This window comes from Pseudarthrobacter sulfonivorans, assembly GCF_001484605.1.
Taxonomy (GTDB): domain Bacteria; phylum Actinomycetota; class Actinomycetes; order Actinomycetales; family Micrococcaceae; genus Arthrobacter; species Arthrobacter sulfonivorans_A.
In genome coordinates this window covers 863404-921074 of sequence record NZ_CP013747.1, presented here as the reverse complement: position 1 = coordinate 921074, position 57671 = coordinate 863404, and the positions used below count along the sequence as shown (strand labels likewise).

47 protein-coding genes and 1 tRNA gene (2 of these 48 only partly in view) are annotated in these 57671 nt (G+C 66.4%); 21 read left to right on the top strand and 27 right to left on the bottom strand.

Going from position 1 to position 57671, the window contains the following annotated elements:
- Positions 1 to 58, bottom strand: partial view of a TetR/AcrR family transcriptional regulator gene (locus AU252_RS04050; RefSeq protein ID WP_058929620.1) — the 5' portion only. It extends 587 nt beyond the left edge of the window; the window shows 58 of its 645 coding nt (coding positions 1-58); it begins with the start codon at positions 56 to 58; the stop codon falls past the left edge of the window.
- Positions 59 to 207: 149 nt separating this feature from the next.
- On the opposite strand from AU252_RS04050, the gene AU252_RS04045 reads away from it, so the two are divergent.
- The 9 genes from AU252_RS04045 to sufU all read left to right on the top strand — a co-directional run bounded on the left by AU252_RS04045 (position 208) and on the right by sufU (position 12159).
- Positions 208 to 279, top strand: a tRNA-Gln gene (locus AU252_RS04045).
- Between the two features lie 110 nt (positions 280 to 389).
- Complete coding sequence (glmU, locus tag AU252_RS04040) at positions 390 to 1871, top strand: bifunctional UDP-N-acetylglucosamine diphosphorylase/glucosamine-1-phosphate N-acetyltransferase GlmU (RefSeq protein ID WP_058932731.1); 1482 nt, start codon at positions 390 to 392, stop codon at positions 1869 to 1871.
- Positions 1871 to 2851, top strand: coding sequence for a ribose-phosphate diphosphokinase (locus AU252_RS04035; RefSeq protein WP_056348072.1), 981 nt, complete (start codon positions 1871 to 1873; stop codon positions 2849 to 2851). The genes glmU and AU252_RS04035 overlap by 1 nt, the downstream gene beginning before the upstream one ends.
- A 282-nt stretch (positions 2852 to 3133) precedes the next feature.
- Positions 3134 to 3724: a 50S ribosomal protein L25/general stress protein Ctc gene (locus AU252_RS04030; protein ID WP_058929619.1), complete on the top strand. Its 591-nt coding sequence runs from the start codon at positions 3134 to 3136 to the stop codon at positions 3722 to 3724.
- A gap of 79 nt (positions 3725 to 3803) precedes the next feature.
- Positions 3804 to 4400, top strand: a complete 597-nt coding sequence (pth, locus tag AU252_RS04025) for an aminoacyl-tRNA hydrolase (protein WP_058929618.1) — start codon at positions 3804 to 3806, stop codon at positions 4398 to 4400.
- Positions 4401 to 4512: 112 nt separating this feature from the next.
- On the top strand, positions 4513 to 7251 hold the full coding sequence (locus tag AU252_RS04020; RefSeq protein WP_058929617.1) for a LuxR family transcriptional regulator: 2739 nt from the start codon (positions 4513 to 4515) through the stop codon (positions 7249 to 7251).
- Complete coding sequence (locus AU252_RS04015) at positions 7238 to 9958, top strand: LuxR C-terminal-related transcriptional regulator (RefSeq protein WP_346425660.1); 2721 nt, start codon at positions 7238 to 7240, stop codon at positions 9956 to 9958. The genes AU252_RS04020 and AU252_RS04015 overlap by 14 nt, the downstream gene beginning before the upstream one ends.
- 401 nt (positions 9959 to 10359) lie before the next feature.
- Positions 10360 to 11685 (top strand): SufS family cysteine desulfurase, encoded by a 1326-nt coding sequence (locus tag AU252_RS04010; protein WP_058929616.1) that lies wholly within the window; start codon positions 10360 to 10362, stop codon positions 11683 to 11685.
- Positions 11686 to 11709: 24 nt separating this feature from the next.
- Positions 11710 to 12159 (top strand): Fe-S cluster assembly sulfur transfer protein SufU, encoded by a 450-nt coding sequence (gene sufU, locus AU252_RS04005; protein WP_058929615.1) that lies wholly within the window; start codon positions 11710 to 11712, stop codon positions 12157 to 12159.
- A 52-nt stretch (positions 12160 to 12211) separates the two neighbouring features.
- Here sufU and nhaA read toward each other — a convergent pair whose 3' ends face one another.
- From nhaA to AU252_RS03985, 4 genes are all read right to left on the bottom strand, one after another.
- Positions 12212 to 13525, bottom strand: coding sequence for a Na+/H+ antiporter NhaA (gene nhaA / locus AU252_RS04000; protein WP_058929614.1), 1314 nt, complete (start codon positions 13523 to 13525; stop codon positions 12212 to 12214).
- Between the two features lie 71 nt (positions 13526 to 13596).
- Positions 13597 to 13818 (bottom strand): SCO4848 family membrane protein, encoded by a 222-nt coding sequence (locus tag AU252_RS03995; RefSeq protein WP_058929613.1) that lies wholly within the window; start codon positions 13816 to 13818, stop codon positions 13597 to 13599.
- Between the two features lie 4 nt (positions 13819 to 13822).
- Positions 13823 to 14320, bottom strand: coding sequence for a DUF2505 domain-containing protein (locus AU252_RS03990; RefSeq protein WP_058929612.1), 498 nt, complete (start codon positions 14318 to 14320; stop codon positions 13823 to 13825).
- Positions 14321 to 14368: 48 nt separating this feature from the next.
- On the bottom strand, positions 14369 to 15922 hold the full coding sequence (locus AU252_RS03985) for an SDR family oxidoreductase (protein WP_058932729.1): 1554 nt from the start codon (positions 15920 to 15922) through the stop codon (positions 14369 to 14371).
- Positions 15923 to 16100: 178 nt separating this feature from the next.
- Between AU252_RS03985 and mfd the strand changes: the two genes are divergently transcribed.
- On the top strand, positions 16101 to 19781 hold the full coding sequence (gene mfd, locus AU252_RS03980) for a transcription-repair coupling factor (RefSeq protein WP_058929611.1): 3681 nt from the start codon (positions 16101 to 16103) through the stop codon (positions 19779 to 19781).
- A gap of 6 nt (positions 19782 to 19787) precedes the next feature.
- Entirely contained in the window at positions 19788 to 20594 is an 807-nt protein-coding gene (locus tag AU252_RS03975; protein WP_058929610.1) for a metal-dependent hydrolase, read from the top strand.
- An 86-nt stretch (positions 20595 to 20680) separates the two neighbouring features.
- On the opposite strand, the gene AU252_RS03970 is transcribed toward AU252_RS03975, so the two are convergent.
- From AU252_RS03970 to nirB, 6 genes are all read right to left on the bottom strand, one after another.
- Positions 20681 to 20926 (bottom strand): hypothetical protein, encoded by a 246-nt coding sequence (locus AU252_RS03970; RefSeq protein ID WP_058929609.1) that lies wholly within the window; start codon positions 20924 to 20926, stop codon positions 20681 to 20683.
- Positions 20927 to 20978: 52 nt separating this feature from the next.
- Positions 20979 to 21704 (bottom strand): deoxyribose-phosphate aldolase, encoded by a 726-nt coding sequence (gene deoC / locus AU252_RS03965; protein ID WP_058929608.1) that lies wholly within the window; start codon positions 21702 to 21704, stop codon positions 20979 to 20981.
- A gap of 101 nt (positions 21705 to 21805) precedes the next feature.
- Entirely contained in the window at positions 21806 to 22678 is an 873-nt protein-coding gene (locus tag AU252_RS03960) for an FAD-dependent oxidoreductase (protein ID WP_058929607.1), read from the bottom strand.
- 206 nt (positions 22679 to 22884) lie between these two features.
- Positions 22885 to 24039, bottom strand: coding sequence for a uroporphyrinogen-III synthase (locus tag AU252_RS03955; protein WP_058929606.1), 1155 nt, complete (start codon positions 24037 to 24039; stop codon positions 22885 to 22887).
- 14 nt (positions 24040 to 24053) lie between these two features.
- A complete protein-coding gene (gene cobA, locus AU252_RS03950) occupies positions 24054 to 25088 on the bottom strand; it encodes a uroporphyrinogen-III C-methyltransferase (RefSeq protein ID WP_058929605.1) in 1035 nt (344 codons plus the stop codon).
- A 2-nt stretch (positions 25089 to 25090) separates the two neighbouring features.
- Positions 25091 to 27721 carry a nitrite reductase large subunit NirB gene (gene nirB / locus AU252_RS03945; protein ID WP_058929604.1) on the bottom strand — a complete coding sequence of 877 codons (2631 nt, stop codon included), beginning with the start codon at positions 27719 to 27721 and terminating at the stop codon, positions 25091 to 25093.
- A 265-nt stretch (positions 27722 to 27986) separates the two neighbouring features.
- On the opposite strand from nirB, the gene nirD reads away from it, so the two are divergent.
- Positions 27987 to 28349, top strand: a complete 363-nt coding sequence (nirD, locus tag AU252_RS03940; RefSeq protein WP_058929603.1) for a nitrite reductase small subunit NirD — start codon at positions 27987 to 27989, stop codon at positions 28347 to 28349.
- Between the two features lie 7 nt (positions 28350 to 28356).
- Here nirD and AU252_RS03935 read toward each other — a convergent pair whose 3' ends face one another.
- Positions 28357 to 30126 (bottom strand): phospho-sugar mutase, encoded by a 1770-nt coding sequence (locus AU252_RS03935; RefSeq protein WP_058929602.1) that lies wholly within the window; start codon positions 30124 to 30126, stop codon positions 28357 to 28359.
- Between the two features lie 111 nt (positions 30127 to 30237).
- Here AU252_RS03935 and AU252_RS03930 point away from each other — a divergent pair, with 111 nt between their 5' ends.
- Positions 30238 to 30723 carry an RrF2 family transcriptional regulator gene (locus AU252_RS03930; RefSeq protein ID WP_058929601.1) on the top strand — a complete coding sequence of 162 codons (486 nt, stop codon included), beginning with the start codon at positions 30238 to 30240 and terminating at the stop codon, positions 30721 to 30723.
- A 77-nt stretch (positions 30724 to 30800) separates the two neighbouring features.
- On the opposite strand, the gene AU252_RS03925 is transcribed toward AU252_RS03930, so the two are convergent.
- Positions 30801 to 31619: a purine-nucleoside phosphorylase gene (locus tag AU252_RS03925; RefSeq protein ID WP_058929600.1), complete on the bottom strand. Its 819-nt coding sequence runs from the start codon at positions 31617 to 31619 to the stop codon at positions 30801 to 30803.
- Positions 31620 to 31746: 127 nt separating this feature from the next.
- Here AU252_RS03925 and AU252_RS03920 point away from each other — a divergent pair, with 127 nt between their 5' ends.
- Positions 31747 to 33162: an NAD(P)H-quinone dehydrogenase gene (locus tag AU252_RS03920; protein WP_058929599.1), complete on the top strand. Its 1416-nt coding sequence runs from the start codon at positions 31747 to 31749 to the stop codon at positions 33160 to 33162.
- Between the two features lie 23 nt (positions 33163 to 33185).
- Entirely contained in the window at positions 33186 to 33371 is a 186-nt protein-coding gene (locus AU252_RS03915) for a PspC domain-containing protein (protein WP_056348113.1), read from the top strand.
- Between the two features lie 28 nt (positions 33372 to 33399).
- On the opposite strand, the gene AU252_RS03910 is transcribed toward AU252_RS03915, so the two are convergent.
- The 4 genes from AU252_RS03910 to AU252_RS03895 form a co-directional block, all read right to left on the bottom strand.
- Positions 33400 to 34095, bottom strand: coding sequence for a hypothetical protein (locus AU252_RS03910; protein ID WP_058932728.1), 696 nt, complete (start codon positions 34093 to 34095; stop codon positions 33400 to 33402).
- A gap of 80 nt (positions 34096 to 34175) precedes the next feature.
- The gene (locus AU252_RS03905; protein WP_058929598.1) at positions 34176 to 35738 is read right to left on the bottom strand and encodes an FAD-dependent oxidoreductase; all 1563 of its coding nucleotides are present in this window, start codon (positions 35736 to 35738) and stop codon (positions 34176 to 34178) included.
- Positions 35735 to 37960 carry a molybdopterin oxidoreductase family protein gene (locus AU252_RS03900; RefSeq protein WP_058929597.1) on the bottom strand — a complete coding sequence of 742 codons (2226 nt, stop codon included), beginning with the start codon at positions 37958 to 37960 and terminating at the stop codon, positions 35735 to 35737. The genes AU252_RS03905 and AU252_RS03900 overlap by 4 nt, the downstream gene beginning before the upstream one ends.
- A gap of 1 nt (position 37961) precedes the next feature.
- Entirely contained in the window at positions 37962 to 39434 is a 1473-nt protein-coding gene (locus AU252_RS03895; RefSeq protein WP_058929596.1) for an MFS transporter, read from the bottom strand.
- 272 nt (positions 39435 to 39706) lie between these two features.
- Between AU252_RS03895 and AU252_RS03890 the strand changes: the two genes are divergently transcribed.
- The gene (locus AU252_RS03890) at positions 39707 to 41119 is read left to right on the top strand and encodes an MFS transporter (protein WP_058929595.1); all 1413 of its coding nucleotides are present in this window, start codon (positions 39707 to 39709) and stop codon (positions 41117 to 41119) included.
- 152 nt (positions 41120 to 41271) lie between these two features.
- On the opposite strand, the gene AU252_RS03885 is transcribed toward AU252_RS03890, so the two are convergent.
- From AU252_RS03885 to AU252_RS03860, 6 genes are all read right to left on the bottom strand, one after another.
- Complete coding sequence (locus AU252_RS03885; protein ID WP_058929594.1) at positions 41272 to 42003, bottom strand: glutamine amidotransferase; 732 nt, start codon at positions 42001 to 42003, stop codon at positions 41272 to 41274.
- A 99-nt stretch (positions 42004 to 42102) separates the two neighbouring features.
- Positions 42103 to 42543 (bottom strand): YybH family protein, encoded by a 441-nt coding sequence (locus AU252_RS03880; protein WP_058929593.1) that lies wholly within the window; start codon positions 42541 to 42543, stop codon positions 42103 to 42105.
- A gap of 18 nt (positions 42544 to 42561) precedes the next feature.
- Positions 42562 to 44376 (bottom strand): acetyl/propionyl/methylcrotonyl-CoA carboxylase subunit alpha, encoded by a 1815-nt coding sequence (locus AU252_RS03875; protein ID WP_058929592.1) that lies wholly within the window; start codon positions 44374 to 44376, stop codon positions 42562 to 42564.
- A gap of 129 nt (positions 44377 to 44505) precedes the next feature.
- Positions 44506 to 45192 carry a Maf family protein gene (locus AU252_RS03870; RefSeq protein WP_058929591.1) on the bottom strand — a complete coding sequence of 229 codons (687 nt, stop codon included), beginning with the start codon at positions 45190 to 45192 and terminating at the stop codon, positions 44506 to 44508.
- Positions 45193 to 45201: 9 nt separating this feature from the next.
- Complete coding sequence (locus AU252_RS03865) at positions 45202 to 47727, bottom strand: MMPL family transporter (protein ID WP_058929590.1); 2526 nt, start codon at positions 47725 to 47727, stop codon at positions 45202 to 45204.
- Between the two features lies 1 nt (position 47728).
- Positions 47729 to 48418 carry a TetR/AcrR family transcriptional regulator gene (locus AU252_RS03860; protein WP_058929589.1) on the bottom strand — a complete coding sequence of 230 codons (690 nt, stop codon included), beginning with the start codon at positions 48416 to 48418 and terminating at the stop codon, positions 47729 to 47731.
- Positions 48419 to 48578: 160 nt separating this feature from the next.
- Here AU252_RS03860 and AU252_RS03855 point away from each other — a divergent pair, with 160 nt between their 5' ends.
- Positions 48579 to 49157 carry a hypothetical protein gene (locus AU252_RS03855; RefSeq protein WP_058929588.1) on the top strand — a complete coding sequence of 193 codons (579 nt, stop codon included), beginning with the start codon at positions 48579 to 48581 and terminating at the stop codon, positions 49155 to 49157.
- Positions 49158 to 49252: 95 nt separating this feature from the next.
- Here AU252_RS03855 and AU252_RS03850 read toward each other — a convergent pair whose 3' ends face one another.
- From AU252_RS03850 to AU252_RS03835, 4 genes are all read right to left on the bottom strand, one after another.
- The gene (locus tag AU252_RS03850) at positions 49253 to 50716 is read right to left on the bottom strand and encodes a dicarboxylate/amino acid:cation symporter (protein WP_058929587.1); all 1464 of its coding nucleotides are present in this window, start codon (positions 50714 to 50716) and stop codon (positions 49253 to 49255) included.
- Positions 50717 to 50974: 258 nt separating this feature from the next.
- Positions 50975 to 52660 carry a DUF885 domain-containing protein gene (locus tag AU252_RS03845; protein WP_058929586.1) on the bottom strand — a complete coding sequence of 562 codons (1686 nt, stop codon included), beginning with the start codon at positions 52658 to 52660 and terminating at the stop codon, positions 50975 to 50977.
- A 9-nt stretch (positions 52661 to 52669) separates the two neighbouring features.
- Positions 52670 to 52897: an acyl-CoA carboxylase subunit epsilon gene (locus AU252_RS03840; protein WP_058929585.1), complete on the bottom strand. Its 228-nt coding sequence runs from the start codon at positions 52895 to 52897 to the stop codon at positions 52670 to 52672.
- Positions 52894 to 54477, bottom strand: coding sequence for an acyl-CoA carboxylase subunit beta (locus AU252_RS03835; RefSeq protein ID WP_058929584.1), 1584 nt, complete (start codon positions 54475 to 54477; stop codon positions 52894 to 52896). The genes AU252_RS03840 and AU252_RS03835 overlap by 4 nt, the downstream gene beginning before the upstream one ends.
- Positions 54478 to 54712: 235 nt before the next feature.
- Between AU252_RS03835 and AU252_RS03830 the strand changes: the two genes are divergently transcribed.
- The 4 genes from AU252_RS03830 to AU252_RS03815 all read left to right on the top strand — a co-directional run.
- Complete coding sequence (locus AU252_RS03830) at positions 54713 to 55600, top strand: SDR family oxidoreductase (RefSeq protein ID WP_058929583.1); 888 nt, start codon at positions 54713 to 54715, stop codon at positions 55598 to 55600.
- A gap of 68 nt (positions 55601 to 55668) precedes the next feature.
- On the top strand, positions 55669 to 56577 hold the full coding sequence (locus AU252_RS03825) for a biotin--[acetyl-CoA-carboxylase] ligase (protein WP_058929582.1): 909 nt from the start codon (positions 55669 to 55671) through the stop codon (positions 56575 to 56577).
- Positions 56570 to 57169: a PH domain-containing protein gene (locus AU252_RS03820; protein ID WP_058929581.1), complete on the top strand. Its 600-nt coding sequence runs from the start codon at positions 56570 to 56572 to the stop codon at positions 57167 to 57169. The genes AU252_RS03825 and AU252_RS03820 overlap by 8 nt, the downstream gene beginning before the upstream one ends.
- A protein-coding gene (locus AU252_RS03815) for an adenylate/guanylate cyclase domain-containing protein (protein WP_058929580.1) crosses the window boundary here: on the top strand, positions 57159 to 57671 show its 5' end (the start). Its footprint extends 612 nt past the window's final position; 513 of the gene's 1125 nt are visible here — the first part of the coding sequence; the start codon lies at positions 57159 to 57161; its stop codon lies off the right edge, out of view. Before AU252_RS03820 ends, AU252_RS03815 begins: the two co-directional genes overlap by 11 nt.

Here is a 57671-nt window from a genome sequence, read left to right as displayed (position 1 = left end):
CCAGCTGGCTGCGCCGCTGTACGCCTGTCATCCGTGTCCGGGGTGGGTTGTTGCTCACATTTCCATCATGCCCTAGCGCTGCTGAAACAGTTGGAACCGGTGGCGGTGCAGTGGCCTGGCTGCCGTGATTCCTGCCAATGTCGCGGGCTGCCCTGAAGCCATGGCAAAATAAATACTTGTGCCTTGGCCTTTGCGCCTGTGGCATGGTCCGCCCTGGTGTAATGGCAGCACCCCGGCCTTTGGAGCCGTGGAGTATAGGTTCGAATCCTATGGGCGGAACTGCTGTGCGACGACCGTCCAGTAGGATGAACTCGGTGCCCCGCCGTGAATTTTGGCCGGACAGGCACCGCGCCCAGCGCAACGCGCAACCAAGCAAGGAGAACCCGTACGTGATCCCCGAGAATACCGGCCCAGCCGCCGTCATTGTTCTGGCAGCAGGCGCCGGTACCCGGATGAAATCCCGTACCCCGAAGATCCTGCACGAAATCGGCGGCCGGTCCATGGTGGGCCACGCCCTTCTGGCAGCCCGCAGCATTAACCCCGGACGGCTGGCCCTGGTGGTCCGCCACGAGCGGGATCTGGTTGCCCGCCACCTGAACGAGCTGGACCCCGAAGCCCTGATCGTGGACCAGGACGACGTCCCCGGCACCGGCCGCGCCGTTGAGGTGGCCGTGCAGGCACTGGACGCCCAGGAAAAACTCGCAGGCACCGTCGTGGTCACTTACGGTGATGTTCCGCTCCTGACCGGCAGCCTGTTGGCCGACCTGGTGGCCACACATGAGCGGGAAGCCAATGCCGTCACCGTGCTCACCGCGCTGCTGGATGATGCCACAGGCTACGGACGCATTCTCCGCGGTGATGACAGCTCAGTGACCGGCATCCGCGAGCACAAGGATGCAACGGAAACCGAACGCCTGATCCGCGAGGTCAATTCCGGGATCTACGCCTTCGACGCCGATGTCCTACGTGACGCGCTGGTCCACATCACCACCGACAATTCGCAGGGCGAAAAGTACCTCACCGACGTGCTGGGCCTCGCACGGCAGTCGGGCGGTCGGGTTGCCGCCGTGGTCACCGAAGACCGCTGGCAGGTGGAGGGCGCCAACGACCGTGTGCAGCTCTCCGCCCTCGGCGCGGAACTGAACCGCCGCACTGTTGAAGCCTGGATGCGCGCCGGCGTCACAGTAGTTGACCCCGCCACCACCTGGATCGATTCCACCGTCGCCCTGGATGAGGACGTCCGCATCCTGCCGAACACGCAGCTGCACGGCGCCACCACTGTGGCGAGGGACGCCGTCGTCGGCCCCGACTCCACTCTGACCGATGTCCGCATCGGCGAGGGCGCCAAGGTGACCCGCACCCACGGTTCCGGTGCCGTGATCGGCGCGGACGCCGCCGTCGGCCCTTTCACCTACCTGCGTCCCGGCACAGTGCTTGGCGACACCGGCAAGATCGGTGCGTTCTACGAAACCAAGAACGTCACGATTGGCCGCGGCTCCAAACTTTCCCACCTCGGCTACGCCGGCGACGCCGAAATCGGCGAGGACACCAACATTGGCTGCGGCAACATCACGGCCAATTACGACGGCGAGAAGAAGCACCGCACGGTGATCGGCTCGGGCGTCCGCACAGGTTCCAACACAGTCTTTGTTGCACCGGTCACCGTGGGGGACGGTGCCTACAGCGGCGCCGGCGCGGTGATCCGCAAGGACGTCCCGGCAGGGGCGCTCGTCGTGTCCGTTGCAGCGCAGCGCAACGACGAGGGCTGGGTTGTGGCCAACCGCCCCGGCTCACGCTCGGCGGAACTGGCGCAGGCCGCCGCCTCAGATTCCTCACATACCCCAGCATCGACAGAAGAGGACCAGCGATAATGAGCGAAATTACGGCACGCGGCGAGAAGAAGCTGGTGCTTGCCGCTGGGCGGGCGCACCCCGAACTGGCGCGGGAAATCGCCAAGGAGCTGGGTACCGAGCTGCTGCCCGTGGATGCCTACGACTTCGCCAACGGGGAGATTTACGTCCGCGCCGGCGAAAGCGTCCGGGGAACCGACGCGTTCGTCATCCAGGCCCACCCGGCTCCGCTGAACAACCACCTCATGGAACAGCTGATCATGATCGATTCGCTGAAGCGGGCCTCCGCCAAGCGCATCACCGTGGTGTCCCCGTTCTACCCGTATGCGCGGCAGGACAAGAAGGGTCGCGGACGCGAGCCTATTTCCGCCCGCCTGGTGGCGGACCTGTACAAGACCGCCGGCGCTGACCGCATCATGAGCGTTGACCTGCACACCTCGCAGATCCAAGGTTTCTTCGACGGGCCTGTGGACCACCTCATGGCCATCCCGCTCCTGGCCGATTACATCCGTACCCGCGTCGCCGCCGACAACGTCACCGTGGTGTCCCCGGACACGGGCCGCGTGCGCGTCGCGGAGCAGTGGGCCGAACGCCTGGGCGGAGCGCCGCTGGCGTTTGTGCACAAGAGCCGCGACCTCACCGTTCCCAACCAGGCCGTTTCCAAGACCGTTGTGGGCCAGATCGAGGGCCGGACCTGCGTCCTGATCGACGACATGATCGACACCGGCGGCACCATTTCCGGAGCGGTCCAGGTCCTGAAGAACGCCGGGGCGAAGGACGTCATCATCGCCGCGACGCACGCTGTCTTCTCCGAGCCCGCGGCCCAGCGGCTGTCCGAATCCGGCGCCCGCGAAGTGGTGGTCACCAACACGTTGCCCCTCACTGCGAATCAGCAGTTCCCGCAGCTGACGGTGCTGTCCATCGCACCGCTGATCGCCCGCGCCATCCGCGAAGTGTTCGACGACGGTTCGGTCACCAGCCTGTTCGACGGCAACGCCTGATTCTCGAAGCTCTTGGTGGTTGAGCCCGTCGAAACCCGACAGGCTCAACCACTGCCGTCAGGCTCAACCACCGCCGTTTTCAGTAATTTGGCCCGGCGCTGGTAAGCTTTTTCACGATACCTTGGCGAGGGAGAGCATCCGGGAAACCGGACTGCAGGTCTCCGTTATCGACTGGGTCTGAATCTCCCTTCTGGAAGGGCCGCCTCACGGCCGCCCGGCGTTGAAGGTCGTAACAGACCTCCGCCCTTGCTGAACACCTTTTAGTCTTCCGAGGAGATACACATGTCTGAGCAGAAGCTCGCAGCAGAAGTACGCACCGAATTCGGCAAGGGCTTCGCCCGCCGCGCGCGCATGGCCAACCTGATCCCCGCCGTCATCTACGGCCACGGCGCCGAGCCGATCCACATCACGCTTCCGGCCAAGGCCACCACGCTTGCAGTCCGCAAGGCTAACGCCCTGCTGTCCCTGGACGTCAACGGCGAAGAGCACCTGGCCCTGGTCAAGGACGTCCAGCGCGACCCGATCAAGCAGATCATCGAGCACATCGACCTGCTGACCGTCATCAAGGGCGAAAAAGTCACCGTGGACATCCCGGTTCACATCGTTGGCGAACTGGCTCCGGGCAGCGTCTTCAACCAGGAACTCACCGTCATCTCCCTTGAGGCTGAGGCAACCCACCTGCCCACCGCCATCGAGGTCGACATCGAAGGCCGCTCCGCCGGACAGCACATCCACGCTTCCGACCTGGTCCTGCCGAAGGGTTCGGTCCTGCTGGCCGACGCCGACGCACTGGTTGTCCACATCTCCGAGGCCACTGAGGTCTCTGAGGAAGAGGCACAGGCTGACTCCGCAGCCGCAGTCGCAGGCGAGTAATAACGGCGCAGTTTGATATGTGGCCGGGCCCTGTCGGGGTCCGGCCACAGCCATGTCCGGACCACCTTAGGATTGAATAATGACTGACACCTGGCTGATCGTTGGCCTCGGAAACCCCGGGGCCGAATACAAGGGCAACCGGCACAATGTCGGCCAGATGGTCCTGGACGAACTCGCGGGCCGGATGGGTGGCAAGTTCAAAACCCACAAGGCACGCGCCCAGGTGCTCGAAGGACGGCTGGGGATCGGCGGCCCCCGGGTGGTGCTGTCCAAGCCGATGAGCTACATGAATGTTTCCGGCGGCCCGGTGTCCGGCCTGGCAAATTTTTACGGCATTGACCCTGAGCATGTTGTCGCGGTGCACGATGAGATTGATATTCCGTTCAACACCATAAAGCTGAAATGCGGCGGCGGTGAGGGCGGCCACAACGGCCTCAGGGACATGTCCAAGGCGCTGGCCACCAAGGAATACCTCCGGGTACGGGTGGGCGTGGGCCGCCCTCCAGGGCGGATGGACACTGCAGACTATGTCCTGCGCGATTTTGGCACTGCAGAGCGCAAGGACCTTCCGTTCCTTCTCGATGGGGCGGCTGATGCCGTGGAGATGCTGGTCAGGGAAGGGCTGACTGCGGCCCAGCAGAAGTTCCATCCGGCCAGGTCAGACGTTCACGAATAAAACTTAAAACCGCCTGTCCCTGTTTACCTGCGTGTGCCAAGGGGTAGTCTTCTTCCTAAGCGGGGGAGCGATGGGGCTTATCCCGCTTTAGTGGGATGTAGGGGACAAGTTCATGTCAATCGAGCCACTCAGCTGGGGACGTGGGTCACCGCTCAACGACCTTGAGCTGCGCACCGACACTGCAGGCGTGTCAGAGCCGCAGCGATGGTCCGTGCCCGCACGGAGCGCCAACCTCGAAGCGGTCCGCGCCGCCCTGACCAGCCTCGACTCGCTGGGCGTCGTCATCACCGGCGGACGAGGCGTAGGTAAGTCATCCTTGGCCAGGACAGCTGTCGCCGACCTTGGCCCGGATATCTGGACGTTGCAGCTGCGCAGCGGACCGTCGTCCGGCACAACACCCTACGGCTGCCTGGCTTTCCTGCTGGCGCGTCTTCCCCAGGCGTACATGGGGTCGCCCACAGCCATCCTCCGTGGCATTACGTCCCTCATCAAAAGCGATGCCGCGGGGCGCCAGTGTGTCATCACCCTGGACACCGCCGGCAGCATTGATGATATGAGCGCCGGCGTCCTGCTCAACATCCTCCTGACCGGGACCGCCCGCATGGTGGCCGTGGCACCCATGGTCAGTGATCTACCGGCCGACTTCCACTGGCTCCTCAACGACCGCCGGCTCACCGAGGTCAGGCTGGACAACCTCAATGAGCTGCAGACCCGCCAGGTGCTGCTTTCCCTGCTGGGCCACCGCGTTTCGGCCTCCCTGGTCAGCACTTTCCACACCATGGTTGGCGGCAACCCCCTGCTCCTGAAAGCGCTTGTAACCGAGCAGCAGCATTCGGGGAACCTGGTTCTGTCGGACTCCGTCTGGACTCTTCGGGACAAGGTGGTGCTCGACGGCGCGGCCAGCCTCGACGACATCGTCCGGTCCCAGTGGACCCGGAAGTCTCCGGAGGAACGGGATGTCATCGAGATGCTCTCGTGCGCCCGCAGCGTGGAACTGTCCAGGCTGACCAAAGTGTACGGTGCCGGTGTGGTGGCGGACATGGAAGATTCGGGCCTGCTGGAGATCGATTCCTCGGACAACCGATGGGTTTCACTGCGTGAAAAGTACCTCGGCGACGTTGTCCGCTCCTGGCTCAGCATCACCCGGCGAAGGGAACTGCGGAGCCTGCTCCTGGGCGGCAAGGAACCTGACCCTGCCACGATGACGGTGGAAGAACTGATGGCGTTCGGCGCCTGGACCCAGGAATGCGAGGCCGAGCTGAGTCCGGCCATGGCGCTTGCCGCCGCCGAGGCCGCAGTGCAGCTCTTTGACCCCCATTTTGCCCTCAAGTATGCCGACACGCTGAAGCGGAATGACCCTCAATGGGTGCCTGCCCAGCGGCAGAAAGCCGCAGCGTACCTGCTCATGGACCTCCCGGTGCAGGCCATGGCAGCACTGGACGATATTTCCCAGCCGCAGCTGGACAACCTGGACGTTGAGGAGTTCGCCCGGGTGGTCGAGGCCAAATCTCGGGTCATGGTCTGGCTCCCCGAACACACCGCCCGGGTGCCGGCGCTGCTGCAGACGGCACGCGAGCGGCTGGGCGTGGAGCCAGGAATCGCGAAGGGCTGGCCGGAGCCGCTGGCTGCTGCGGCCAACCGGATCAGCCTCAGCGAATTCGAGTACCAGGCTTTTGTGGGGGACTACGCCTCCGCCTTGCCGGCACTGGAAGCCGCTGCGGACCCCGGGCAGAATCCGGACACCTGGTTCAGGATGAACTCAGCGGTGATCCTCATGAGCGCCCTGTCCATGGCCGGGCGGGAAATGGACGCCCTGAGCCTGATGAGGCAGCTGGGCGGGCAGATCTCGGACGCGGCCGAGATCGTGGGGCTGCGCGAGAGGTTCGCCGGCCGGGCGTACAACGTGCTCCTGATGGCAGGGCAATGGCGCCGGTGCATCGACCTCCTGGATCCGCCTTCCGCGCGCGAGTTCCACCGGCTCCCTTACCGGAGCGCCGCCGCGGAGCTAGCGGCCGGCATCGCCTACGTGTACTCGGGCCGCGGCGCCGTTGCCCTTGATTCGCTGCTCTCGGCCGCTGCACAGCTGGAACTGCGGCCCGTCCAGCGCCTGCTCCGCGCCGCCTACGCCGCCATCGCCTTCGCGTATGCGCAGATCGGCAATGCCGGGCAGTCCCGGCAGTATCTTGACCGGCTGCAGCGGACGGCAGGTACCGCTGACCATGCCACCCGGAGCCGCACTGAATTCTGCGCTGATATGGCCGCCCGATGGCTGGGGGACAATGACGCAGCCACCCGCCTCAAGCAGTCAGCCCGCCGTGACATCGCAGCAGGCAGGTTCACCCTGGCCGGGATCAGCCTGCTCGGAGCCACGGTCAACGGCACGGAAGCGGACTTCCGGCTGATGGAACAAGTGGCCGGGCAACGCCAGGGCCCCTTGGCGGAAATTTCGCGGCTTGTCGCCGTGGGCAGCCGCACCCACGACGCCAAAACGTTGCTTGCCGGCGGGGAACTGGCGGCCACCCTGGAACTGGATGCCGTTGAGGCCCGGTGCATGGCGCTGGCCGTTGACTACGCCCGGCAGGCCGGTGACTCGCTTTCCGCCAGGACTGCACAGGCCCGACTGGACATCCTCGCAGCCACCGTGGCAAGCCTGCCGATCGTGCCGAGCAGCGGCAGCCCGCTGCTGACCGCCAGGGAGAGGCAGATCGCGCGGCTGGCCGGCCGGGGCGCGTCCAACCGCGATATCGCCGTGGAGATGGGCGTGTCCGTGCGCACTGTGGAAGGCCACCTTTACCAGGTTTTTACCAAGCTCGGAGTTACATCCAGGGGTGATCTGACTGGACTCGTCTAACGGCCACGCTGCCAAACAGGGAACGCAATATCGACTGCTCACGGGCCGGCGTGAGCCGCTGGACCGGATCTGCAACATCATTCGCAGCCGCACGAGCCAGGCCGTGTTCCTCATGGCGGGCCCGGGCATCGGGAAGTCAACGCTGACCGAGGCCATCACCGAGCGGCTTTCCCAGGAGATGATCATTGTTCAGATCCATGGAAGTTCGTCGCTGTCCGGCGTTCCCTTTGGAGTTTTGGCGCCCTACACGGCGGAGCTGACGGCCGAAGACTCCGTGTCTTCGGTGGCTGTGCTGCGGTCCGTGTGGAGGTACTTTGAGAAGCTGAAAGCCGGCAAGGATACCCCGTTGCTTCTGATGATGGATGACGCCCATCACCTGGACGAGGCAACGGCCAGCATCGTGGCCGACATGATCTCCGCTGGCTGGGCCACAGTGCTTGCTGCCGGCAGGCCGCGGCCCGGGCTGCCCCAGCCGCTCGCTCAGCTCTGGTACGACGGCCTGGCTGACCGTGTGGATCTCCGACCCATGAACCGGGAGCAGGTCGAGGAAGTCCTCTCCCACGCACTTGATGGAACAATCCCCTCCGGAACCATTGACACAATCTGGAGCGCGTCTGGCGGAAATCCGCGGATTCTTGATGCCTTGCTGCATGATGCCGCAGAGCGGGGCGAACTCGCAAAGCGGAACGGGATCTGGATGCTGCTGGGCCCGTTGCCTGCCGACGGACCCAGGCTCGCCGAGGTGGTGGTAAAGGACATGCTCCGGCGCAGCCCGGAAGAGCAGGAAGTCCTGAAACTTGTCGCCCTCGCCGGGCCCGTGAGCCGGAAGGTGATCGAGGATATTTTTGGCGCTGAAGTAGTTCGCACGCTGCTGGACCAGCAGATGATGGTGGAAAGTTCCGGCATTCCAGCCGATCTCCGGATCTGGAACTCCGTGTTCGGCGAGGCGCTCCGCACAAGTATCTCGGTGTCCCGGAGCCTACAGCTGCTTGAAAAGATCCGGGATCAGCTGGGAACCGCTCCCGAAGGGTCTGAAGGCAGGATGAGGGCCGTGGAATGGGCCCTTGAATGTGGATTGAAAATATCCGATCCCGAGCTGCTTGAGGCGGCCGGCACTGCCTTGGTCCACTCCCGGAACCGGAGCAGCCGGATGATGGCGGCGAAGGTCGCGGACCCGGACCTCGTGCCGCAGGCACAGGCCGTCCAGGGACGCGCCTTATTCAATGAAGGCGACTTTGCGGGTGCGGCCAAGCTCCTGGACGGATGCTGGCTGCAGCTGGGGAACAGTGCCTGGGCTGTTCCGGTCCTGATGCTCAGGGCCATGGCACACCAGGCTCTGGGAACGCCGCTGTCAGTATTCGCGGCCGATTCCCGGGAAGCGCTTAAGGGCGCAGGCGCCATGACGGCTGGCCCGGATGCTGTGCCGCCGGATTCCCAAGAGACCGCCGGTGCGCTGGCCGGGCCCTGGCAGGAGCGCTTGCTTCGCCTGCTGGAACTTTGCGAAGCAGGCAACCACCAGGCCTTGGAGGCCGAGGTCCAGGAACTTCGGAGCAGCCGCGCCGGCGATGCCACGGACGACGCCCTGCGTGCGGTGGGCCTGGCGCTGCTGGCCCATTCGCTCGCCCCGGCCGGACGGGCCGTCCAGGGGCTGGATGCCGCCTTGCTGGCAGTCTCGGAACTTCCCTCACTGCAGGGTGGCGTGTTCTTCTTCAATGAATTTGTCCTTGGCCGCCTGGTGGCAGATTACCTGGCCATGGGGGAGTGGGACTCGGCGGAACGGGAGTTGGCGAACTATGCTGCCGGGCAGCCGCGGGGTGTCGCCTATTTCGGCGGCAGCCTTGAGGTGCTCCGTGGCTACTCGCTCCTGCGGCAGGGGCGGATGGAACGCGCCTACCAAACGCTGCTGCCGGCGGTGGAGACCCTGAGGCTCAACGATCCGCTGCAGATGTTCCGGTTTGGTTCCGGGCTGGCGTTTTATGTAGCGGCGAGGCTCGGCGACGCCGCCCAGGCCGGCCGGCTTGAGCTGGATTACAAGGATTCACCGCAGGGTTCCCCCGGCTACGGACTCCTTGCGAGGGCGTACGCGGCAGCGGCATCGGAGTATGTGGCGCATGACGGAAAAGGCCTGGCGCGCCTCCACACACTGGCCACCACGCCCGAGGTGACCACCCGGGCCGGGACACTCCTGGAACTCTTGGCTCTCTGCTGGGACCTGGGCGACCATTCCGTGATCCCGTTGGTCCACTCACTGGCGGGGAGCGTCGAAGGCCGCTGGGCCGCGGCAATGCTCACCCTGGCTGGGCATTGGGAGTCCGAGGACGCCGATTCCATCATGGAAACGGCAGCCATGCTTGAAGGCGCGGGATTCGTTAGCCTTGCGCGGGAAGCCTACGCGCGGTCGAGCACCGTCCTTGAGAGCTCCGGAGAGCGCCGGCGGGCCCGTCAGGCGGTGGCCCTGCGGGAGAAATGCGACCACGAACTGGGCGAGCGGTTCCGGGAAGGCCACTTCATCGCCGCAGCACCCAGCGTGCACCTCACCCGCCGGGAACAGGACATCGTAGAGCTCGCTGTGAAAGGTCTCACCGACCGGGAGATCGCACAAAGACTCATGGTGTCCGTGCGTACTGTGGAGGGGCACCTCTACCGCACGTACGTCAAACTCGGCGTGCGGAGCCGCGACGAACTGGCTTCGGCCCTTCCGAACTAGGCCTGCGTACGGACGCCATGCGTCCGGGACCCTGTGTACGGACGTCCGGAAACGCGTAGCCCCGGCCCCAGAAAGTAGAGTACTGCCTACTCGTGTGCTGAGCTTCAGCTTGCGATTGACTTAGTGCGGCAGGAAAACACGGAGCCACCAAAACCGCGGACCGGCCAACAGACTTTCAGGCCTCATTTTGAAGCAAACTTCCGGCCCCTGGGGCTGGATCGAAGCGGGGCCGGCGACGTCAGAGTCTTCTGAGACCGAGACTCTCCCCCCAGCCGTCGCCGGCCCTCACTTCCGCGGGCTGAAGCCCGGAGCTGCTGTGGCGGTTGCCCATCGGGCCGCCGCCATAGTGGTGTTGTGGGACAATTGAGTGTCAATCCATTGGCATCTCAAGGAGTTTAGCTTTGGCCCTAGTATCAACGCCTGCCACGCTGGAACGCGCAGTGCCGGCCATGGATAACGCCGAAGTCCTCAGGATTCGAAACGACTTCCCCGTACTTGGCCGGTTGGTGAACGGCCAGCGCCTGGTGTACCTCGATTCGGGCGCCACCTCGCAAAACCCACTCAGTGTCATCGAAGCTGAGCAGGAGTTTTACGAACAGCGCAATGCTGCCGTGCACCGCGGGGCACACTACCTTGCCGTCGAAGCAACAGAGGTGTTCGAAGATGCCCGCCAGACCATAGCGGACTTCATCGGTGCCGACTACACGGAAACGGTGTGGACCTCCAACGCCACCGAAGGCCTCAACCTGGTCAGCTACGCCCTGTCCAACGCGGCGCTGTGGGCGGCGCAGGGGCGCGGCGACGCCCGGCTGAAAGACCTCGCAGTGGGCCCGGGTGACCAGATCGTGGTGACCGAGATGGAGCACCACGCCAACCTGATCCCCTGGCAGGAACTGGCGTTCCGCACCGGCGCCACGTTGCGCTACATCCCCATCGACGACGCCGGTGCCCTGCGGCTGGACATTGCGGCAGAGATCCTGGGCAGCAAAACCAAGGTCCTCGCCTTCACCCACGCCTCCAACGTGCTGGGCACGATTAATCCCGTGCAGGAACTGGTCGCGCTGGGGCGGCAGGCCGGAGCCCTGGTGGTCCTGGACGCCTGCCAGTCCGCGCCGCATCTGCCGTTGAACGTCAAGGCGTTGGACGTAGACTTCGCCGTGTTCTCCGGCCACAAGATGCTGGCGCCCACCGGAATCGGTGTCCTCTACGGCAGGCAGGACATCCTGGACGTGCTGCCGCCGTTCCTCACCGGCGGCTCCATGATCACCACCGTGACCATGGATCGGGCCGAGTACCTGCCCGCGCCGCAGCGCTTCGAAGCCGGCACCCAGCGGATCTCGCAGGCCGTCGCCCTGGCTGCCGCAGCCAACTACCTCACGGAAACCGGCCTGGCCCGCGTGCACCGCTGGGAATCGGAACTCGGCCAGCGGATGGTGGCCGGGTTGGAGTCCATTCCCGGCATCCGGGTCCTGGGGCCCGCCGCCGGACGGGAACGGATCGGCCTTGCCGCGTTCGACGTTGACGGTGTGCACGCGCACGACGTCGGGCAGTTCCTGGATTCCCGGGGCATCGCCGTCCGCGTGGGTCACCATTGCGCCCAGCCGCTGCACCGCCGCCTGGGCCTGACCGCCACCACCAGGGCAAGCGCCTACCTGTACAACACCACCGACGACGTCGACGCCTTCCTGGAAGCCGTAGCCGGAGTCCGCTCCTACTTCCGCGTCTAGCGCGATCACCGAAGGTACACCACCATGAGCCTTGACCAGCTGTATCAGCAGATCATCCTTGACCATTCCAAGGTCCGCTACGGCAGCGGCCTGGCGGGAGTCGCAGCGCCGGCGGGGGCGTCCACTGGCCAGTCCCACCAGCTCAACCCGGTCTGCGGCGACGAAGTCACGCTGCGGGTGGCCGTGGAAAACGGCAAGGTGGCACAGATTTCCTGGGACGGCGAAGGCTGTTCCATCTCGATGGCGTCGGCGTCGGTCCTCAGCGAGCTCGCGGAGGGAATGACCGTGGACGAACTCCACGCCGTCATTGCCAACTTCCGCGAATTGCTCCGTTCACGCGGGAAGATCCACGCCGATCCCGAGATCCTGGGCGACGCCGCGGCGTTCGAGGGTGTGGCCCGCTACGCCGCGCGCGTTAAGTGCGCCATGATTTCCTGGGTGGCCGCCGAGGACGCCCTGAACCAGGCCGCCTAGCCCTTACGGTCCGACGCAGGTCCGACGCCGCGCCAAGGCCGCGCCGAGGCTCTCAGCCTCGGTGCTCGAAAACGTCCGGGATGCCGTCGCCGTCAGCATCATGCCGTTCCGCAAGTTCCACTGTGCGGTAATGCCGGTTCCGCAGCCGGAGCACCACGGCGGCAAGCAGGGCGGCCACCAGTGATCCGGTGAGGATGGCCACCTTCGCGTGGTCATCGTGGGCGGAGCCCGCACCGAAGCTCAGCTCGGCGATCAGCAGCGACACGGTGAAGCCCACACCGGCCAACAGCGCAAGGCCTGCAACATCGATCCAGGCGAGGCCGTCGTCGAGCTTTGCCCTGGTGGTCTTAGTAATCAGGTAGGTAGTGCCGAACACACCAATCGTCTTGCCGGCCACCAACGCAGCCACAATTCCCAGCGCCACCGGATCCGCCAGGGCCGAACGGAAGCCGTTGAGGCCGCCCACGGCTACTCCGGCGGAGAAGAAGGCGAAGACCGGGACGGCGAAGCCTGCCGAAAGCGGGCGGAGCCGGTGTTCAAAGGACTCAGCCATGCCGGAACCCGTCTCACCGCGTTTCCGCGACGCCAGGACTGGCACGGCAAATGCGAGCAGCACACCGGCCACCGTGGCGTGGATACCGGAGGCGTGGACGAGTCCCCAAGTGGCGGCGGCCAGCGGCAGCAACAGGTACCAGCTACGGACCCTCCTCTGGGCCAGAAGAGTAAACAGCCCCAGCGGAACCAGAGCCGCCAACAAGAAGAGCGGCTGCAGTCCGGACGAGTAGAAGAAAGCGATGATGCCGATGGCCAGCAGGTCATCAACTACGGCCAAGGTCAGCAGGAAGGTTCGGAGGGCCGCAGGCAGGTGGGTGTTGATGACGGCCAGGACGGCCAGGGCAAAGGCAATGTCGGTGGCTGTGGGAATTGCCCAGCCCCGGAGGCTGTCAGCGTCCTGCCCCAGATTCACCAGCGTGTAGATCAGGGCGGGAACTGCGACCCCTCCCACGGCCGCGGCCACGGGGACCACCGCCTTGGATACCTTGCGGAGCTCGCCGGAGACAAACTCCCGTTTGAGTTCCAGGCCAGCCAGGAAGAAGAAGATGGCCAGGAGACCGTCGGAGGCCCAATGCCCCAGGGAGAGCTGGAGGTGCCAGGGTTCGTAACCGATTTTCAGGTCACGCAGCGCGAAGTAACCCTCAGCCGCCGGCGAGTTGGCCCAGAGGAGGGCCGCAGCGGTGGCCAACAACAGGAGGGCACCGCCGGCAGTTTCCAGTCTGAGGATCTCTGAGATCCGCAGGAATTCGGGGTAACTTGAGCGACTGAGGACCTTAGCGGCGAAGGCGGGGCGGGAAGGGTGCTTGGCCATGGGTGGCTCCTGGAATTAAGGGGTCGGCAAAACTATTGCCGACCAGACTTCCCGGCGCACCTGTGACCAGCCTACCCGAGTACGCCCATAACCCCGATCACGGCAGTGGCAGCTCCCAGCACCATCGAGATGCTGACCAGCACCACGTGGACGGTGAGAAACTTTGTGGCCTTGCCCGCGGCGTCCCGCGCCCTGGGATCCTTCATCACGCGGCGCAGGAACTGCGGCCAGACCACCAGGGACCAGAGGCCGGCGATGATCAGGACCACCGCCGCAAACAGGGGGAGCACCATGGCCTTAGTGGCTTTCGAGCCAGGCCTGGGCCTGCTGGGACTGGATGTTCAGGGCCTTGGAGACCATGGGCTCAGCAGCCTCGGCGATCTTGCCGCCCAGGAAGGGAATAGAGGACGTGACGTTGCCTTCGAGTTCAATGCGCGTGCTGCCGCCCTCTGCGACGAGCCGCTGGACCGCGGTCACATCAAGGGGGGCGCCGGCGATCTTCAGCGTGATGTTGCTCTGGCGGGAACCGTCGGCCGCCGGGGCGTCCCAGTTCTCCACCTGCGTCACCGTGAGCTTTTCGCCCACGAACTTACGGGCGATCTCCGGCAGCCGGGTGGTGGGCAGCGTACGGACCGAGGTGGTGCTGAATACTCCGTCAACGTCTCCGGCCACCTCGAAGGATTCAAGCGTGCCGCCAACGAATTGGCTCGTGTGCCGCTGGAAGTCCTCGTTGATAAAGACGGCAGCGACGCTGTCGACGGCGTGGGGAAGGGTAGTGGTTGCACTCAGTGCCATGGGTCCTCCAGTGATGTGTAGGTCAGAACGCTTTTTGCTCCCCACATCCTACGGGGAGCCCTGCGTGTTGTTGGAACCGGCCTCCGCGCTGTCGGCGCTGGCGATTTTCTGCGCCGCCGTGGTGATGTTCCGTGCCATCGCCGGAAATATGAGGCTGTGGAAGGGCAGAACGGCAAGCCAGTAGAGCTTTCCGCTGAGGCCCTTGGGGAAGAAAATGGCCCGCTGCCGGTAGCGGCTGCCCGTCCCGTCAGGTTCGACGGACAGTTCAAGCCAGGCCCGTCCGGGGGCGCGCATCTCCGCGCGGAGGCGCAACAGTTTTCCGCGCTCGATCCGTTCCACGCGCCACCAGTCCACCACTTCGCCCGAGGCCAGGGTGCCGGGGTGCCTTCGTCCCCGCAGCAGGCCCGCGCCGCCCGTGAGCTTGTCCAGCCAGCCACGTACCCGCCATGCCAGCGGCAGGGAATACCAGCCGTTCCGGCCGCCGATTCCTTCGATGATGGTCCACACGTGGGCGGGATCAACATCGCCGTGGAAGGTCCGCTCATCCACGTAGACCGTGTGGCCCGCCCAGTCCGGATCGCTGGGCAGCGGATCGGCGTCGGCCCCGGCATTTGACCATGTGGTTTCCACCTGGCCATCACGCTCCTTGCCCAGGGCGAGGGCAACGGCCCGCCGGTACGGAGTCAGGCCGCCCGCCGGCACCGGAATATGGGCGTCGATGTCGTGCTCGCGGGACACGGCATCGTGCTGCAGCGACTCGACGAGCGGGAGCGACATGGACAGCGGGATGGGCGTGGTCAGGGCCACCCACACGCCGGCGAGCCTCGGGGCGGGAATGGGCAGAGCCAGCACCACCCGGTACGGCAGCCCGGCCTCGGCGGCGTATTCCTTCATCATGCCCGCGTAGCTCAGGACCTGCCGGCAGCCGATGTCGAAGGTGCGGTTGACGGGCCCGTCCAAGGATGCGGCGCCCACAAGGTAGTGCAGCACGTCCCGGACAGCGATCGCCTCGATCTTGTTGCGCACCCAGCTCGGGGCCGGCATCAGCGGAAGCGCTTCGGACAGGTGGCGGATCATTTCGAAGGACGCGGACCCGGAGCCAATCACCACCCCGGCCTGGAAGACCACCGCGTCCACCGTGCTGTCCAGGAACACCTCTCCCACGGCTTCCCGGGACCGCATGTGGGTGGACAGTTCCACGTTGGCCGGGTGCAGGCCGCCCAGGTAGACGATCCGGCCTACGCCGGCGGCGGCAGCGGCTCTGGCCGCCGTTTCCGCCATGGCCTTTTCCTTGGACTCGAAGCCGGCGCCGGAAGCCATGGAGTGGACCAGGTAGTAGAGCACGTCGACGCCGGCCAGCGCCTGCTCCAGGGCTCCGCCGTCGTCGAGACTGCTCTCGATGACCTCAACCTTGCCCAGCCACGGCACGCCGGCGATCTTTGCCGGGGTCCTGACCAGGACCTTGACGGTGTGCCCGGCTTCCAGCAGCCGGGGGACCAGGCGGCCGCCGATGTAGCCGGTGGCGCCGGTCACCAGGACCGTTCGCGCCGTCCCCGGTGCCACGGTGGGGGGAGTGTCGCTCGGACTATTGCTATCGCTCACTGAAAGCTCCTCAAGCCGGCAGGCGGAGGCGCACAACAGGCGCGCTTCCTCAGCAAGCTTAGCAACGGGGTGCCCGGCGGGCCCCGGGGCAGGGGTAGGCTGGGATGACCCGGGATTCGAAGTGAATTTCGGGCTTTCGTGTTGCCTGCGATCCCATGAACCCACAGGAGTTTCCGCCATGAGCCCCACTGGCCCGTCCCATCCTGGCCCGTCCAACGGTGGTCCCTCGCTGACCGGACTGCGCCGTGTCCTGGCAGAAGATCAGACGTTCGCGCGGGTCCAGGCGGAGGCGGCCAGGGGTTTTGACGTCCGGGGCCAGGACTACCAGATCAGCGCGCCGGCCGGACTCCGCGCCGTCCTGCTGGCGGAAATGGCAGACGGCCTGGACGCTGGCTCCGACGAAGGAACTCCCGACGGCGGGCTCCCTCCTGTGGTGCTGGCGGTCACCGCGACAGGACGCGAAGCAGAGGATCTGACAGCAGCCCTGCGCGCTTACCTGCCGGCCGATTCAGTGGCCGAGTTCCCCAGTTGGGAAACCCTGCCGCACGAACGGCTCTCGCCCCGCTCCGACACGGTGGGCCGCCGGCTGTCCGTCCTGCGCCGCCTGGCGCACCCGGAAAGTTCGACGGCGGGCCGGCTGCGTGTGGTGGTGGCACCGGTCCGCGCGGTGGTCCAGCCGATCGTCGCCGGGCTGGGTGACCTGGTTCCGGTCACACTGAAGGTGGGACAGGACATGCCGTTCTCCAGCGTGGTGCGGAGCCTTGCCGATGCCGCCTACGCACGCGTGGACATGGTCACCCGCCGTGGCGAGTTTGCCGTCCGCGGCGGCATCATCGACGTCTTCCCGCCCACCGAGGACCATCCCATCCGCGTGGAGTTCTTCGGCGACGAGGTGGACCAGATGCGCTGGTTCGCGGTGGCCGACCAGCGCTCGCTGTCGGCGCCCGGTGTGCATCACCCCGCCGAGCTCCACGCCCCGCCCTGCCGCGAAATCCTCATCACGCCGTCGGTGATGTCGCGCGCAGCCACCCTCAAGGCGCAGCTTCCCGCGGCCGCGGACATGCTGGAGAAGATCGCCGGCGGCATCGCCGTGGAAGGGATGGAATCCCTGGCCCCGGTGCTGGTGGACACCATGGTCCCGTTCGTGGAGCAGCTGCCCGCCGGGTCCATCTCGGTGATCATTGAACCGGAAAAGGTCCGCCGGCGCGCACATGACCTTGCGGCCACCAACGAGGAGTTCCTGGAAGCAGCCTGGTCCACGGCCTCCGATGGCGGCACGGCTCCGCTGGACCTCAGTTCGCAGGCGTCGGCAGCGTTGCACTCCGCCAGCTTCCGTTCCCTGGCCGAAACCCGGAGCTTCTCGCTGGAGCACGAGGTGTCCTGGTGGTCCATCACGTCGCTGGCAACTGACGAGGAGCTGCTGCCCGAGATTGACGTCCTGAACCTCCGCGCCCGCGAACCGCGCGGGTACCAGGGTGATGTGGCCGAGATGATGGACTTCATCGGCTCCCACGTCCGGGACCAGTGGCGGATCGTGGTGGCCACGGAGGGTCCCGGCCCGGCGCAGCGCCTGGCGGAACTCTTCCACGACGCCGACATCCCCTGCGCCAGGGTGGACACCCTTGAGAAGGAGCCGCAGGCGGGCATCATCGAGGTGACCACTGCCGCCGTCGGACGCGGTTTTGTCCTGGACAGCCTCAAGCTGGGGCTGCTCACCGAAGCAGACCTGCTGGGACGGACCTCCGCGGGCTCCACCAAGGACATGCGGCGCATGCCGTCCAAGCGGCGGAACGCCGTGGACCCGTTGCAGCTGGTCAACGGCGATTCCGTGGTGCACGAACAGCACGGCATTGGCCGCTTCATCGAACTCATCCAGCGCAAGGTGGCCGGCGGCGGAGACGGCGTCCGCGAGTACCTGGTCCTGGAATACGCCCCGTCCAAGCGCGGCGCCCCCGGGGACCGCCTGTTTGTCCCCACAGACCAGCTGGACCAGGTGACCCGCTACGTTGGCGGCGATACCCCTGTGCTCAGCAAGATGGGCGGCTCCGACTGGGCCAGCACCAAGTCCAAGGCACGCAAGGCCGTCAAGGAGATCGCCGGCGAGCTCATCCGGCTGTACTCCGCGCGGATGGCCTCAAAGGGCCATGCCTTCGGGCCGGACACTCCGTGGCAGCGTGAGCTGGAGGAGGCCTTCCCGTACGTGGAGACGCCGGACCAGCTGACCACCATCAATGAGGTCAAGGCGGACATGGAGCGCGAGATCCCCATGGACCGCCTGGTGTCCGGCGACGTGGGCTACGGCAAAACCGAGATCGCCGTCCGGGCCGCGTTCAAGGCGGTCCAGGACGGGAAGCAGGTGGCGATCCTGGTGCCCACCACCCTGCTGGCCCAGCAGCACTTCGAAACGTTCACCGAGCGCTTCTCCGGGTTCCCCCTGCGGGTCAAAGCCCTGTCGCGGTTCCAAGGGACCAAGGAAACCAAAGAGACCGTGGAGGGCGTCAAGAGCGGCTCCGTTGACGTCGTCATCGGCACCCACCGGCTGTTGTCGAAGGACTTCGCGTTCAAGGACCTGGGCCTGGTGATCGTGGACGAGGAGCAGCGCTTCGGTGTGGAGCACAAGGAAGCGCTGAAGAAGATGCGGACCAACGTGGACGTGCTGGCCATGAGCGCCACCCCGATTCCGCGGACCCTGGAGATGTCGTTGACCGGCATCCGGGAAACGTCCACGCTGGCCACCCCGCCGGAGGAACGCCATCCCGTGCTGACATATGTGGGACCGTACACGGACAAGCAGACCTCGGCAGCCATCCGGCGTGAGCTGATGCGCGAAGGCCAGATGTTCTTTGTGCATAACCGGGTGTCCACCATCGACCGGACGGCCGCGAAGATCCGTGAACTGGTTCCGGAAGCACGTGTTGAGGTGGCGCACGGGCAGATGTCCGAGAGCCGGCTGGAGCAGATCATCGTGGACTTCTGGGAAAAGCGTTTCGACGTCCTGGTATGCACCACCATCATCGAAACCGGCCTGGACATCTCCAACGCCAACACCCTGATCGTGGACGGGGCCGATAAATACGGCCTCTCCCAGCTGCACCAGCTCCGCGGCCGGGTGGGCCGCGGCCGTGAACGCGCATATGCCTACTTCCTGTACCCGTCCGAGAAGCCCCTGGGCGAGGTGGCCCTGGAACGCCTCAAGGCCGTGGCCACGCACAACGAGCTCGGAGCCGGCATGCAGCTGGCCATGAAGGACCTCGAAATCCGCGGCGCCGGCAACCTGCTGGGCGGCGAGCAGTCCGGCCACATCCAGGGCGTCGGCTTCGACCTCTACATCCGCCTGGTGGGTGAGGCGGTGGCAGACTTCCGCGGCGACGCCGAGGAAAAGGCCGCCGAAATGAAGATCGAGCTGCCGGTCAACGCCCACCTCCCGCACGATTATGTGCCGGGGGAGCGGCTCCGCCTGGAGGCCTACCGCAAGCTGGCCTCCGCGTTGACGTACGAGGCCATCGAGGAGGTCCTGGCCGAGCTTGTGGACCGTTACGGTGAACCGCCGCTTCCGGTCCAGAACCTCATCGCCGTGGCCCGCTTCCGGGTGGGTGCCCGCGAAGCCGGCCTGTCCGACGTCGCACTCCAGGGGAACTTCATCAAGTTCTCGCCGGCGCAGCTGCCGGAGTCGAAGCTGATGCGGCTGACCCGGATGTACCCGGGTTCGCAGTCCAAGCCCGCCCTGGACGCGGTGCTGATTCCGAAGCCCAAGACGGCCAGGATCGGCGGCCGCGACCTGCAGGACGCCGAAATCCTGGAATGGGCCAACGGGGTCATCCGCAACATCTTCTCCGACGCACCGCTGGCGGTGAGTTAGAGCTTGATGGGAGGACATCACGCCGCGTCGGGGGCCGCGGCGTGGGTAGCTATTGCCTCAACGGGGCCGTACACGCTGGGCTGGTATCCGCTGGACGCCACGGGAATCCTCATCGGCGGGATGGCGACGGCGGGGACGGCGCTCGTGTGTGACTGGGACCACCGCCACAGCACAATGGCCAACTCGCTGCCACCGCTGTCCAACCTGATTGCCGTGGGTATTGAGAACGCCAGCGGCGGGCACCGGCAAGGCACCCACTCGGTGCTCGGTGCGGCGTTCTTTGTGCTGCTGGCCATGATGGCCGGGCAGTTCCAGCTGCAGACGAACTGGGGCCTGCTGTCCGTGGGTGCCGGCCTGCTGTGCATGTTCATGATCAACATTGCGGCCAAGGCGCTGAAGCTGTTTCCCAAGTCCGGATTTATCAGCAACTGGATCTTTGCCCTGGCCATGGCCGGACTGGTGACCTGGTTCGCGCCGGAGCAGTGGACCTGGCTGCCCGTCTCGATGCTGACCGGGGTAGTGGTCCACATAGTGGGGGACATGATCACCACCGGGGGCGTGCCGCTGCTCTGGCCGATCGTCATCAAGCCACCGAAGTTCCTCCGGAAGCTGCCGGTGCTCAACGACGTCTGGAAAGCCAACGGCGCCTTTTCCCTGCCGCTGCTGGGCCGCGCAGGTTCCCGGCGCGAGTGGCTGGTGCTGATCCCGGTGAGCGCCTACGCGATGGTGGGCATGTGCCTAGCTGCCTGGTCGTTGGCGAAGGCACATTTCCCGGCCGCCCTCACCGCACTCGGCAACGCTATCCACCCTTAAACAAACCAACGCGGGGTCACTTACTGCCCAAACCATCCCGAGGGACGGGCATTAAGTGACCCCGCGTTGCTGTTATTAGGGGGGTGTTACTTGCCGCCGGCTGAATCGGAGCGGCCCGTGATGGTCTGCGGGATCCAGAACGCCAGGAAGAACATGCCCAGGCAGGCGGCCATCGGCCACGGGTTGCCGAGCGTGAGGAAGGACAGGGAGTAGATGGAGCCCAGGAACAGCGCCATCATGGGTACAAACAGAAGGATGCTGCCCAGGAGGCTGTTCTCGTTCTGGGGGGTCTGTACCGTGGCGTTGCCGGACTCGGTGGTCTTGCTGGACATTGTTTCCTCCTCGGCCCCGCGGGGCTCAAACTGTGGCGGCTCCGGGCCGGCGTCAGTAGCTGGATGAACCCTGTTCACCCTTGACGATGGCAATGCCGGAGCTGGCACCAATACGTGTTGCACCTGCAGCAATCATAGCCTGCGCGTCGGCGAGGGAACGTACGCCGCCGGACGCCTTGACGCCGAGATCGGGGCCGACGGTGCGGCGCATCAGGGCGATGTCTTCGGCCGTGGCTCCCCCGCCGTTGAACCCCGTGGAGGTCTTGACGAAGTCCGCGCCCGCTTCAACGGATGCCTGGCAGGCAAGGACCTTCTGGTCATCGCTGAGCAATGCGGTTTCGATGATGACCTTCAGGATGGCTCCGCCCGCGTGGACTGCGTCCGCGACGGCCGAGATATCGTCCACCAGTGCACCCTTGTCACCGGCACGGGCTGCCGCGATGTTGATGACCATGTCGATTTCGTCCGCACCGTCCAGCACTGCGCCGCGGGCTTCGAAAGCCTTCACGTCGCTGGGCGTGGCACCCATGGGAAAGCCGATCACCGAGCACGTCAGCACACCGGACCGCTTAAGCGCGGTCTTGACGGTCTTGACCCAGAGAGGGTTCACACAGACTGACTTGAAGTGGTACTCGGCGGCCTCGGCACACACTTTGAGGATCTCCGCTTCGCTGGCCTCGGGCTTGAGGAGAGTGTGGTCGATGTAGGAAGCGATGTTGCCCGATGCTGAGACCGTACCAGCTCCAGTTTGGTCGGTAGGAGTGGCTGCGTTGCTCATGATGGTCCTTTCCATGTGGCCTTGTGGGCCGCCGGAGCCACGCGGTGCGTGGCCGTTCAGGTGACCATCTTGTCACAGCGGGTGTCGCGGCGGGCGGACGCTTACGCGGCCGCAGGCACGCGCTCAGCCAGGCCTTCCGCCGCTGATGTAGCCGTCATCAGCTGCGCGGCGCAGGCTCCGGCGGCAGAAGCCGCGGCGACCAGCAGTCCCAGCCGGACGCCGTCGAACGCTGCGGCGTCACCAATCGCCCAGATGCCGGAGACCGATGTCCTGAAGTCCTTGCTGATGGCGATTCCGCCGTTGGGGGCGGTGGCGAGTCCGGCGCTGGCGGCGAGTCCATCGCGGGCAACCCGCTCTTCGGCGAGGACAACCAGGTCGCCGTTCATGCTGCTGCCGTCCTCGAAGACAATCCCGGAAGCGGTCAGGCCTGAGCCGGCGATGGAGTGCACCACGGCGGCCGGCCGGACCGTTGTGCGGATGGGCCTGACGCCGCGGGCCCGCAGCACCGCTTCGGCTTGGCCCGCTGCCGCGCCGGTTCCCACGAGGATCCCCAGTGGCCGCCGGCCCAGTTCCCGCGTCACTTCCTTGACGGCGTCGCCGATCCGGGCGGCGTCGTCGATCGTGGAGTAGCTCAGGCAGCGGCCGGCGCCCGCCACGGGGGACGCAACGGGCGCTGATCCGGTGGCGATGACCAGTTCGTCGTAGCTGAGTTCCATGCCGTCGGCGGTGGTGACGGAGCGGTTCTCCGCGTCGATGAAGCTGGCTGGCTGGCCGAAGCGGACTGATACCTGCGGCAGCTCTGCGAGCTCCAGGAGTTCGGCGGGAGCGTCGTCCCGGTTGCTGAGGACGGTGACGGTGCCGCGGAAGCGGGCACCGTCCAGCTGGCGGACCAGCGCCTGTGCGGCGGGCCCGGCCCCGGCAATGACGATGCGCGGAGCCGGGGAAACTGAGGTGGACGGTGCCGGAGCGGACATGTGCTGGCCCTTTCGCTGGCGGCCGCTGGAGCGGCCGGGACTTCGTGATGAATCCCAGCGTAGGCGGCGGGCTTTTCAGGCGTGTTTCCCCGCTGTTGCTGGGAAAACACCCTTTGTTCGCCAGCGTTTACCGGCCGGTAACAAAACCCGTGACGCACCTCTCCCTGCGCTCCGAACTGACACAAAGGCGGCCGGAGCCTGCGTCACTAGACGCGGATCCGGTAACCCCTCTTGACCACCGTCTCTACCAGGCGGCCGTCCGGCAGCGATGACCGCAGGCGGCTGACAGTCATGTCCAAGGCGTGGACCGAGCCCTTCAGCTCCAGCAGCTCCGACAGCGATTCCCGGGAAAGCACGGCCCCACCGGCCCCCAGGAGGGCACGCAGCAGCAGCAGCGGCGCAGGCGCCAGCTCAACCTGAGCTCCGTCGACCCGCAGGCTGCGCCCACGCAGCTCAAGGTTGCCGGACGCGGTGTCCAGCCGCCGCACGTGGTTCAGGGCGAGGTGCTCGCACACCAGCCGGATGAGGGCGCCCATCCGGAACCGTTCCGGAACGAGCGGCGAGATACCGGCGTCGAGCAGGGGCTGGGCCGTGACGGGCCCCACCACTGCCGTGGTGACGTTGGTCTTGAGGCTTTCGATGAGTTGCTTGTAGACGCCCATTTCGTGGGCTGTACTCCACATGGCGTCGACGGCGGGGGCGCTGGTGAAGGTGAGCACGTCCAGGTTGCCGCTGCACACAGCCTCGATGAGGCGCGGAAGCCGGTCTTCGCCGTCGGGCTTTACCCAGCGGTAGGGGGTGACCGTCAAGACCGTGGCGCCGGACATACGCAGGCGTTCCAGCTGCCGGACGTCCGTGTAGCCGTGCAGCTGCACGGCCACGGTCTTGCCGCGCACGCCCTCGGCGAGCAGCATGTCCACCAGTGTTGCGGTGGTTTCGTCGCTGCTGATTCCGACGTCGGCGAGTCCGGCCGCGCGGACGGCGCCGCGGGCTTTGGGGCCCCGGACGAACATCCGGCACGCCCCGAGGGTTTCCAGCAGCTGCTCACCGATCCCGAAGGAATCGGCAGCTTCGCACCAGCGGCGCATGCCGTACGCCGTAGTGGCGATGCACAGGTCCGGGCGTGCGGCGATGATGGCCTTGGTGTCCTCGATGAGGCGGATGTCCTCCTGCACCGGGGCGATCTTGAGGGCCGGCGCGTGCAGAACTTCCGCGCCGCGGCGTTCCAGTGCCTCGATAAGGTCCCGGGAGCGCCGGTGCGAGGTGACTCCGATGCGGAAGCCCTCCAGCGGGGAGTCCGCAGCCTCCGGCCCGGACGTCGCTTCAAGCTGGGCAGGTTCAGCTGGTACCAGTGCGTTCATGGGGGTCAATCCTTTCATGAACCGAGCAGCGAGGCCGCCAGCCGGTCGAGGTCGGCGGCGGCCTCAGCATGCCCACGGTTGGCTTCCGCCACGCGAACCACCTCGCCAATGACCAGCACAGCGGGATTGCTGCACCCGGCAGCGGCGGAGGTGATGGTGCCCAGGTCCGCGATGGTGGTGCGCTGGCCGGGGCGGTAACCGCGTTCGACGACGGCCATGGGCATGTCCGGGCGCATGCCGGCTTTGCGGAGTCCGGCCGCGAGCTGGTGCAGTGTGCCGATGCCCATCAGGACCACAATGGTGCCGCCCAGACCGGCCAGGTGCGTGTGTTCCTTTTCGGTCAGCGGCGCGTGGCCGGAGACCACGGTGAACATGTGGCTGACCTCGCGGTGCGTGACGGGGATGCCGGCGGCCGCCGGCACGGAGATCGCGCTGGTGACGCCCGAGATGACACGGACCGGCACGCCCGCTGCCACGCAGGAGGCCACTTCCTCGCCGCCCCGGCCAAAGACGTAGGGGTCGCCGCCTTTGAGGCGGACCACATTGTTGCCGGCGAGGGCGCTTTCGACCATGAGCTTTTCGATATCGGCCTGGCCCACTTTGTGGTGGCCGGGCTTCTTGCCCACATCCACCAGTTCGGCGGAAGTCAGGTCCGGCAGGTCCTGGCAGGGAGCCAGCCGGTCGAAGAACACCACGTCCGCATCGCGGAGGGCCTTCACGGCGGCGACAGTCAGCAGTTCCGTGGTGCCCGGCCCGCCGCCCACCAGGGTGACGTGGCCGACGGGACCGGCGGCCGGCTCGGCCGCCACCGGAATGCCGGTAGCGGCGCAGCGCTCGAGCAGAGACTCCCAGCCGGGCTGGCCGTCGTCGACCGCTGCGACGAGGAACGGACGCTCGGGGAGCGGGCCGTCATGCGCTGCACCCGCAGGGGTGCTGAGGCGGTAGACGACGGCGCCCGCGGCCGCGTAGCGGCGGACCGCTTGGCGGGCGGCGTGGTCGGAGCCCGTGACCAGGACTTCGCGGCCGGTGAGATCAATGCTGAGCTGCATGGCTATACCTCGTTCTCGGCGCGGGGCCGCATGGGGATGGAGGCGCCGATCAGGACCTTGCCTTTTTCCTCCGGAGTGGCAGGGCGCATCTGGCCACGCTCGTCGGAGACGAACGTGATGGAGTCATCCTTCTGGTCGGGCGCGTTGACGAAGGAACGGAACCGGCGCAGGCGCTCGGGGTCCTTGAGGGTGTCCGCCCATTCGTCCACGTAGGTGTCAACATGCTTGGCCATGGCGGCTTCAAGTTCCTCGGCGATGCCCAGGGTGTCCTTGACCACCACGTCCTCAACGTGCTTGATGCCGCCGTCGAGCTCTTCCTGCCAGCGCGCGGTGCGCTGAAGCCGGTCGGCGGTGCGGATGTAGTACATGAAGTAGCGGTCGATGTACTTGAGCAGGGTTTCGTCGTCAAGGTCCTTGGCCAGCAGCTGGGCGTGGGCCGGGGTGGCACCGCCGTTGCCGCCGACGTACAGGTTCCAGCCGTCGGCCGTGGCGATCACGCCGACATCCTTGCCGCGGGCCTCGGCGCATTCGCGGGCGCAGCCGGAGACGCCCATCTTGAGCTTGTGCGGGCTGCGGAGGCCGCGGTACCGCAGCTCGAGCTGGATGGCCATGGCCACCGAGTCCTGGACACCGAAGCGGCACCAGGTGGAACCGACACACGACTTCACCGTACGCAGGCTCTTGCCGTACGCCTGGCCGGATTCGAAGCCGGCGTCCACCAGTTCTTTCCAGATTTCCGGAAGCTCTTCCAGCCGGGCACCGAACATGTCGATCCGCTGGCCGCCGGTGATCTTGGTGTACAGGTTGTACTTCTCGGCCACGGCGGCGATGACGCCGAGCTTCTTGGGGGTGATTTCACCGCCGGCGATGCGGGGGACCACCGAGTAGGTGCCGTCCTTCTGCATGTTGGCGAGGGCGCGGTCGTTGGTGTCCTGCAGGGTGCCGCGGCCGGCGTCCAGGACGTAGGCGCTGTTCTGGCTGGCCAGGATGTTGGCGATGGTGGGCTTGCAGATGTCGCAGCCGGCGCCGGTGCCGTACTTGGCCATGATCTCTTCGAAGGAGGTCAGTTCCAGGACGCGGATGGCGTCGAAGAGCTCCTGGCGGGACAGCTCGATGTGCTCGCAGAGGGCCTTGGAGACCTCGACGCCGGACTTGGTGAGTTCGGTTTCCAGCAGCTTCTTGAGCATCGGGACGCAGGAACCGCAGCTGGTGCCGGCGCGGGTGCAGCCCTTGAGCTCGCCAAGTTCCTGGACGGGGGCGTTGCCGTCGCAGGCGCCGCAGCCGTTGATGGTGTCGCGGATGGTGCCGGCGGCCACGTTGTTGCAGGAACACAGGATGGCGTCGTCCGGGAGTTCGGTGTCCGGGGCGTCGCCGCCGCCTGCCGCGCTCAGGTAAGCGCCGGGTTCAGCAGCGAGCTCGCGGCCCAGCAGCGGGCGCAGGCTCATGTAAGGGGAAGCGTCGCCCACGAAGATGCCGCCCAGGAGGGTCTTTGCGTCGTCGGTGGTGACGATCTTCTGGTAGACACCGCGGGCGGGGTCGGCGTAGACGATTTCAAGGGAGTGTTCGGTCTTGGCGAACCCGTCACCGAAGCTGGCAACGTCAACGCCGGAGAGCTTGAGCTTGGTGGCAGTATCGAAGCCGGGGAACGTTGCCTGGCCGCCGTGGAGACGGTCTGCCACGATCTCCGCCATGGTGTTGGCCGGTGCAACCAGGCCCAGGCACATGCCACCGTAGTTGGCGACCTCACCGATGGCCCAGATGCCTTCCACTTCGGTGGCGCAGAAATCGTTGATGACAACGCCGCCGCGCTGGCCCAGGCTGAACACCTGCTCTTCCCCTTCGGCTGCGCGGAAGAGTTCATCGCGCGGCCGGACGCCGATGGCGACGATCACGAGGTCAGCGTCGATAATGCGGCCGTCTGCCATGAGGACACCGGTGACCTGGCCGTCGTCGTCGGACAATACTTCCGAAGGGAACACGCCGCCGTGGACTGCGAAGCCTTTGGCCTTGATGAGCCGGCCCATTGCCTGGCCCGCGCCTTCGTCCAGCTGTGTGGCCATCAGCCACTGCGATCCGTCGATGACGATCGGGTTGGCGCCCAGCTGCTCCGTGCCGGCGGCCGATTCGAGTCCGAGGAGGCCTCCACCGATAGTGACGGCGTTGACCTTACGGCCCAGCTTCTCCGTCAGCCCGGTAATGGCCTCGTTGATGGCCCAGACGTCTTCGAGCGTGCGGTAGACGTGCGTGTGCTCGGCTCCGGGGATCGGGAGGCGTGCGGCATTCGAGCCGGTGGCGACCACTAGGTCGTCGTATTCGAAGATGCTGCCGGCAGCGGTCTCAACCGTCTTTGCTTCGGCATTGATCTTGACCACGCGCTCGCCGGTCTTCAGAGTCAGGGAGTCGTGGTCCCACATTGAGGCAGAGCCCAAGGTGAGGTCCACGCTGCTGTCCGTCAGTGCCTTGGAGAGCGCCACGCGGTCGTACGGGAGGTGGGCTTCTTCCGTGAGGACCGTGACGTCCCAGCCCTCAAGGCCCCGGGTGTGCATGGCATCGGCGAAGCGGTGGGCAGCAGGGCCGCCACCGGCGACGACGATCCGGCGCGTTGCCGTCTGGCTTGAAGTCTGTTCGGTCACTGTGGGCCTTTCGCATGTGCCGCAGACGATGTTCTGCGACTTTCTCTGACGAGGTGTGTCCATCCAGACTAGGTAGCCGCAGTTTCGCTTCAGTTTCCCTTATGTTTCGTAGGCTTAACTTCTGCATCACGAACGCGTTTCCGATCGGGTGAGGTCTCTTTTACGCGCCGGACACATTCACTGCACGCCTTTGAAACACCCGTTCCCTAAGTTGTTTAGTACGGCCATAAAGGTGGCCAATCAAGCACGGGGAGAGGAGCCGGACATGACGGCAACACTGGAACTTGGGGCGCTCGCCGCCGACACCGCGACCTGGCACCGGGTCTGCGCCGTGGAGGAGCTAGAGGTTGCCTGGGGCGAAGCAGCCCTCATTGAAGGCCGCCAGGTGGCACTCTTCCGGACCGGCCCCAGTGAGGTTTTTGCCGTGGCCCAGGAAGATCCGGCCACCGGCGCCCACGTAATGGCCCGCGGCATTCTGGGTTCACGCGGCACACGCCCCACCATCGCTTCGCCGCTGCACAAAGAGGTCTACGACCTGGAAACCGGCGAATGCTTCGGAACCGCGGCGGTCCGCCTGGAAACGTTCAGCACCCGCATTTCCGACGGTTTCATCGAAGTCGCGGTCTAACGACCAGTCAGAGCCCGAGGGCCTCGCGGACATCGTCGAGCACATTGTCCAGGGCGGTCCGGGCTGCCTGCCGGGCTTCCGGCAGTTCGGCCGCTGACTCAACCGGGAGGATGACTTCCAGGTAGCACTTGAGCTTGGGCTCGGTGCCGCTGGGCCGGATGATGACCCGGGTTTCGTCCCGGGTCAGATACAGCAGGCCATCGGTGGGCGGCAAGTGCTCGCTCCCTTCGGCCAGGTCCACGAAGGTTTCAACCGCGGACGAACCGAACGAATCGGGCGGGCTGACCCGGAGCCGGTTCATCATGGCGTCCAGCAGGCCCAGATCCGCCACCCGGATGCTCAGCTGGTCGCTGGCGTGCAGCCCGTGCTGAAGGTAGAGCTCGTCCAGGGTGTCGAAGATGGTTTTTCCGTCTGCCTTTGCGGCGGCAGCCAGTTCCGCGATGAGGACAGCCGCGGAGATCCCGTCCTTGTCCCGGACCAGTTCAGGTGCAACGCAATAGCCCAGGGCTTCCTCATAGCCGTAGACCAGCCCGGGCACCCGGGAAATCCACTTGAACCCGGTCAGCGTTTCCTCATGTGCGTATCCTGCCGCGGCGGCGATGCGGGAGAGCAGGCGCGAGGACACAATCGAATTTGCGAAGACCCCGGCCCCTTCGCCGCTGGCTGCTTCAACCGTACTGCCGGAGGTTTCGTCGGAGCCGGGCGCCAGCCGGGCCACAATGTGTGCCCCCAGCAGCGCGCCCACCTCGTCGCCGCGCAGCACGCGCCACGCGCCGGTGTCAGGATCTTTCGCCGCCACTGCAGCGCGGTCCGCATCCGGATCGTTGGCCAGGACGATATCGGCGTCCACACGGGCCGCAGTCTGCAATGCCAGGTCCAAGGCGCCGGGTTCCTCCGGATTCGGAAAGTTCACCGTGGGAAAGTCGGGATCCGGCTCAGCCTGTTCGGCCACGAGGGTGACATCGGCAAAGCCGGCAGCATTCAGCACCGCCACGGCAGTCTCGCCGCCGACGCCGTGCATGGGCGTCAGGACAATCCGCAGGTCGCGGGTCGGGAAGCGGGCCGCATCGGCGAGTGCCGCCGTCGCGCGTTCATAGTCCGCCGCAACCGACGGCTCCAGGACCGTCCAGCCGTCCACGGCAAGGGTGATGGATTCCAGTGCGCCCACGGCATCGATCCGCGCGGCGATCCGGGCGTCGTGGGGCGCCACGATCTGCGCTCCGCGGCCGCTGTCCTCCACAGCATGGCGGCCCAGGTACACCTTGTAACCGTTGTCCTGCGGGGGATTGTGGCTTGCCGTCACCATCACACCGCCGTCGCAATCGAGGGCCCGCACGGCGAACGCGAGCAGCGGGGTGGGCAGCGCGGACGGCATCAGGAAGGTTTCAATCCCGGCAGCCGTGAAGATGGCCGCCGTTTCCTCGGCGAAGATGTCCGAGTTATAGCGGGCGTCATAGCCGACGACGGCGCGTGGCCGGGTCCCGGGGGCAGCCTTACCCACCGCATCAACGAGGAAGTCGGCGAGCCCGGCGGCGGCGCGGCGCACCACCACGCGGTTCATGCGGTTCGGCCCGGCGCCCAAGGCGGCGCGGAGGCCTGCGGTGCCGAACTGCAGCGTGCCGCTGAACCTGTCGGCGAGCTCCTGTGACGCTGCGGGCGAGCCCTCCTCCGCGAGTTGCAGCAGCTCTGTGAGCTCTGCGGCTGTGGCCGGATCCGGATCTTTGGCCGCCCATTCGCGGGCGTGGCTGAACAAGGAAGCGGCATCGGAGGACGTCATGCGGTCAACGCTATCGTCATTGCTTCAGGAACTGTGCCTGAACACTCGCCTGTGACAGGGGAAAGCAGCGAATCCTTGCAGTAAATTTTCTGGACAAGTAATGTCGCGAATATGAAATTGGGGCAGGGCGTTGAGTGGGGGCTGCATAGCTGCGTCAACATGTCCTGGACCGCGCCGGGGGAGGCCGTCAGCAGCGCACGGCTGGCCGAGTTCTACAAGCTCCCCGCCGCATACCTGAACAAGCAGCTCCAGGCCCTGGTGCGGGCCGGGATCCTGACCTCGGTATCCGGCCCGCGGGGCGGCTTCTCGCTGGCCAGGCGTCCGGACCGGATTTCCGTCCTTGACGTGGTCCTGGCTATCGAAGGAAATGACCATGCCTTCCGGTGCGAAGGCATCGCCAAGGACGCCCCGGGCGGGAGCATGGACGCCGACTACGCGCGCACGTGCCTTATTTCGCAGACCATGCGCCACGCCGAAGTCACCTGGCGGACTGAGCTGTCCCGGCAGAGCATTGCCGGGATCGCCCAGTCCATCGAGCGCCGCTTTCCAGCTGCCCGGGAGTCCACCCTCCTGCAGCTCGTCGGTCCGCGGACCTGACCAGCCCTACAGCAACGCGGGGTCACTACACGCCCATGGGAATGCCTCCATTGGGCGCTTAGTGACCCCGCGTTGTCCTAAAGTTTGGCGATGATCCCAGCCAGCAGTTTGGAAATCCGCGGTCCGGCGGCCTGGCCGGACTCGATGACTTCCTGGTGGCTGAGAGGCATGGCGCTGATGCCGGCCGCGAGGTTGGTGACCAGCGAAATTCCGAACACTTCCATGCCTGCGTGCCGGCCGGCGATCGCTTCCAATGCAGTGGACATGCCCACCAGGTCCGCGCCGATCCGCTTGGCGTACTGGACTTCGGCCGGCGTTTCGTAATGCGGTCCGCTGAACTGGGCATAGACGCCTTCCTCCAGCGACGAGTCCACTTCACGGGCGAGGGCACGGATGCGCGAGCTGTACAGATCCGTCAGATCAACGAACGTTGCGCCTTCAAGCGGGGACGTGGCGGTGAGGTTGATGTGATCTTTGATGAGGACCGGAGTGCCCGGCGCCCAGCTTTCGTTCAGCCCTCCGCATCCGTTGGTGAGGACCAGGGTTTTGCAGCCGGCAGCGGCAGCGGTGCGGATGCCGTGGACCACGGCGCGGACGCCTTTGCCCTCGTAGTAGTGCGTCCGTGCGCCCAGGACCAGCGCGCGTTTGCCCTCCTTGGTCAGGACCGAGCGGATGGTGCCCACATGCCCTTCGACAGCGGGGGCGTGGAAGCCCGGGACGGCGTCGGCGGTCAGGGTGGCGGTGGTCTCGCCGATGAGGTCGGCGGCTTCGGCCCAGCCTGAGCCCAGGACGAGCGCGACGTCATGATTGTCCACCCCGGTCTCCTGCGCGATGTACTCAGCGGCGGAGCGCGCGGCGGCGAAAGGGTCCGTGTTCTGGAAGTCTGTATTACTCACTGGTACAAGTTATCGTGCTGGTGCCGCTGTGCACAGTGGCAGCAGCGTCGCGCCGGGCCGCGGACGGCACCGTGACGGGGCACTCTTTATTGGTGGTCCCTGCGCAGATGCGCGAGAATGGTTGATTGTGACTACGCACCCTGATTTCAGCTCCCCCCGGATCGCAATCCTCGGAGGTGGCCCCGGCGGATACGAAGCCGCTATGGTCGCTGCCTCGCTGGGGGCGCAGGTCACCATCATCGAACGCGCGGGCATGGGCGGCTCGGCGGTGCTGACCGACGTCGTGCCTTCCAAGACCCTGATCGCCACCGCGGACCTGATGACCCGCGTCGGTGAGGCCGGGGAGCTGGGAGTGAAGTTCGACGTCGACGGCGGCGACTTTGTGCCTGTGATGCGGGCAGATCTCAAGCACATCAACGACCGTCTCCTGGGCCTTGCCCGCCAGCAGTCCCGAGACATCACTACCGGTCTGGAACACCAGAACGTCCGCATCCTGCTGGGTTCGGGCAAGCTCCTGGACAGCCACACCATCGAAGTCGTGACCGCTGACGGCACCGAAATCGTGGAAGCGGACACCATCCTGCTGGCCGTCGGCGCACACCCCCGTGAGTTGCCCACCGCGCGGCCGGACGGCGAACGCATCCTGAACTGGGCGCAGATCTACAACCTCGACGAGCTTCCCGAGGAACTCATTGTGGTGGGGTCCGGCGTGACCGGTGCCGAATTCGCCTCCGCCTACAACGGCCTGGGCTCCAAAGTCACCCTGATCTCCAGCCGTGACCGCGTGCTGCCCGGCTCGGACACCGACGCGGCGGAGGTGCTGGAGGAAGTCTTCGAGCGCCGCGGCGTCCGCGTCCTGTCCCGCGCCCGAGCTGAGACCGTGGAGCGGACCGACGACGGCGTGGTGGTCACCCTGGGTGACGGATCGAAAGTCACCGGCAGCCACTGCCTGGTCTGCGTGGGCTCCATCCCGAACACCGCGGGCATCGGCCTTGAAGAGGCCGGCGTGGCCCTCACCGAGAGCGGCCATATAAAGGTCGACGGCGTCTCCCGCACCACGGCGCCGAACATCTACGCCGCCGGCGACTGCACCGGCGTGCTGGCTCTGGCCTCGGTGGCCGCCATGCAGGGCCGGATCGCGATCGCGCACTTCCTGGGCGACAGCGTTATGCCGCTCAAGCTGCACCAGGTGGCGTCCAACATCTTCACCTCACCCGAGATCGCGAACGTGGGCGTCTCCGAGGTCGAGATCCAGTCCGGCAAATACCAGGGCGACATCGTCAAGCTCTCACTCAAGAGCAATGCCCGCGCCAAAATGCGCAATCACAAGGACGGCTTCGTCAAGATCTTCGCGCGTAAGGGCTCTGGCACCGTGATTGGCGGTGTTGTGGTGGGGCCGAACGCTTCCGAGCTGATCTTCGCCATCTCCCTTGCGGTCACCCAGAAGCTCCACGTCGACGACGTAGCCAACACTTTCACTGTGTACCCGTCACTGAGCGGGTCCATCTCGGAGGCGGCGCGCCGCCTGCACGTCCACATGTAATTGACTTGCGGTAGCGTGGCCGCATGACTACAGCACTTGAGCGGCCACGCCGCGGAAAAATCATCGGTGGCGTTTGTGCCGCCCTGTCAGCCCGGTTCGGGATCCCGAAGTTCCTGGTCAGGCTCGGCTTTGTTATCTTCGGCCTGGTGGGGATCGGCGAGCTGGTCTACATCGCCCTGTGGATCATGATCCCCAAGGCCCCGGCCTAAAGACCGCCCGGATTCCCGGCCTCGGAGCCTAAGCCAGGGCGTAGGGCGGCACCGTGCTCCCGGCTGCAAACGGGGTGAACCAGCCCTCGATACTCAGGTTCCCGGCGTCGATTTCCGGAATGCCGGGGCTGTCCGAGTAGAGAGCTGGACTATCCGCCTCCTCCAACAGGACTTCCTCAACCTGTGCCCGCCAGTCTTCCGGGAGGTCGAGTTCGTAGATGTCCTCGGTGATTTCCGCCTGATCGAGCAGGCAACGGACGGCGAGTTCGGCAGCGAGGCATCCGGGGGCGGTCCAGCCGCGGACCAGAGATGCCGTCACATCGGAAGCGACGACGATGAACTTCCGGGTAAACGTCGCGTCGTAGCTGGCGGCGAACTGAGGCGGCAGCGAGGACAGCACAGCGGAACCGGCGACGTCAGACGGCGTGACCGCATCCAGGGCTGTCAGGGTCCCCAGATCGCGGAAGAGCTGGTCAACGAGAATGCCCGACGAGTTCCACAGGAGGCCTGCCAGCAGGAGCGTCTGGCTCACAGCTGTTTTCCGGTCTTGCGGCGAGACGGCCGCCATTTCGTCCAGGTCTTCCGGGTCGAACTGCAGCCGCTGTTCCGGCGTCATGTCATCCGGGTGCGGATCAAGGCCCAAAAGTTCCAGGCTCAGTCCGGTCAACATTCCGGCGTCGGCCAGCAGTTCTTCTGTGATGTCGTCTTCTTCGTCGGCATTCATGGCCCCGATGCTACCTGCCATCCGTTCCGGGTCCGATTCCGTGACGCGCACATGTCCGGGCTCGCCGGCTTCAGTTCACATCAGGCGGCGGGAGCCGCCTGGAAGTGTTTTTCGATGAGCCCCTTGATGTCCTCGTGGCAGCCGCCGCAGCCGGTACCGGCGCGGGTTGCCTTGGACACCTCGGCCACCGTGGAGCAGCCTTCCGCCACGGCACCCTGGATCTTGGCGCCGCTGACCCCGGCGCAGCGGCATACGGTGCCGGCCGGATCAGCGGGACCGGACGCGGCCAGCTGGTCCGGGCCATCGAGCCGCAGCAGCAGGGACCTGTCGGCCGGCAGTTCCGCGCCGCGTTCGAACAGTCCCACGAGCTCGGCGGCGGTCCGTGGCATACCCACGGCCACCAGGCCTTCCAGCACGCCGCCGCGGGTGGTCATCTTCACGTAGCGGCCATGCTCCGGATCGGCCCACTGGGCGATCTGCAGGCGCGGCCGGCCGTTCACGGCGCCGGCGGTGAGCACGTCTTCGTCCCACGGCTCGGCACCGTTGTCTCCGGCCACAGCCATGTTCATGCCACGGGCCTTCAGCACAATCACGCCGGCCTGTTCCTGGGGTAGCTCCTCCAGCGCGTCGGCCTCTTCCTGCGTGCCGGTAGCCAGCAGCGTCAGGTATTCGGCCAGCCATTCGGCCTGCCGCCACCCGGGTCCCACCAGGCCGGACGGGCCCTTCGCCGTGCGGCATTCGCCGCAGGCAGGGTCCGGGCAGCGGACCTCGGCGCAGTCGCCGATTGCGAAGATGTGCGGTTCGTGGTGGGCACGAAGCCGGTGGTCCACCAGGATGCCGGTGCCCGTGGACAGCCCGCAGCCCTCGGCGAGCTCGGTCCGGGGACGGACACCGCACGAGATGACCAGGAGGTCGCCGTCGATCGCCGAACCGTCATTGAGCAGCAGTGCCGAGAATCCGCCGTCGGGCGCATTGTGCTCCACCCCGGTGGACCGGGCGTTGCCGGCCATCCGCACGCCGCACCGGCGCAGGCTGGCCGCGAGGACAGCGCCGCCGCCGCGGTCGATGTTGCGTCCCAGCGGGTGCGGCCCGTTGTGCACCACCGTGACGGTGGCGCCTTCCTCGGCAGCCGCGAGGGCTGTCTCGAGGCCCAGGACGCCGCCGCCCAGCACCACAACACGCTTGCCGCCGTCGACCGCTGCGCGCAGAACCGAAGCGTCGCGGAGGTCCCGGAGCGCCGTCACACCGGCCGGGAGGACGGGGGAGGCGGGGTCCGGGTTGATGCCGGTCAGGTTGGGGATGACGGGCCGGGAACCGGTGGCGAAGACCAGCCGCTCGTAGTGGGCGGAGGTGCCGTCGGTGAGGAGTACCTGCTGGCGGGCGCGGTCCACGCGGCGGACTCGTACGCCGAGCCGGACGTCCACGCCGTCTGCCACCAGGGCTGCGGCGTCGGAGAGCGCCAGGGCGTCGGCCGTGGTGCGTCCAACGCCCAAATCAGCCACCAGCACCCGGTTGTACGCGGCCTCGGTTTCCTCGCCCACCACTGTCAGGCTGACGTGCCCGTCGCGGACCGCGGGCAGCAGTTCATCGATCAGGCGGGCAGCCACCGGGCCGAAACCAACAATGACAATCTGCTCACTCATGAGGCCTCCGATGTCTGAAGAACACTGTTCTGAAGTCCGTTGGCCGCAGCCCGGACCCACACCTTGTTGAACTTGAACTCGGGCATCCCGGAAATGGGATCCGTTGCCGCCTCGGTGAGGCGGTTGGCGCTTTCGAGTTCGGGGAAATGGAACGGCAGGAAAACCGTCTCGGGCCGGATGGCCGTGCTGAGTTCTGCCCGGCAGAGGACCTCGCCGCGTTCGTTGGCTACGGAGACGAAAGCGCCTTCGGTGATGCCCATGCCGGCTGCGGCGGCCGGGTGGATCTGAATTTTCGCTTCGGGCTGGGTGGCCAGCAGCTCGGACACGCGCCGGGTCTGGGCCCCGGACTGGTAGTGCTCCAGGAGGCGGCCGGTGATCAGGGTCATGGTTTTCGCGGCCGGGTCCGGGTTGGCGGCCGGCGTACGACGGCGGCGGGGCGTCACCGGGGTCATGACCGCCTTGCCGCCGGCGTGGGCAAAGGTGTCCAGGAATAGCCGGGGCGTGCCGGTGCTCCCCACGGGGTACGGCCAGTAGGCAGCTTCGCCGCGGTCCAGCATGGCGTAATCGATGCCGGAGTAGTCGGCGTGCCCGCCGGCCGAGGCCAGCCGCAGTTCCTCAAAGACTGTTTCCGGATCTTCGCTGTACGTGGACGGGGCCTCGAGCGCTTCTGCCAGCCGGGCCATGATCCACAGTTCGCTGCGTGCGCCGGCCGGCGGCTGCAGGGCCTGGCGGCGGCGGAGGACGCGCCCCTCGAGGTTGGTGAGCGTGCCCTCCTCCTCGGCCCACTGCAGGACCGGGAGGATAAGGTCGGCTTCCGCGGCGGTCTCGGACATGAAGAAGTCGCAGACCACCAGGAAGTCCAGGCTGCGGAGCCCGGCGATGACGGCGTTTGCATCGGGGGAGGCCACCGCGATGTTGGAGGCGTGCACAAAAAGGCACCGGACGCCGTCGGGCTGTCCCAGCGACTTCAGCAGCTGGACGGCGGGCAATCCCGGCCCGGGAATGGTTTCCTCCGGGACGCCCCAGACGCCGGCCATGTGGGCGCGGGCGGCGGGGTCGGTGATCTTCCGGTAGCCGGGGAGCTGGTCGGCCTTCTGGCCGTGCTCGCGGCCGCCCTGGCCGTTGCCCTGGCCGGTGAGGGTGCCGTAGCCGCTGCGGCGCGAGCCGGGCAGGCCCAGCAGGAGGCTGAGGTTGATCGCGGCGGTGGCGGTGTCCGTGCCGTCCACGTGCTGCTCCACACCGCGTCCGGTAAGGATGTAGCTGCCGCCCTTGCCCGCACCGTCGGCGAGCCTGCGGGCGGTGTCGCGGATGAGCTCGGCCGGGACGCCGGTGAGGGACTGGACGCGTTCGGGCCAGAACGCGTTGACGCTGCGGACCACGGCCTCGTAGCCGGTGGTGCGTGCCGCGATGAAGTCTTCGTCGGCCAGGCCCTCGTGGATGATCACGTGCGAGAGGCCCAGCAGGAGGGTGAGGTCCGTGCCCGGCAGGGGCTGGAGGTGAAGGCCGCCGCCGTCGGATGTGAACTTTGCCGTGGCTGAACGGCGCGGATCCACCACGATCAGTCCGCCGGCGTCGCGGGCGCCCTGCAGGTGCTGTACAAACGGCGGCATGGTTTCTGCCACGTTGGAGCCGAGCATCATGATGGTGCTGGCCGAGTCCAGGTCTGCCAGCGGAAACGGGAGGCCGCGGTCCAGGCCGAAGGCGCGCATCCCGGCGGCCGCGGCGGAGGACATGCAGAAGCGGCCGTTGTAGTCGATGCGTGAGGTGCCCAGGGCCAGGCGGGCGAACTTGCCCAGCATGTAGGCCTTCTCGTTGGTGAGGCCACCGCCGCCGAAAACCCCGACGGCGTCCTTCCCGTAGCGTGCCTGCGTGTCCTTCACGGCGGTGGTGACCAGCGCCAGGGCCTGGTCCCAGCCGATGGGGCGATGGACGCCGTCGGCGCCCTTGAGCAGGGGTTCGGTGACCCGTCCGGGGTGGTTGAGGAGCGTGGCTGAGGTCCAGCCCTTGCGGCAGAGGCCGCCGCGGTTGGTGGGGAAGTCCCGGCCGCTCACTTCGAGGAGGGGGGCTTTCAGGGTGCCGTCCGCAGCGGCCAGCGCTACGGATTCAGCCGGCACGGGGACTGACCCCGGCTCGGAAGCCGGGGTCAGTACCGCTGGTGACGTGAGCGTCATGGCGCACTGCAGGGCGCAGTAAGGGCAGTGCGTGTCGGCGCTTTTGGTCATGTTAGACGTGTCCCATCGCATTTCGGTTGGCGTTGCGGATGTAGCAGAACCAGCAGACCGCCAGCATTACTACATAGGCTCCGACGAAACCGTAGAAGGCCGGGGTGTAGGAGCCGCTGGCCGTGTTGGAGGCGTTCAGGACCTGCGGGATAACGAAGCCGCCGTAGGCGCCGATGGCCGAGATCAGTCCGAGGGCCGATGACGCCAGTCGCTGGGTTTCAACCGTGCTGGCACCGGACTTCGCAGCCCGGCTGGACGTTGCGAAGATGATGGGGATCATCCGGTAGGTTGCGCCGTTGCCGAAGCCGCTGGCCGTGAAGAGCATCAGGAAGAGGACCAGGAACAGCCAGAAGTTCTTCAGCGGCAGGGTCCAGATCATGGTCAGGGTGATGACGGCCATGGCGGCGAATGCTGCCACGGTCATCCGTGCACCGCCCATGCGGTCAGCCATGCGTCCGCCGTAGGGGCGGGCGAGTGAACCGACCAGCGGGCCGAGGAAGGCCAGCGAGAGTGCCACGGTGCCGACTCCGATGGAGGAGAACGCCGGGAAGTAGTCCTTGATGAGCTTGGGGAACACGCCGGCGAAGCCGATGAACGAACCGAAGGTGCCGATGTACAGCAGTGCCATGATCCACAGGTGCGGTTCCTTCAGTGCCGCGACCGAGCCGGCCACGTCACCCTTGGCACTGGTGAGGTTGTCCATGTACTTCCAGGCACCGAAGGCGGCGATCAGGATGAAGGGGATCCACATCCAGCCGGCCATCGGCAGGTTGACGCTGCCGACGGCGAGCAGGGTGATCGCAATCGGGACGGCGAGCTGCGCGACGGCAGCGCCCATGTTGCCACCGGCGGCGTTCAGGCCAAGGGCCCAGCCCTTCTCGCGTGCCGGGTAGAAGAATGTGATGTTGGCCATGGAGCTGGCGAAGTTGCCGCCGCCGAAGCCTGCAAGTGCTGCCACGAGCAGCATGACACCGAACGGGGTTTCCGGATTGGAGACGCAAAGTCCCAGTCCGACGGCGGGAATCAGGAGCAGGAGCGCGGACACGATGGTCCAGTTCCGGCCGCCGAAGCGGGGAACCATAAAGGTGTAGGGGATCCGGAGGGTGGCGCCTACCAGGCTGGGCATGGAGATCAGCCAGAAGATTTCCGAGGTGGTGAACGTGAAGCCGGCTGCCGGCAGCTGGACCACCACGATGGACCAGAGCTGCCAGACCACAAAGCCGAGGAACTCGGCGAAGATGGACCAGTTCAGGTTGCGGCGGGCGATGGCCCGGCCGGCGGACTCCCACTGCTCCTTGTTCTCGGCGTTCCAGTTGGCGATCCAGCGGCCTGGGCGGAATTCAAGGGCGGGGGCGTCGGTTGTACGGGTGGAGGGCTGCGCGCTGGCGGATGAGGACACGCCTCCGTGCAGCGGGTCGGTGTCTATATCTACGGAATTACCGGTGCCGGCATCTGCGTTGCGGTCAACAGTCACGGTGGACCTCCTCATGGGGGATGTTGTTCTTCCACGGTAGAGAACGCGCGTTTCGCGGACGGTCGCGGTTTGTTAACGCCCTGTGACATTTGCCTATCGGCAGCCGGGCCGGCGGCGTGAGGAGAGTTAACTGACCGAAGAATGAGACTTGGGCCACAAGACCACATGATGGACCTTTTGTCCATTGACTGGACGGCCGGAACTAATATTGAACTCTAACTACTGCACGCCGGACCTTACCTGGCCCGGCCGGTTCTCAGGAAAGTGTTCATATGTCATCTACGCAAACCACCGCGGAGCAAGGATCCCCCAAGGCGGTGAACTCACGCGGCCGCGTGATTGTGGCCAGCCTGATCGGCACCACCGTTGAGTTCTACGATTTCTACGTCTACGCCACCGCCGCCGTGCTGGTCTTCCCGGCGCTGTTCTTCCCCAACCAGAACGAGACCACCCAGCTGCTCAGCTCCTTCGCTGTGTTCGGTGTGGCCTTCGTTGCCCGCCCGCTGGGATCCATCGTGTTTGGCCACTTCGGCGACAAGTTCGGCCGCAAGGGCACCCTGGTGGCCTCGTTGCTGACCATGGGCATTGCCACGTTCCTGATCGGCTGCCTGCCCACCGCACTCGTCCCGGGCTGGGAATTCTGGGCTCCGGCACTGCTCGTGGTCATGCGCTTCGCCCAGGGCCTCGCCCTCGGCGGCGAATGGAGCGGCGCTGCCCTGCTGGCCACCGAAAACGCCCCGGCCAACAAGCGCGCCATCTACGGCACCTTCCCGCAGCTTGGTGCGCCCATTGGCTTCATCATCGCCAACGTGATCTTCCTGGTGGCCAGCTATGCACTGACACCGGCCGACTTCCTGGCCTGGGGCTGGCGCGTGCCGTTCCTGCTCAGCGCCGTTATGGTGATCATCGGCCTCTACGTCCGCCTCAAGCTGATCGAAACGCCTGCCTTCACCAAGGTGCTCGAATCCAATGAAGTGGCCAAGCTGCCTCTGGCCCGGGTCTTCAAGACCAGCTGGCGCCCGCTGATCCTGGGCACGTTCATCATGCTCGCCACGTACGTGCTCTTCTACCTGATGACCACGTTCACGCTGACCTACGGCACCCGCGCTTCCACCCTGGATGCCGCCAAGGCTGCCGCCGAGAAGGCAGGCAAGCCGATGTCCGAGGCCGCCGCGGCCGCGTTTGTTCCCGGCCTGGGTTTCACCCGCAACGATTTCCTCTGGATGCTGATTGCCGGCGTCGTGTTCTTCGGCATCTTCACCCTGGTTTCCGGACCGCTGGCGGAGAAGTACGGCCGCCGCAAGATGCTGCTGGCCGTCACGGGTGGCATCTTCGTCTTCGGCCTCCTGTTCGTCCCGCTGTTCAGCGGCGGCTTCGTGGGCACCATGGCCCTGCTGGTCATCGGCTTCTCCCTGATGGGCCTCACGTTCGGCCCCATGGGTGCGCTGCTGCCGGAACTGTTCCCCACCAATGTGCGCTACACGGGATCCGCCGTCAGTTACAACGTGTCCAGCATCCTGGGTGCTGCGGTGGCTCCGTTCATCGCCGTCGCGCTCTGGGAGCTGGCCGACGGCAGCCCGGTCCTGGTGGGTGTCTACCTGACCGCGATGTCGGTGCTGACGCTGATTGCGCTGTTCGTAAGCAAGGAAACCCGCGACCTGGACTACGAGAACAACGTAGCCTGAGGCCCCGCCGTCGGGCGTTCCAGCCCGGTTGCTGACAGAAATGCCCGGCGTGTTCCCCGTTATTGCGGGGAGCGTGCCGGGCATTGCTGTGTCCGGGCGGGACCGACCGGGGAGGAACGCACGACGGCGGCGCTCGCCACCCGTCCGCAGGCTCAGTTGGCGTAGCGGTCCACGAAGTTGCGGAGGATCTTCATGGGCTCGGTGGCGGTGTACATCCGCGCGTCCGCCATGAGTTCCTCGGCGGACTCCGGCGGGAAGTAGCCGGCGTGGCGGTAGATGTCGATCCGGGTCACCAGGCCCTCCGCGTCCAGCTCAGGGTGGAACTGTGTGGCGTACAGGTTCTGCTTGATGCGGAACATGTGGACGGGGCAGGCCTGGGAGGATGCCAGCAGCACCGCGTGGGAGGGCAATCTGGTGCAAGCCTCCTTGTGCCCGGTGAAGGCGGTGAAACGCCGTGGCATCCCGTGCAGGAGCGGATCCGCGAGCCCCGCCTCCGTCAGCTCGATTTCCACCCCGCCCAGCTGTTCGCCAAAGGTCCTGTCGATCACGGCGCCCTGATGCCTGCCCAGCGTCCCCACCCCGTAGCACGCGCCCAGGAACGGAAAGTCCTGGGCCACGATCCGGTCCAGCAGCCCGGCCAGTTCCCGCTCCACCCGGTGCTGGGTTTCGCTCTTGTGGTCTGCCGGGTCGCTGGACGTGAAGGGACTGCCGCCCACAATCACCGCCGAGTAATCGTTCAGGTCCAGTTGCGGCAGGGGAGCGGCCTCAAGCCGGACACGCCTCAGCTGCGAAGGGGTCAGCCTGCCATACGTCAGGTACGACTCATACTCTTCCTCTGCGGCGGCGTCTTCAGCCCGGGAGGCAAGGAGGAGGAAAGGCTTCACACGCTAAGTGTGCCTTTCGCCCCAGCTCAACGCCAGAGGACGCAGCGAGCCTGCGGTTGGCGCCGGAGCACAGCCCCGGCGCCAGAGGCACGAAGGCTGTCAGTGGCTGGCAGGCTGCGCGAAGGATCGCCGGGACTGCGGCTGCGCGGCCGGGTCTGCGTGGCGGTGGACCAGCTTCCAGTAGCCTTCTTCGCGCCGGAAGATGCTGGTCACACGGAGCGCGAATTCCTCTGGCGCTGCGGCGCTCTCCAGCCGGGCACGGAAGTGTTCCGTTTCCACCAGGTAGGCCGTGTCGCGTGCGGTGTAGGAGGTGATGGTGTCGAACCCCAGCATCTCGCCGTCCTGGAACTGCCGGGACGCCTGGTCCAGCCGGGCCTCCACCTGGGCCCAACCACGTGCGATGCCGCCGAACGGGTTGGCCAGCGTGACGTCGTCGAGCCTGGAATACAGGTCCTTGACGGCACCGGGATTCCCGCGGGTGATTTCCGGAACCGCCAGGTGGTAGCGGTCTACTTCTTCTTCAAAACTGGGTGCGAGCATGGGTGCCTCCGGCAGGGTCTAGTCTTCGATCGTGGCGATGACGGCGCCGGCCGAAACCGTCTCACCGGCCACTGCGCTGAGTCCGGTGATGATGCCGGAACGGTGCGCGGTCAGGGGCTGTTCCATCTTCATCGCTTCGAGAACCACCACCAGGTCACCCTCGGACACAACGTCGCCGTTGGTCACGGCAACCTTGACGATGGTGCCCTGCATCGGGGAGGTCAGCGCGTCGCCGGCGGCGGACGCAGCCGCTCCGCCTGAACGGAGGCGTTTCTTGGACTTGTTGGACTTCGCGCCGGCGGCGGAACCCGCCCCGATCGAACCAAGGGAGGCCGGCAGGACAACCTCGAGGCGCTTGCCCCCCACTTCAACCACCACGCGCTGGCGTTCACCGGCGTCGCCACTGGCTTCAGCGGTTCCGTCCGGCGTCCAGGCGGGAATGTTGTTGACGAATTCGGTTTCAATCCAGCGGGTGTGGATGCTGAAAGGCCCTTCCGCGGGCGCAAAAGCGGGGTCCGAAACAACGGCGAGGTCGAACGGGATAACGGTGGGGATGCCCCCCACCACCATTTCCTCCAAGGCGCGCCGCGAACGCTGCAGGGCCTGGGCACGCGTGGCGCCGGTGACGATCAGCTTGGAGAGCATCGAGTCGAAGTTGCCGCTGATGACATCGCCCTCCTCCACGCCGGAGTCGATCCGGATGCCGGGGCCTGTGGGGTTCTTCAGGGTGGTGATGGTGCCGGGGGCTGGCATGAAGTTGCGGCCCGGGTCCTCGCCGGTGATGCGGAATTCGAACGAGTGGCCGCGGACCTCGGGGTCGCCGTAGCCGAGCTCCTCGCCGCGGGCCAGCCGGAACTGTTCGCGGACCAGGTCGATCCCCGTGACCTCTTCGGAGACGCAGTGCTCCACCTGCAGGCGGGTGTTGACCTCGAGGAAGGAGATGGTGCCGTCCTGGCCCACCAGGAACTCGCAGGTTCCGGCGCCGAGGTAACCGGCTTCCTTCAGGATGGCCTTGGAGGATTCGTAGAGGCGGCGGTTCTGCTCTTCGGTGAGGAACGGGGCAGGTGCTTCTTCAACGAGCTTCTGGTTGCGGCGCTGCAACGAGCAGTCACGCGTGGAGATGACCACGACGTTGCCGTGGGCGTCCGCGAGGCACTGCGTTTCGACGTGGCGCGGGGCGTCCAGGAAGCGTTCGATGAAGCACTCGCCGCGGCCGAAGGCTGCAGTGGCCTCACGGACGGCAGACTCGAAGAGCTCCGGGATTTCTTCGCGGGTGCGGGCCACTTTGATGCCGCGGCCGCCGCCGCCGAAGGCTGCCTTGATGGCCACGGGCAGGCCGAACTTGTCCACGAACTCGAGGATTTCCTCGGCCGACTGCACAGGATCGGCGGTGCCGGGGACCTGGGGGGCACCCACTTTCTCGGCGATGTGGCGGGCCTGGACCTTGTCGCCTAGGGCGGAAATGGCCTCGGGGGACGGGCCGATCCAGGTGATGCCGGCGTCGATGACCTTGGCGGCGAACTCGGCGTTTTCGGCGAGGAAGCCGTAACCGGGATGGATGCCGTCGGCACCGGACTGGCGGGCAACGTCAATGATCTTGTCCATCACCAGATAGGACTCCGCGGCGGTGTTGCCACCGAGGGAGTAGGCCTCGTCGGCCAGCCTGACATGGAGCGCGTCGCGGTCCGGATCGGCGTATACAGCCACGGAGGCAATGCCCTCGTCGCGAGCCGCGCGGATGATGCGCACTGCGATTTCGCCTCGGTTTGCGATCAGCACCTTGGTGAGGTTCGATTGCACGGGACTAGCGGACTGCTCCAAATTTGCTGACAAGGCGTCTCCTTCTTTCCTTCAGGGAGCCTAGCGCGATTTTGTGGGTTCCGCCGATATTACTTGCGGTTTCCGCGTGTAAACGGGCGCGGCTTTGTAGGGAACCTACAATTGGTCGGAAAATCGCCGCAATTATTCGGCGGACCACAGGTCCGTGATGCGTACGTTTGCGTGCCCGAGGAGACTGCGCAGCGTGGAGACTGACAGCCCGACGACGGCGTGCGGGTCCCCGTCCACCTTCCGGATGAACGCCCCGCCCAGGCCGTCGATCGTAAACGAGCCGGCGCAGTGCAGCGGTTCGCCCGTGGCGATGTACGCGTCGATCTCTTCCGGATCCATCTCCGTGAAGTGGACCTCGGCGGAGGCGACCGCACCGAGGGTGGCGCCGGATCCCGGTGCCGTGATGCCGCCGTCGGCCGCTGCGTCGGTGCCTATCTCGGCGGGCTCGTCATCGGCTGCCGTCGCGCGGCAGTCCACCAGCCAGTGCCCGGTGTGCAGGACACCGCTGTTGCCGCTCATCCGCAGCATCCGTTCGCGGGCGACGGCGGCCGTGTACGGTTTGCCGTGCGCCTCGCCGTCGAACTCGAAGACGGAGTCGCAGCCGATGACCAGCGCGCCCTCCGCTTCCGGCAACGCGGCCACCGCCTCGGCCTTGGCGCGGGCCAGCAGCAGCGCGGTATCGTGCGGATCCGTGACGCCGTAGCGGGCCTGGACCGCGTCCTCGTCCACGTCGGAGACCAGCACGGAGTGCCGGATACCGGCGTCGGCCAGGAGCTTGGTGCGGGCGGGGGACTGGGAGGCGAGGATGAGGCGGGTCACCGTTTCAGCCTAGTGGACGGGCTCGGTCAGCTTCTGCGGCGCGTTTTCGCGGCGTTCCAGCCGGGCGCCCTCCACGTCCACGTCCGGCAGGATCCGGTCCAGCCACTTGGGCAGCCACCAGGTCTTTTCGCCCAGCAGGTACATCACAGCCGGCACGATGGTCATGCGGACCACAAACGCGTCCAGCAGCACACCGAACGCCATGGCGAAGCCCAGCGGCCGGACCATGGTCAGGTGGCTGAAGATGAAGCCGGCGAACACGCTGACCATAATGATCGCGGCGGCGGTCACCACGGCGCCGGCATGGCTGAAGCCGATGCGCACGGCCTTTTTCGCCGGCGCGCCATGCATATAGGACTCGCGCATGCCCGACGCGATGAACACCTGGTAGTCCATCGCCAGGCCGAACAGCACACCGATCAGGATGATCGGCAGGAAGCTCAGGACCGCGCCGGGATTGGCGACGTCGAACACGCCGCCCAGCCAGCCCCACTGGTAGACGGCCACCACCAGGCCGAACGCGGCGGCCAGGGACAGCAGGAAACCGCCGGTTGCCAGGAGGGGAACCACAATGGAGCGGAATACGAGCAGCAGCAGGATGAGGGAAAGCCCGACGACGATCGCCAGGTACGGCGGCAGGGCGTCACCGAGTTTTGCGGAGACGTCGATGTTGCCGGCGGTCTGCCCGGTCAGGCCGATGGTGACCCCCGTTTCGGCCTGGATCTGGGTGCCGCGTTCGCGGAGTTCGCTCACGACCTGCACTGTGCCGGCCTTGGCGGGCCCCTCTTCCGGGATGACCTGGAATACGGCGGTGCGGCGGTCCTCGCTCAGCGCCACGGGCACCGTTGCCACCACGTTGTCCACGCCCCGGATCAGGTCCGCGACGTCATACTGCAGTTCCTGGGCCTGGGCTTCGTCCAGGCCGGCCGGGAATTCACCCACCACCACAATGGGGCCGGTGACGCCTTCGCCGAAACTGCGGGCGGTGACGTCATAGGCCTGGTAAGCCTCGGAGTCCACCGGTTCGGAGCCGCCGTCGGGCAGTGCCAACTGGAGCTGCGCGGCGGGCAGGGCCAGCGTTCCCAGCAGGAGTACACCGGCGACGAGCGCCACAACGGGGTGCCTGGTAACCAGGCCGCCCCAGCCCCGGGTGCTCTTTTCCTCATCCTTGGCCTGGTCGGCAACCTCGTGGCCGGCCTCGGCGTTGTGGGCATCGGCCTTGGCCCAGGCCCGCCGGGAAATGATGCGCCGGCCGATCAGGGACAGCAAGGCCGGGGTCAGGGTGAGCGCCACCAGGACGGCCACCGCGACGGTGCCTGCTGCTGCCAGGCCCATCACGCTCAGGAACGGCAGCCCGGGCACCACCAGGGCGGCCAGGGCAATGATGACCGTCAGGCCGGCAAAAAGCACGGCGTTGCCCGAGGTTCCGGTGGCGCGTGCCACGGATTCCTCGGGGTCCATGCCTGCCAGCAGCTGGGTCCGGTGCCGGTTGACGATGAACAGGGAGTAGTCAATGCCCACGGCGAGGCCAAGCATCAGCGCGAGCATGGGGGAGATGGAGCTCATCTCGAAGGCGCCGGACAGGGCGAACGTGATGCCCACCCCGACACCAACGCCGATGACGGCCATCAGCAGCGGCAGGCCCGCGGCGATGAGCGTCCCCAGCATCAGGATCAGGACCAGGGCCGCCACACCGATGCCGATGATTTCGGTCGTGCCGAACAGTTCTGAAATGTCTTCCGTAATTTCCTTGCTGGCCAGCGCCGTCACGCCCACGGACGAAGTCTCATGCGCGATGTCCTGGACCTGCTGGCGCACCGCCGGGGTGAGGGCGTTGATGGAGGTGTTGAACTGCACCTGTGCCACGGCAGCCTGGCCGTCCGCCGAGACAAACCGGATCCCGCCGGATGCCTCCGCCTGCCGCTTGCCCAGATCGAGCTTGGCCTTGGCGGCCTGCAGTTCCTGGGTTCCGGCGTCGAGCTTTGCCTGGCCCTGTGCCAGGGCGGCCTTCTGCGCTCCGAGCTGGGCCTCGATCATTGCCGGGGTTGCGCCGCCGGCAGCGAGCTGCTGCTCCGCGCCGTTCAGCTGCGCTGTGCCGGCGTCGAGCTCGGCACGTGAGGCATCCAGGCGGGCCTGGCCCGCGGCAAGCTGCTGCTCGCCGTCGGCGATGGCCTGCCCGGCCTTGTCCAGCTGGGCCTGCGTGGCGAAGGGATCCACCGTGGCCTTGACGTCAGGCAGGTCACCAAGCTTGGTGAGGGCAGCCGTGACGGCGGCGCGGCTGCCGTCAGTAAAGCCGCCTTCCGGGGCTTCAAAGACGATCGTGGCAGAGCCGCCCGACGCTGCCGGCAGTTCCTGCTTCAGCTTGTCCGCGATCCGCTGCGTCTCAGTGCCCGGAATCTGGAAGTTGTTGGACAGTGTGCCGTGGAAGGCGGCTGCTGAGCCGCCGACGGCCACCAGCGCGGCGAGCCAGAGCGAAATGACCAGCCAGCGGTGGCGGTAGGAGAACTTGCCGAGGCGGTAGAGCAGCAGGGCCATGTCAGAGCCGTTCTTTGTTGAGGTGCGTAGTGGCAGTTGTGGACGTCGCGGAGGGGCTGGCTGCCGGAACGGGGCTGCCGAAGCCGGAGCCGAGGTGGCCCATGGCGTCAATGAGCAGTTGCCGCAGCACAGCGAGTGATGCGGGGGAGAGATCGGCGCCGCATCGGGCGAACCACACGTCCATGGCCGCCTTCCCGCAGGAGATGACGGAGCCTGCGAGGGCGCGCAGGTACAGTTCGTCGACGACGGCGCCCGGGGTTCCGGCGAAGCGCTCCCGGGCCGCGCTGATGATCTCTTCGGTGCAGTGGTCCCACGCCTCGAGTTCGGACCGGGACAGGACCGCGTTGTCCTGGGTGAGGGTGAAGAGTTCAGCCAGGGGCGCCACCGTCATGGGGTCGGCCAGCTGCATCAGGGCCGCGCGCGCCGATTCGAGGATGGGCTCGTCGGCGGGCCGCTGCCGGAACTGCTGAAGGGCGTTGTCCAGGAACCCGTGCGTCATGGAGGCCAGGGCGGCCTCGGTGCTGCTGAAGTAGTTGAAGAAGGTGCGGCGCGAGATCCCGGCAGATTCGGCGATGTCTTCCACCGTGAAATTCCCGGGTCCCTGGGCGCGCAGCAGGGTCAGGGCGGCATCGGTGATGGCCTGGCGGGTGGCGGCTTTGTTCAGCTCACGGCGCGAGAGAAGTTCGGGCATGAAATTACACTACGTGCAAGTTTGCACGCCGCGCAAGTTGATTCACAGGAAGATGAAAGGTTCCCGACAGCTGAGCCTGAACCTGCCGCCGAAGACTGGAAGAGTCCCGTCTGGGACATCTTCACCAGCCGTCACCGGACGGCAGATCCAGGAGACAAGAATGGTACGCACAAAGAGAATTGCCCTTGGCCTCACGGCCACCGCGCTGGCCCTTGGCGCCGGGATCGGCGTCGCCGGCATGGCGTCCGCAACCACGACGCCGACGCCCACCCCCAGCGCCAGCTCAAGCGCCTCAGCCGACGGGGGCACCGGCACTGCCCCAGCTGAAGGGAAAGGCATGCGGGGCGGCCATGGCCACGGCGGCTTCCGCGGCGTGGACGCAGCGGAACTTGCCACCAAGCTGGGCGTGGACGAGGCCAAGGTGACGGAGGCCCTGAAGGCCTACCGCGAGGCCAACAAGCCCACCACCCCGCCGGCCGACGGAACTGAAGGAACCCGGCCGGACCCGGCCGCGAAGCAGGCTGAACTCGCGAAGTCCCTCGCGGCGACGCTCGGCATCGACGAGGCCAAGGTCACGGCGGCGCTTGAAGAGCTGCGCACCGCCGAACAGGCAGATCGCGCCGCGGCTCTGAAGACGCGCCTGGACCAGGCCGTCACAGACGGCAAGCTGACCCAGGCCGAGGCCGACGCCGTGACCAAGGCTGTCCAGAACGGAGTCATCGGAGGTGGCGGCCGCTAACGAAAGGCCGGGCTGAGCGAAACCCGGCACCGAACAGGAGAAGTCCCCGGGAGCACTTCCCGGGGACTTCTCCTGTTTGCTGTTCGAGCCGTGCGTCAGGCCTTCGCGTCGGCCAGTTCGCGTCCGGCTTCCGGAGAGTCAGTACCTCCGGCGACGGCGGAAGGATCCGCAGCGGAGGAGTCGGCGTCGTCGTCCACAAACGGAGTGCCGTTGCGGGGTGCGTTGTAGAGCGCCTCGTCGAGCATGCCCTGCCGTTTGGCCACGATGGTGGGCACGAGGGCCTGGCCCGCGACGTTGACCGCGGTGCGGCCCATGTCCAGGATGGGGTCCACCGCGAGCAGGAGTCCGACGCCGGCCAGGGGCAGTCCCAGCGTGGAGAGCGTCAGGGTGAGCATCACCACGGCGCCGGTGGTGCCGGCCGTTGCGGCGGAACCGAGGACCGAGACGAGGGCGATGAGGAGGTAGTGGCTGACCTCCAGCTGGACGCCGAAGAACTGGGCCACAAAGATGGCGGAGATCGCGGGGTAGATCGCGGCGCAGCCGTCCATCTTGGTGGTGGCGCCCAGGGGTACGGCGAAGGAAGCGTAGGCGCGGGGAACACCGAGGCTGCGCTCAGTGACGCGCTGGGTCAGCGGCAGGGTTCCGATCGAGGAGCGGGATACAAACGCGAGCTGCACGGCGGGCCATACCCCGGAGAAGTACTGCTTCACGGACAGGCCGTGCGAGCGGATCAGCGTCGGGTAAACCACAAACAGCACCAGGGCCAGGCCAACGTAGATGGCGAAGGTGAACTTGCCGAGCGCGCCGATGGTGTCCCAGCCGTACACGGCCGCGGCGTTGCCGATCAGGCCCACCGTGCCGAGCGGGGCGATGCGGATGATCCACCAGAGGACCTTCTGGATGACGGCCAGCGCCGAAGCGTTGAGGTTCAGGAACGGCTCGGCAGCCTTGCCCACCTTGAGGGCGGCGACGCCGACGGCGATGGCAATCACCAGGATCTGGAGCACGTTAAAGCTGATGGAGGTGCTGACTGTGGTGGCCGCGGTGGCGCTTTCAGTCACGGTGGAGCTGGCACCGAGGCCGAGGAAGTTCTTGGGGAACAGCCCGATCAGGAAGGACCACCAGTCACCGGACTTGCCGGCGTACTTGGCCTCCTGGGTGATGCCGGTGTTGGCGCCGGGCTGCAGGAGCACGCCGAGGCCGATGCCGATCACGACCGCGATCAGGGACGTGATGGCGAACCACAGCAGGGTGTTCCAGGCCAGCTTGGCGGCGTTGGAGACTTGGCGCAGGTTCGAGATCGAGCTAACCACGGCCGTGAAGATCAGCGGAACCACCGCGGTCTGCAGCAGTGAAACGTAGCTGGACCCAATGGTCTGCAGCGTGGCGCCGAGGCCGTTGGGGGCCTCCTTGGTGCTGCCCGTGTACTTGGCCAGCAGGCCTAGGCCCAGGCCCACAATGAGGGCGGCGATGATCTGGAAACCGAACGAGCCGGCCCACTTGGGCAGCTGGAAGCCGGTCTTTCCTGCGGATTCGGGGGTGCGGGTTTGAGTGCTCACCAGAACACGCTAGGCCCGGGTTTCTTATCACGGCGAACAGATGTTGAGAAATGTTACTCCGCCCCATCGCCTTCGAAGCCCAGATGTCCCCGCAAATCCGGCGCAAATCAAGGCAATTGTGAAGTTATTCCCAGCCCGGATGTGGCAAGAGTCTCACCGAACCCGGCTCGGAGGGGGCGCATCCGGCAGCGTGCGTCAGAGCGACGAAGGAGCAGCACGCCGAGGATGGGGCCCCTCGGGGCCCCATCCGGGGTGGACCTACGAAAGCAGCGCCCGGCGGAGGGTATCGAGGCCTACGGAGCCGACATTCAGTGCCTTGGTGTGGAAGGCCTTGAGGTCGAAGCCGGGCCGGGTTTCGAGGTCGGCCCGGATCTGTTCCCAGAGGCGCTGTCCCACTTTGTAGGACGGGGCCTGGCCGGGCCAGCCGAGGTAGCGGGTGAATTCGAATTTGAGCTGGCCTTCGCTGATGGGCAGGTTCTCTTTGAGGAAGTCGTAGCCCGCCTCCGGGGTCCATGTTCCGCTGCCCCAGCGTTCGGGGATCTCCAGTTCCAGGTGGACGCCGATGTCGAACACCACGCGGGCCGCCCGCATCCGCTGCATGTCCAGCATGCCCATGTGGTCGCCGGGATCGGCCAGGTAGCCGAGTTCCTGCATAAGCTTTTCGGCGTATAGGGCCCAGCCCTCGCCGTGGCCGGAGGTCCAGCAGATGTTGCGCCGCCATTTATTCAGCAGTTCCCGCCGGTAGGTGGCGGTGGCCACCTGCAGGTGGTGGCCGGGGACGCCTTCATGGAAGACCGTGGTGGTTTCGGCCCAGGTGGTGAAGGTGTCCTCGCCGGCGGGAACTGACCACCACATCCGGCCGGGACGGCTGAAGTCATCCGAGGGGCCCGTGTAGTAAATGCCGCCCTCGTCGGTCGGGGCGATGAGGCATTCAAGCTTCTTCATCACGTCCGGGATCTCGAAGTGCACGCCGGCAAGCTCGGCAACTGCCTTGTCCGAGAGTTCCTGCATCCACGCCTTGAGGGCCTCTGTGCCCTTGAGTTGGCGGGCAGGGTCGTTGTTGAGGACGTCTTTGGCCTCCTCGATGCTGGCCCCTTGCTTGATGATGGACGCAACGTTTTCCTGCTCGGCGATGAGCCGGTCGAGTTCCTGGACTCCCCAGGCGTAGGTCTCTTCGAGGTCGACGGCGGCGCCCAGGAAGGAGCGCGAGGCCAGGGCGTAGCGTTCCCGGCCGACTGCGTCCTGCTGCGGGGCGGCAGGGAGCAGTTCCGTGCGGAGGAACTCCGCGAGCTCCCGGTAGGCACCCCGGGCAGCGGCAGCACCGGCGTCGAGCGTCTCCTGCGTTTCGCCCGGCAGGGGACCGTCCGCAGTCCGGGCCTCGGTGGCGAGCTTGGCGAAGAAGCCGTCTTCGGCGGCGTATTTGGTGGTCTGCTCGATGACGATGGAGACCTGGCGTTCGGCCGCGACTTTACCCGCGTCCCGGGCCCGGCGCAGTGATTCGGTGTAGCCGCGGAGGGCGCCGGGGACGTTCAGCGCGCGGCCGGCGATGTGTTCCCAGTGCTCAGCGGTGTCCGTGGGCATCAGGTCGAAAATGGCCCGGATGTCCTGTGCGGGGGAGGCGATGTTGTTCAGCTCCGCCACGTCCCAGCCGGACTCGTGGATTTCCAACTGGAGGCCCAGCCGTTCCCGCATGGCGTCCAGGGTGACGGTATCGACGTCGTCCTGGGGTGTGAGGCCCTCCAGGGCAGCAAGGGCCTTGCGGGCTTCCGCTGCGAAACCGGCGATGCCGGCGGGGGAGTAATCCGGGTACTCGGTCTCATGCCCCGGCAGCCCCAACTCGGTGGCAAGCGAGGGGTTCAGGCGGATAAGTGTGTCGGTATAGTCATCCGCCACGGCATCGATGGCGGAGTGCGGACGGGCGGCGGGGGCGGCTTCGGTAGTCACCCCACGAGCCTAACCCCGGCTCCGCCTCCAGGCGCCGGGACCCGGCGTCGGGGCGAGCCGCAGCTGCTGGCGGCGCACCCAGTCGCGGGCGGTGGGCTTCCCGGCGGCCACAGCGTCCGCGCTGCCCAGGGAAAGCACGACGGCGGTCAGCGCCGCGAGCTCTTCGGCCGACGGTTGCCCTTTGACCACAGAAAGCAGGGCTTGCGCGTCGTCAACAAACGGCTTGTCCGCACTCACAGCGGGATGTTCCCGTGCTTCTTGGTGGGCAGGCTCGCCCGCTTGTCGCGGAGGGCGCGGAGGCCCTTGATGATCTGGCCCCGGGTATCGGAAGGTGCAATGACCGCGTCCACGTAGCCCAGCTGGGCGGCCTGGTAGGGGTTCAGCAACTCTTCTTCGTACTGGCGGATAACGTCGGCGCGCCGGGCCTCAACGTCCCCGCCGGCCTCGGCAACTGCGGCCAGGTCGCGGCGGTACAGGATGTTGACGGCGCCCTGGGCGCCCATCACGCCGATCTGCGCAGTGGGCCACGCAAGGTTCAGGTCCGCGCCGAGTTTCTTGGAGCCCATCACGATGTACGCGCCGCCGTAGGCCTTGCGGGTGATGACCGTCAGCTTGGGGACGGTGGCTTCGGCGTAGGCGTACAGCAGCTTGGCGCCGCGGCGGATGATGCCCTGGAACTCCTGGTCCTTGCCGGGCAGGAAGCCGGGGACATCCACCAGGGTGATGATGGGGATGTTGAAGGCGTCGCAGTTCCGGACGAAGCGGGCGGCCTTCTCCGAGGCTGCAATGTCCAGCGTGCCGGCGAACTGCAGCGGCTGGTTGGCCACGATGCCCACGGTGTGTCCCTCAACCCGGCCGTAGCCGATCATCACGTTGGGGGCGTAGAGGGACTGCATCTCCAGGAAATGTGCGTCGTCAACGATCTGCTCGATGACTGTGCGCATGTCGTACGGCTGGTTGGCCGAGTCGGGGACGAGCGTGTCCAGGGCGAGGTCGTCGTCGTTGATCTCCAGCTCCTGCTGGTGCTCCAGCACCGGGGCCTCGGAGAGGTTGTTGGACGGCAGGAAGTCCAGCAGCTCGCGGACGAACTCGATGGCGTCGGCTTCGTCGGAGGCCAGGTACGTGGAGGTGCCTGTGTTGGCATTGTGCTGGCGGGCGCCGCCGAGGGTTTCCATGTCCACGTCTTCGCCCGTGACGGTCTTGATGACGTCTGGTCCCGTGATGAACATGTGCGAGGTTTTGTCCACCATCACCACGTAGTCCGTGAGGGCGGGGGAGTAGGCCGCGCCGCCGGCGGACGGTCCCATGATGAGCGAGATCTGCGGGACGACGCCGGAAGCGTGGACGTTATTGCGGAAGATGTCGGCAAACATGGCCAGGGAGGCCACGCCTTCCTGGATGCGGGCACCGCCGCCGTCGAGGATGCCCACTACAGGGCAGCCGTTGCGCAGGGCGAATTCCTGGACCTTGACGATCTTCTCGCCGTTGACCTGGCTCAACGATCCGCCGTAGACCGAGAAGTCCTGGCTGTAGACGGCAACGGGACGCCCGTCCACGGTCCCGTAGCCGGAGACCAGCCCGTCGCCGAGCGGCTTCTTCTTTTCCATGCCGAAGGCGGTGGAGCGGTGCACGGCCAGCGCGTCAAGCTCCACAAACGAGCCTTCGTCCAGCAGGAGGTCCACGCGCTCGCGGGCGGTGTTCTTGCCGCGGGCGTGCTGCTTTTCGATGGCTTCGGGGCCGGAGGGTTGTTCTGCACGGGCCTGGCGGTCGCGGAAATCGGCGATCTTTCCCGCTGTCGTTGTCAGATCGTGGCTCATCAAGTGTCTCCGGCTCTGTAGCAGATTGGTGCTGTAACAATGTGGGGCTGCGTGCGGTGGTATCTGGCAGGTCAGGCGCGGGATTTAAGTAGATTCCACACAAAAGACGAACCCTGCTGGCTAGTCTAATGACGCATCTGCGTGGGACGACTGTAGAAAACCTACAATTTTCCGCACTCTCCAGCGGCCAGCCCAATGTTACTCACCAGTAACATACCTCGGCTACAGTGGAGCCATGACTTCCAGCAACGACGCAAGGTCCACTGCCGCAACGCCGTACCAGGCCTCCGGGTCCCTTCGCGGCCGCACCATTCTGATGTCCGGCGGCAGCCGCGGCATCGGGCTGGCCATTGCCACCCGGGCCGCACAGGACGGTGCCAATATTGTCCTCATGGCCAAGACCGGCCAGCCCCACGCCAAGCTGGCAGGCACCGTCTTCAGCGCCGCCGAGCAGGTGGAGGCTGCCGGGGGCAACGCCCTGGCAATCGTCGGTGATGTGCGCAGCGACGAAGACGTCGCAGGAGCCGTGGCGGCCGCCGTCGAACGCTTCGGCGGGATCGACATCGTGCTCAACAATGCGTCCGCGATCGATCTCTCCACCACCGACGACGTGGACATGAAACGCTACGACCTGATGCAGGACATCAACGTCCGCGGCACGTTCCTGCTGTCCAAGCTGTCACTGCCCGCCCTGCGCAAATCGGCCCACGCACACATCCTGACGCTGTCGCCGCCCCTGAACCTTGACCCCCACTGGGCAGGCAGGCACCTGGCCTACACCATGGCCAAATACGGGATGAGCCTCACCACCCTGGGCCTTGCCGAAGAACTCAAGGCCGACGGCATCAACGTCAACTCGCTCTGGCCGTGCACCCTCATCGATACCGCGGCCATCCGGAACATGCCCGGCGGCCAGGAGATCGTCCAGGCCGCGCGCGGACCACAGATCATGGCCGACGCAGCCCACGCCGTCCTGACCGGCAGCAACCTGGCCGGCCCCGGTGCACCCAGCGGCAACTTCTATACGGACGAACAGGTGCTCCGCGCGGCGGGTGTCACCGACTTCCGTCCGTACAGCCTCGGGGCCGCGGAGGATCGCCTGGTTCCGGACATATTCCTCTGAGCCGCAGGTTCCAGTCATGTGGCTGTGGGATCAGCCAGCGGCGGCGCCTGAGTCGATAGGATTCAACCATGGATGACTCACACACCCCAGGAAATCCGTTGGATCGTGGAGCCTTGGCGGACCAGGATTTCCTGGCGGCCACAGGCATCGCCAAGGTGGTGGTGGTGGACTCCACCGGTTCCACCAACGCGGACCTCCTGCGCTCGGTGACGGTTGAGCCAAAGGAGTGGCCGGACCTGTCGGTGCTGACGGCCGAGTACCAGACCGCTGCCCGCGGACGCCTGGACCGGCGGTGGGAAGCGCCGCCGCTGAGCTCGGTGTCGGTGTCCCTGGTCCTGCGGCCCGCCAATGCCGAGGGCAGGCCCCTGCCCACGCACACGTATTCGTGGCTGTCACTGCTGGGCGCGCTGGCGCTGCGGGAGACGCTTCTTGAGACCGCGGGCCTTCCGGCCGAGCTCAAGTGGCCCAATGACGTCCTGGTCCGTGGCCGCAAGATCGCCGGGATCCTGGCCCAGCTGGGGCCCATGGGGGACGGTTCTGTTCCTCCGGTCATTTTGGGGACCGGCCTGAACGTGACGTTGACCGCGTCGGAACTCCCGGTGCCCACAGCGACGTCGGTTGCCCTGGAAGAACCGCTGACCGTTGATCGGACCGTGCTGCTCAAGAGCTACCTCGCCCATTTCGCCGTGCTCTACCGCGGCTTCTGCAATGCCGACGGCGACCCCACCGCCGGGATTGCCGGTGGCCCTTCGCTTCACAAACGGGTGGAGTCCGCCATGGTGACGCTGGGCAAGCAGGTGCGCGCGCAGCTGCCCGGTGACCACGAGATCATCGGGCACGCTTCGAGGCTGGACGAGTACGGCTCACTGCTGGTGGTGGACAAGGACCGCCGCGAGCATGTGGTCACCGCCGGCGATGTTGTCCACCTGCGCCCGTGGACCCCGCCGGGCCAGGGCGCTGAAAGCGGCTATGCGTAAAGGCCTCGTGCCGGGCGAGCAGGTCATTACGATCACCCGCCCGCAGCCGAGGAAGCTGGCCGGCCCGGCCGCAGCCTTCATTGCGGCACCGGCCGCTGCAGCTTTTGCCAGTGCCTGGACCGTGCGGGGTGAGGCTACCCGGCTGGTGCCGGTGGCTTCCGCTGACTGGACACCGTGGATCGTCCTGGCATGCGTCCTGGCCGCTGCGTGGATATGGTTGGCATATTGCCTGCCTCGGCTGCTGCGGTGGCAGGCAACCCGGTACATCCTCACGAGCAGGCGGATTGTTGCCCGCTACGGCATGATGCGGCGCCGGGACGAGCAGGTCAACCTCGCGTCGATCCGCAACGTGACGGTCCACCAGTCGGTGCTGCAGCGCATATTGCGCTCCGGGAATATATCCTTGGAAACCGGGTACCAAGGTGTGGTGAACATCCAGGACGTCCCGGAAGCAGTGCGGTTCCGGGACTTCGTGCTGGATGCGATTGACGAACTGCCTGTGGGCGGGGACCCGGGGACTGATGAGATATCGGATTACACAGACGAAGCGTTGCCGTGGGAGTTGAGAGAAGGTGGAGACGATGAACGATGAGGACCAGCGGGACGAAGCGGACCTGCCGACTCCCGCCGTGCCCGAAACTGCCCACCCGGCAACAGGCACACTCTCTCCCGAACGAGTGGCTGCCAAGGCTCTAGAGACCCGGCTGTTGGGCGGCGAACGGAAGCTGCGGCGCCGTGAGGTGGCTGCCGGCGCAGGGCTGTCCCTCCTTTCGGCCCGGAAGCTGTGGCGTGCCCTCGGCTTCCCGAACTTCGGCGACGAAGACGTCGCCTTCACCGAACGGGATCAGGCTGCGCTGTCCACCGTGGTTGACCTGGTCCGCACCGGGGTGCTGACCGAGGAAGCCGCCATCTCCGTGACCCGGTCCATCGGGCAGATGACCGACCGCATGGTGGTCTGGCAGATCGAGGCCCTGGTGGAGGACATGGTCCACGAGCAGGGCGTCACGGACGCTGTGGCCCGCAAGCGCCTGGTGAAGGAACTTCCCTCCCTGCTGGATGCACTAGAGGAGATGCTGGTCTATTCGTGGCGGCGG

Excerpts from the sequence above, each read along its gene's own strand:
- AU252_RS04035 (WP_056348072.1), top strand. The coding sequence starts at position 1,871 with ATGAGCGAAATTACGGCACGCGGCGAGAAGAAGCTGGTGCTTGCCGCT.
- AU252_RS04030 (WP_058929619.1), top strand. The coding sequence starts at position 3,134 with ATGTCTGAGCAGAAGCTCGCAGCAGAAGTACGCACCGAATTCGGCAAG.
- pth (WP_058929618.1), top strand. The coding sequence starts at position 3,804 with ATGACTGACACCTGGCTGATCGTTGGCCTCGGAAACCCCGGGGCCGAA.
- AU252_RS04020 (WP_058929617.1), top strand. The coding sequence starts at position 4,513 with ATGTCAATCGAGCCACTCAGCTGGGGACGTGGGTCACCGCTCAACGAC.
- sufU (WP_058929615.1), top strand. The coding sequence starts at position 11,710 with ATGAGCCTTGACCAGCTGTATCAGCAGATCATCCTTGACCATTCCAAG.
- nhaA (WP_058929614.1), bottom strand. The coding sequence starts at position 13,525 with ATGGCCAAGCACCCTTCCCGCCCCGCCTTCGCCGCTAAGGTCCTCAGT.
- AU252_RS03995 (WP_058929613.1), bottom strand. The coding sequence starts at position 13,818 with ATGGTGCTCCCCCTGTTTGCGGCGGTGGTCCTGATCATCGCCGGCCTC.
- AU252_RS03990 (WP_058929612.1), bottom strand. The coding sequence starts at position 14,320 with ATGGCACTGAGTGCAACCACTACCCTTCCCCACGCCGTCGACAGCGTC.
- mfd (WP_058929611.1), top strand. The coding sequence starts at position 16,101 with ATGAGCCCCACTGGCCCGTCCCATCCTGGCCCGTCCAACGGTGGTCCC.
- AU252_RS03975 (WP_058929610.1), top strand. The coding sequence starts at position 19,788 with ATGGGAGGACATCACGCCGCGTCGGGGGCCGCGGCGTGGGTAGCTATT.
- AU252_RS03970 (WP_058929609.1), bottom strand. The coding sequence starts at position 20,926 with ATGTCCAGCAAGACCACCGAGTCCGGCAACGCCACGGTACAGACCCCC.
- deoC (WP_058929608.1), bottom strand. The coding sequence starts at position 21,704 with ATGAGCAACGCAGCCACTCCTACCGACCAAACTGGAGCTGGTACGGTC.
- AU252_RS03960 (WP_058929607.1), bottom strand. The coding sequence starts at position 22,678 with ATGTCCGCTCCGGCACCGTCCACCTCAGTTTCCCCGGCTCCGCGCATC.
- AU252_RS03955 (WP_058929606.1), bottom strand. The coding sequence starts at position 24,039 with ATGAACGCACTGGTACCAGCTGAACCTGCCCAGCTTGAAGCGACGTCC.
- cobA (WP_058929605.1), bottom strand. The coding sequence starts at position 25,088 with ATGCAGCTCAGCATTGATCTCACCGGCCGCGAAGTCCTGGTCACGGGC.
- nirD (WP_058929603.1), top strand. The coding sequence starts at position 27,987 with ATGACGGCAACACTGGAACTTGGGGCGCTCGCCGCCGACACCGCGACC.
- AU252_RS03935 (WP_058929602.1), bottom strand. The coding sequence starts at position 30,126 with ATGACGTCCTCCGATGCCGCTTCCTTGTTCAGCCACGCCCGCGAATGG.
- AU252_RS03930 (WP_058929601.1), top strand. The coding sequence starts at position 30,238 with ATGAAATTGGGGCAGGGCGTTGAGTGGGGGCTGCATAGCTGCGTCAAC.
- AU252_RS03915 (WP_056348113.1), top strand. The coding sequence starts at position 33,186 with ATGACTACAGCACTTGAGCGGCCACGCCGCGGAAAAATCATCGGTGGC.
- AU252_RS03910 (WP_058932728.1), bottom strand. The coding sequence starts at position 34,095 with ATGAATGCCGACGAAGAAGACGACATCACAGAAGAACTGCTGGCCGAC.
- AU252_RS03905 (WP_058929598.1), bottom strand. The coding sequence starts at position 35,738 with ATGAGTGAGCAGATTGTCATTGTTGGTTTCGGCCCGGTGGCTGCCCGC.
- AU252_RS03900 (WP_058929597.1), bottom strand. The coding sequence starts at position 37,960 with ATGACCAAAAGCGCCGACACGCACTGCCCTTACTGCGCCCTGCAGTGC.
- AU252_RS03890 (WP_058929595.1), top strand. The coding sequence starts at position 39,707 with ATGTCATCTACGCAAACCACCGCGGAGCAAGGATCCCCCAAGGCGGTG.
- AU252_RS03880 (WP_058929593.1), bottom strand. The coding sequence starts at position 42,543 with ATGCTCGCACCCAGTTTTGAAGAAGAAGTAGACCGCTACCACCTGGCG.
- AU252_RS03865 (WP_058929590.1), bottom strand. The coding sequence starts at position 47,727 with ATGGCCCTGCTGCTCTACCGCCTCGGCAAGTTCTCCTACCGCCACCGC.
- AU252_RS03860 (WP_058929589.1), bottom strand. The coding sequence starts at position 48,418 with ATGCCCGAACTTCTCTCGCGCCGTGAGCTGAACAAAGCCGCCACCCGC.
- AU252_RS03855 (WP_058929588.1), top strand. The coding sequence starts at position 48,579 with ATGGTACGCACAAAGAGAATTGCCCTTGGCCTCACGGCCACCGCGCTG.
- AU252_RS03835 (WP_058929584.1), bottom strand. The coding sequence starts at position 54,477 with ATGAGCCACGATCTGACAACGACAGCGGGAAAGATCGCCGATTTCCGC.
- AU252_RS03830 (WP_058929583.1), top strand. The coding sequence starts at position 54,713 with ATGACTTCCAGCAACGACGCAAGGTCCACTGCCGCAACGCCGTACCAG.
- AU252_RS03825 (WP_058929582.1), top strand. The coding sequence starts at position 55,669 with ATGGATGACTCACACACCCCAGGAAATCCGTTGGATCGTGGAGCCTTG.
- AU252_RS03820 (WP_058929581.1), top strand. The coding sequence starts at position 56,570 with ATGCGTAAAGGCCTCGTGCCGGGCGAGCAGGTCATTACGATCACCCGC.